General features: G+C 75.1%; 48 protein-coding genes and 2 tRNA genes (2 of these 50 running past the window's edge). 10 read left to right on the top strand and 40 right to left on the bottom strand.

Translation table 11 applies throughout. The annotated features are described in order from the left end of the window. Nucleotides 1-389 carry the 5' portion of an HAD-IC family P-type ATPase gene (locus J5O08_RS20770; RefSeq protein ID WP_255589263.1) on the bottom strand. It extends 2,365 nt beyond the left edge of the window, so the window shows 389 of its 2,754 coding nt (coding positions 1-389); it begins with the start codon at nt 387-389; its stop codon lies off the left edge, out of view. A 205-nt stretch (nt 390-594) separates the two neighbouring features. Here J5O08_RS20770 and J5O08_RS04170 point away from each other — a divergent pair, with 205 nt between their 5' ends. Further along, complete coding sequence (locus tag J5O08_RS04170) at nt 595-975, top strand: SHOCT domain-containing protein (RefSeq protein ID WP_308281333.1); 381 nt, start codon at nt 595-597, stop codon at nt 973-975. A 22-nt stretch (nt 976-997) separates the two neighbouring features. On the opposite strand, the gene J5O08_RS04165 is transcribed toward J5O08_RS04170, so the two are convergent. Beyond that, on the bottom strand, nt 998-1,126 hold the full coding sequence (locus tag J5O08_RS04165; protein WP_218705582.1) for a chromosome partitioning protein: 129 nt from the start codon (nt 1,124-1,126) through the stop codon (nt 998-1,000). A gap of 39 nt (nt 1,127-1,165) precedes the next feature. After that, complete coding sequence (locus tag J5O08_RS04160) at nt 1,166-2,173, bottom strand: hypothetical protein (protein ID WP_218705580.1); 1,008 nt, start codon at nt 2,171-2,173, stop codon at nt 1,166-1,168. Between the two features lie 287 nt (nt 2,174-2,460). Between J5O08_RS04160 and J5O08_RS04155 the strand changes: the two genes are divergently transcribed. Continuing rightward, nucleotides 2,461-3,300, top strand: a complete 840-nt coding sequence (locus tag J5O08_RS04155) for an alpha/beta hydrolase (protein ID WP_218705578.1) — start codon at nt 2,461-2,463, stop codon at nt 3,298-3,300. Between the two features lie 43 nt (nt 3,301-3,343). Here J5O08_RS04155 and J5O08_RS04150 read toward each other — a convergent pair whose 3' ends face one another. The 22 genes from J5O08_RS04150 to J5O08_RS04045 all read right to left on the bottom strand — a co-directional run bounded on the left by J5O08_RS04150 (nt 3,344) and on the right by J5O08_RS04045 (nt 31,202). Next, nucleotides 3,344-3,997 carry a uridine kinase gene (locus J5O08_RS04150; protein WP_218705576.1) on the bottom strand — a complete coding sequence of 218 codons (654 nt, stop codon included), beginning with the start codon at nt 3,995-3,997 and terminating at the stop codon, nt 3,344-3,346. 37 nt (nt 3,998-4,034) lie between these two features. Further along, nucleotides 4,035-4,544, bottom strand: coding sequence for a DUF664 domain-containing protein (locus tag J5O08_RS04145; protein ID WP_210417337.1), 510 nt, complete (start codon nt 4,542-4,544; stop codon nt 4,035-4,037). Nucleotides 4,545-4,656: 112 nt separating this feature from the next. Beyond that, nucleotides 4,657-5,298, bottom strand: a complete 642-nt coding sequence (locus J5O08_RS04140; RefSeq protein WP_218705574.1) for an SRPBCC family protein — start codon at nt 5,296-5,298, stop codon at nt 4,657-4,659. Nucleotides 5,299-5,525: 227 nt separating this feature from the next. After that, nucleotides 5,526-6,956, bottom strand: coding sequence for a pyruvate kinase (gene pyk / locus J5O08_RS04135; RefSeq protein WP_147793674.1), 1,431 nt, complete (start codon nt 6,954-6,956; stop codon nt 5,526-5,528). 86 nt (nt 6,957-7,042) lie between these two features. Next, entirely contained in the window at nt 7,043-8,521 is a 1,479-nt protein-coding gene (locus J5O08_RS04130; RefSeq protein WP_218705572.1) for a glutamate synthase subunit beta, read from the bottom strand. Nucleotides 8,522-8,642: 121 nt separating this feature from the next. Next, nucleotides 8,643-10,124 (bottom strand): glutamate synthase subunit beta, encoded by a 1,482-nt coding sequence (locus tag J5O08_RS04125; protein ID WP_218705570.1) that lies wholly within the window; start codon nt 10,122-10,124, stop codon nt 8,643-8,645. Next, a complete protein-coding gene (gene gltB / locus J5O08_RS04120) occupies nt 10,117-14,685 on the bottom strand; it encodes a glutamate synthase large subunit (RefSeq protein WP_218705568.1) in 4,569 nt (1,522 codons plus the stop codon). Before gltB ends, J5O08_RS04125 begins: the two co-directional genes overlap by 8 nt. 162 nt (nt 14,686-14,847) lie before the next feature. Continuing rightward, nucleotides 14,848-15,720, bottom strand: coding sequence for a prolipoprotein diacylglyceryl transferase (gene lgt, locus J5O08_RS04115; RefSeq protein ID WP_218705595.1), 873 nt, complete (start codon nt 15,718-15,720; stop codon nt 14,848-14,850). A gap of 64 nt (nt 15,721-15,784) precedes the next feature. Next, nucleotides 15,785-16,606 carry a tryptophan synthase subunit alpha gene (gene trpA / locus J5O08_RS04110; RefSeq protein WP_218705566.1) on the bottom strand — a complete coding sequence of 274 codons (822 nt, stop codon included), beginning with the start codon at nt 16,604-16,606 and terminating at the stop codon, nt 15,785-15,787. After that, the gene (gene trpB / locus J5O08_RS04105; RefSeq protein ID WP_218705594.1) at nt 16,603-17,877 is read right to left on the bottom strand and encodes a tryptophan synthase subunit beta; all 1,275 of its coding nucleotides are present in this window, start codon (nt 17,875-17,877) and stop codon (nt 16,603-16,605) included. Before trpB ends, trpA begins: the two co-directional genes overlap by 4 nt. A 116-nt stretch (nt 17,878-17,993) precedes the next feature. Next, the gene (gene trpC, locus J5O08_RS04100; protein ID WP_218705564.1) at nt 17,994-18,809 is read right to left on the bottom strand and encodes an indole-3-glycerol phosphate synthase TrpC; all 816 of its coding nucleotides are present in this window, start codon (nt 18,807-18,809) and stop codon (nt 17,994-17,996) included. 282 nt (nt 18,810-19,091) lie between these two features. Beyond that, nucleotides 19,092-19,976 (bottom strand): DUF4190 domain-containing protein, encoded by an 885-nt coding sequence (locus J5O08_RS21325; RefSeq protein ID WP_218705563.1) that lies wholly within the window; start codon nt 19,974-19,976, stop codon nt 19,092-19,094. A 118-nt stretch (nt 19,977-20,094) separates the two neighbouring features. Further along, entirely contained in the window at nt 20,095-20,532 is a 438-nt protein-coding gene (locus tag J5O08_RS04090; RefSeq protein ID WP_308281332.1) for a DUF2752 domain-containing protein, read from the bottom strand. An 8-nt stretch (nt 20,533-20,540) separates the two neighbouring features. After that, the gene (locus J5O08_RS04085) at nt 20,541-21,110 is read right to left on the bottom strand and encodes a DUF4190 domain-containing protein (RefSeq protein WP_218705562.1); all 570 of its coding nucleotides are present in this window, start codon (nt 21,108-21,110) and stop codon (nt 20,541-20,543) included. A gap of 130 nt (nt 21,111-21,240) precedes the next feature. Then, nucleotides 21,241-21,564, bottom strand: a complete 324-nt coding sequence (locus J5O08_RS04080; RefSeq protein ID WP_255589262.1) for an HGxxPAAW family protein — start codon at nt 21,562-21,564, stop codon at nt 21,241-21,243. A 97-nt stretch (nt 21,565-21,661) separates the two neighbouring features. Beyond that, on the bottom strand, nt 21,662-22,279 hold the full coding sequence (locus J5O08_RS04075) for a Trp biosynthesis-associated membrane protein (RefSeq protein WP_308281331.1): 618 nt from the start codon (nt 22,277-22,279) through the stop codon (nt 21,662-21,664). A 143-nt stretch (nt 22,280-22,422) separates the two neighbouring features. Then, complete coding sequence (locus tag J5O08_RS04070; protein ID WP_218705561.1) at nt 22,423-24,006, bottom strand: anthranilate synthase component I; 1,584 nt, start codon at nt 24,004-24,006, stop codon at nt 22,423-22,425. Then, on the bottom strand, nt 24,003-24,422 hold the full coding sequence (hisI, locus tag J5O08_RS04065) for a phosphoribosyl-AMP cyclohydrolase (RefSeq protein ID WP_158373571.1): 420 nt from the start codon (nt 24,420-24,422) through the stop codon (nt 24,003-24,005). Before hisI ends, J5O08_RS04070 begins: the two co-directional genes overlap by 4 nt. Nucleotides 24,423-24,540: 118 nt before the next feature. Further along, nucleotides 24,541-26,370, bottom strand: a complete 1,830-nt coding sequence (locus J5O08_RS04060; protein ID WP_218705560.1) for an ABC transporter ATP-binding protein — start codon at nt 26,368-26,370, stop codon at nt 24,541-24,543. Then, complete coding sequence (locus J5O08_RS04055) at nt 26,367-28,277, bottom strand: ABC transporter ATP-binding protein (RefSeq protein WP_218705590.1); 1,911 nt, start codon at nt 28,275-28,277, stop codon at nt 26,367-26,369. The genes J5O08_RS04060 and J5O08_RS04055 overlap by 4 nt, the downstream gene beginning before the upstream one ends. 229 nt (nt 28,278-28,506) lie before the next feature. Beyond that, on the bottom strand, nt 28,507-30,003 hold the full coding sequence (gene rpsA, locus J5O08_RS04050; RefSeq protein ID WP_217615764.1) for a 30S ribosomal protein S1: 1,497 nt from the start codon (nt 30,001-30,003) through the stop codon (nt 28,507-28,509). 173 nt (nt 30,004-30,176) lie between these two features. Then, nucleotides 30,177-31,202 (bottom strand): 6-phosphofructokinase, encoded by a 1,026-nt coding sequence (locus J5O08_RS04045; RefSeq protein ID WP_217615763.1) that lies wholly within the window; start codon nt 31,200-31,202, stop codon nt 30,177-30,179. Between the two features lie 129 nt (nt 31,203-31,331). Here J5O08_RS04045 and J5O08_RS04040 point away from each other — a divergent pair, with 129 nt between their 5' ends. Then, nucleotides 31,332-32,201 (top strand): class I SAM-dependent methyltransferase, encoded by an 870-nt coding sequence (locus J5O08_RS04040; protein ID WP_218705559.1) that lies wholly within the window; start codon nt 31,332-31,334, stop codon nt 32,199-32,201. A gap of 90 nt (nt 32,202-32,291) precedes the next feature. On the opposite strand, the gene polA is transcribed toward J5O08_RS04040, so the two are convergent. Then, entirely contained in the window at nt 32,292-34,994 is a 2,703-nt protein-coding gene (gene polA / locus J5O08_RS04035) for a DNA polymerase I (protein WP_218705558.1), read from the bottom strand. Here polA and J5O08_RS04030 point away from each other — a divergent pair. After that, nucleotides 34,993-35,433, top strand: a complete 441-nt coding sequence (locus J5O08_RS04030) for a PaaI family thioesterase (protein ID WP_147793688.1) — start codon at nt 34,993-34,995, stop codon at nt 35,431-35,433. The genes polA and J5O08_RS04030 overlap by 2 nt on opposite strands. On the opposite strand, the gene J5O08_RS04025 is transcribed toward J5O08_RS04030, so the two are convergent. Next, entirely contained in the window at nt 35,346-36,029 is a 684-nt protein-coding gene (locus J5O08_RS04025; RefSeq protein ID WP_308281329.1) for a GNAT family N-acetyltransferase, read from the bottom strand. The two genes, J5O08_RS04030 and J5O08_RS04025, sit on opposite strands and share 88 nt — an antisense overlap. Nucleotides 36,030-36,459: 430 nt before the next feature. Here J5O08_RS04025 and J5O08_RS04020 point away from each other — a divergent pair, with 430 nt between their 5' ends. The 4 genes from J5O08_RS04020 to J5O08_RS04005 are packed head-to-tail and all read left to right on the top strand — an operon-like array spanning nt 36,460 to nt 40,722. Continuing rightward, a complete protein-coding gene (locus J5O08_RS04020) occupies nt 36,460-37,878 on the top strand; it encodes a branched-chain amino acid ABC transporter permease (protein ID WP_308281328.1) in 1,419 nt (472 codons plus the stop codon). Nucleotides 37,879-37,887: 9 nt separating this feature from the next. After that, the gene (locus J5O08_RS04015; RefSeq protein WP_147793690.1) at nt 37,888-38,874 is read left to right on the top strand and encodes a branched-chain amino acid ABC transporter permease; all 987 of its coding nucleotides are present in this window, start codon (nt 37,888-37,890) and stop codon (nt 38,872-38,874) included. Further along, nucleotides 38,864-39,868: an ABC transporter ATP-binding protein gene (locus tag J5O08_RS04010; protein WP_217615758.1), complete on the top strand. Its 1,005-nt coding sequence runs from the start codon at nt 38,864-38,866 to the stop codon at nt 39,866-39,868. The genes J5O08_RS04015 and J5O08_RS04010 overlap by 11 nt, the downstream gene beginning before the upstream one ends. Beyond that, nucleotides 39,865-40,722 carry an ABC transporter ATP-binding protein gene (locus tag J5O08_RS04005; RefSeq protein WP_218705555.1) on the top strand — a complete coding sequence of 286 codons (858 nt, stop codon included), beginning with the start codon at nt 39,865-39,867 and terminating at the stop codon, nt 40,720-40,722. The genes J5O08_RS04010 and J5O08_RS04005 overlap by 4 nt, the downstream gene beginning before the upstream one ends. Nucleotides 40,723-40,867: 145 nt before the next feature. On the opposite strand, the gene J5O08_RS04000 is transcribed toward J5O08_RS04005, so the two are convergent. The 13 genes from J5O08_RS04000 to J5O08_RS03940 form a co-directional block, all read right to left on the bottom strand. Then, complete coding sequence (locus tag J5O08_RS04000) at nt 40,868-41,215, bottom strand: DUF2277 domain-containing protein (RefSeq protein WP_218705554.1); 348 nt, start codon at nt 41,213-41,215, stop codon at nt 40,868-40,870. Nucleotides 41,216-41,277: 62 nt separating this feature from the next. After that, nucleotides 41,278-41,655, bottom strand: a complete 378-nt coding sequence (locus J5O08_RS03995; protein ID WP_218705553.1) for a VOC family protein — start codon at nt 41,653-41,655, stop codon at nt 41,278-41,280. Between the two features lie 139 nt (nt 41,656-41,794). Beyond that, nucleotides 41,795-43,060, bottom strand: coding sequence for an ABC transporter substrate-binding protein (locus tag J5O08_RS03990; RefSeq protein WP_217615754.1), 1,266 nt, complete (start codon nt 43,058-43,060; stop codon nt 41,795-41,797). 302 nt (nt 43,061-43,362) lie between these two features. After that, nucleotides 43,363-43,989, bottom strand: coding sequence for an ANTAR domain-containing response regulator (locus tag J5O08_RS03985; protein WP_246855308.1), 627 nt, complete (start codon nt 43,987-43,989; stop codon nt 43,363-43,365). Nucleotides 43,990-44,170: 181 nt separating this feature from the next. Further along, nucleotides 44,171-46,444, bottom strand: a complete 2,274-nt coding sequence (locus J5O08_RS03980; protein WP_218705551.1) for a bifunctional diguanylate cyclase/phosphodiesterase — start codon at nt 46,442-46,444, stop codon at nt 44,171-44,173. 222 nt (nt 46,445-46,666) lie between these two features. Continuing rightward, nucleotides 46,667-47,455: an alpha/beta fold hydrolase gene (locus tag J5O08_RS03975; RefSeq protein ID WP_218705550.1), complete on the bottom strand. Its 789-nt coding sequence runs from the start codon at nt 47,453-47,455 to the stop codon at nt 46,667-46,669. A 16-nt stretch (nt 47,456-47,471) separates the two neighbouring features. Next, on the bottom strand, nt 47,472-48,893 hold the full coding sequence (locus J5O08_RS03970) for a PQQ-binding-like beta-propeller repeat protein (RefSeq protein ID WP_218705549.1): 1,422 nt from the start codon (nt 48,891-48,893) through the stop codon (nt 47,472-47,474). 138 nt (nt 48,894-49,031) lie between these two features. Next, nucleotides 49,032-49,103 (bottom strand) — tRNA-Gly (locus J5O08_RS03965). 100 nt (nt 49,104-49,203) lie between these two features. After that, nucleotides 49,204-49,755 (bottom strand): hypothetical protein, encoded by a 552-nt coding sequence (locus J5O08_RS03960; protein ID WP_218705548.1) that lies wholly within the window; start codon nt 49,753-49,755, stop codon nt 49,204-49,206. Between the two features lie 75 nt (nt 49,756-49,830). Next, a tRNA-Leu gene (locus J5O08_RS03955) sits at nt 49,831-49,903 on the bottom strand. 11 nt (nt 49,904-49,914) lie between these two features. Further along, nucleotides 49,915-51,168 (bottom strand): glycoside hydrolase family 1 protein, encoded by a 1,254-nt coding sequence (locus J5O08_RS03950; protein ID WP_218705547.1) that lies wholly within the window; start codon nt 51,166-51,168, stop codon nt 49,915-49,917. Between the two features lie 89 nt (nt 51,169-51,257). Further along, nucleotides 51,258-52,853: an alpha-amylase family glycosyl hydrolase gene (locus tag J5O08_RS03945; RefSeq protein ID WP_218705546.1), complete on the bottom strand. Its 1,596-nt coding sequence runs from the start codon at nt 52,851-52,853 to the stop codon at nt 51,258-51,260. Further along, nucleotides 52,844-55,129, bottom strand: coding sequence for a beta-galactosidase (locus J5O08_RS03940; RefSeq protein WP_218705545.1), 2,286 nt, complete (start codon nt 55,127-55,129; stop codon nt 52,844-52,846). Before J5O08_RS03940 ends, J5O08_RS03945 begins: the two co-directional genes overlap by 10 nt. Nucleotides 55,130-55,252: 123 nt before the next feature. Between J5O08_RS03940 and J5O08_RS03935 the strand changes: the two genes are divergently transcribed. Further along, nucleotides 55,253-56,269 (top strand): LacI family DNA-binding transcriptional regulator, encoded by a 1,017-nt coding sequence (locus J5O08_RS03935; RefSeq protein ID WP_218705544.1) that lies wholly within the window; start codon nt 55,253-55,255, stop codon nt 56,267-56,269. Between the two features lie 43 nt (nt 56,270-56,312). Beyond that, on the top strand, nt 56,313-57,671 hold the 5' portion of the coding sequence (locus J5O08_RS03930) for an ABC transporter substrate-binding protein (RefSeq protein WP_255589261.1). It continues 342 nt past the right edge of the window; 1,359 of the gene's 1,701 nt are visible here — the first part of the coding sequence; the start codon lies at nt 56,313-56,315; its stop codon lies beyond the right edge, outside the window.

Below are 57,671 nucleotides of genomic sequence, written 5' to 3'. Positions count from 1 at the left end.
TCCCGCAGCACCCGGGCCGTCATCACCAGCATGGTGCGCAGCGCCGCCACGCTCTCGGCCGCCTTCCCCTCCTGGTGCAGGCCCATGAGCGCGTTGACCACCGTGAGGGCCAGGATCACCAGCCCGGTGCCGAGGTCGCGCAGGGCGACCATGCTCACCACCGCGGCGCCGACCAGGACCAGCTGCATGAGGTCGGCGTACTGCCGGGCGAAGGCGCGCCACGTCGGCTCGGGCTTCTCCTCCGCCAGCGCGTTCGGCCCGTGCTCCCGCAGCCGGTCGGCCGCCTGGGCCGTCGTCAGCCCGCGCGCCGGGTCGACCCCGAACGCCGCGCACGTCTCCGCCACGGTCGCGGCGTGCCACTCCCGCGCCGGCACCTGGGTCGTCGTCATGTCCCCGCCCGTCGCCGCGTGGGCGCCCGGCGGCGCCCCCTCGACCACGGTCGTCGGGGCGTCGGCGGACCGGCGTCACCCGGGGCGGGTGATCGGGGCCTCGCTCACCCTCGGCGGGTGTGACGCCGCAGGTCGCGGCCCGGCACCGTGGTCACCGGGCCGGTCACGGACGCGGTCGGCCGCGGCTCGAGCGAGAGGTGGGACCGTGAACGACTTCTGGGACTGGTTCTGGCTGATGATCTGGTGGTTCCTGTTCGTCGCCTACCTCGTGCTGCTGTGGCAGATCTGCGGCGACCTGTTCCGCGACCGCGACCTGAGCGGCTGGTGGAAGGCGCTCTGGATCGTCGCGCTGGTCGTGGTGCCGTGGCTGTCCATGCTCGTCTACGTCATCGCACGCGGTCGGGGCATGGCGGAGCGGCACGCGGCGGCGATCGCGAGCGCGCGCCGAGAGACGGACGCGTACATCCGTCAGACGGCCGGCAGGTCGCCGGCCGACGAGATCGCGGACGCCAAGGCCCTGCTGGACCAGGGCGTCATCGACACCGAGGAGTTCGGCCGCCTGAAGGCGCGGGCCCTCGCGGCGTGACCGGCCGACCCGCGGCGTGCCCTCAGTGCTCGGGCTCGTCGCGGGTCGGTGCCTCGCCGTCGTGGTCGTCGGGCAGCGGGTCCGGGTCGACGTCGAGCGTCGGCACGTCGGGCTGCTGCGGGTCGAAGCTGTCGGGGACGTCCTCGCTCATGCGACCACGCTGCCACCGCACCGTACGGAGCGCACGGCGTCAGCGCAGCAGGCCCGCCAGGACGCGCTCGGCGTCCGAGCCCGCCGGGACCGGCAGGTCCAGGGCCGCGTCGCCGGACCGCAGGGTCACGACCACGACGCCCGCGTAGACCGGGTGGGGTACGGCGCGCACGTCGGTGAGCCGCTCGAGCGGCAGCACCACCCGGGACTCGGAGTGCACCGGCGTGCGGCCGCGCGCGAGCCACGTGCGCCGGCCGAACACCTGCAGCTCGCGCCCGTCCGACGCGACGACGGCCGCCTGCACCGTCATCGGGTGCAGCAGGTGCACGGCCCGGGACACCCCGCCGCGCAGCGGCACCACGGTCCGCCGGGGGTGCGCCGCGAGCGCCCGCAGCCCCGGCTCCCGGTCCGCGACCTCGCGGTACGCCGACACCAGGCCGATCTCCTTCTCCCCCAGCGCCCGCCGGTCGAGCCGCCCGAGCCCGGGCGCGCCCGCCGTGGGATCCCGCGGGGCCGGGTCGCCGGACGTCGGCACGGGCCAGGCGAGCGCGCGCAGCGTGTCGACGAACCCCTCGACCACGTCGGCCGACGAGCCGCTGAACCGCACCGCGACCGACGGGCCGGCGAGCGCGTGCACCGTCAGCCGCCCGTCCAGCAGGTCGACGCTCGTCCCGACGGCGGCGACCTGGTCGTACGGCACCTCGACCACGTCGTACCCGCGGCCGGCCGCGGTCCGGGATGCGCCGCGGCCGCGCGACGCGGGGTCGCCGCCGGTCCGCCGGCTCAGCGCGGTGAACCGGTCCGGGCCGAGCACCAGCAGGTGGTCGTAGAGGTCCATGTCGGGGGTGGCGTCCCGGCGGGCGATGTCGCGGGGCACCTTGAGCACCAGCCGGCTCCCCGCCAGGTCCACCGGGTGGTCCCGGTAGAGCGGCGGGACCTCCTCCGCCGTGCGCACCGGGTCCACCCAGGGCCCGAACGCGTCGTACTCCGGGGTGCTCGGTGCGTCGTCCCCGCCCCGCCCCTGCCGCTGCGCCGTCGCCGCGTTCATCGTCCGCCTCCTCGCGATCCCGAGCTGCTCGCCCTGCCACCAGCATCCTCCTCCGCGGCCCCGGCTGCCGCCGAGACGGCACCTCTCGGCTGTGCGCGGCGCCCTTCTCGCAGCCGAGAGGTGCCGTCTCGGCACACGCGGGGCTTCCGCGCCGCACCCGAGCCGCGCCATGATGCGGCCGGGGAGCCGCGATCCCCGGGTGCCACCGTGCGAGACCCCCGCGTCGGGCACGCCCAGCCGGGCTGCTCACCGTCCGTCCCACCATCCCACCACCCTGGGAGCACCTCATGACCGCACCGCTGCCCGCCGGCGCCCCGGACACGATCGTCCTGGTGCACGGCCTCTGGATGACCCCGCGCTCGTGGGAGCACTGGGTCCCGTACTACGAGGCGAAGGGCTACCGGGTGCTCGCGCCCGCGTACCCGGGCTTCGAGGTCGAGGTCGAGGCCCTGCGCGCGGACCCGTCCGTGATCGCGGCGCTCACCGTGCCCGACACCGTCGACCACCTCGCCGGGATCATCGAGGGCCTCGACGCGCCGCCGATCATCATCGGGCACTCGTTCGGCGGGACCCTGACCCAGCTGCTGCTCGCCCGCGGGCTCGGCGCCGCCGGGGTCGTCATCGACTCGGCGCCCACCGAGAACGTGTACGTGACGCCGCCGTCCCAGCTGCGGGCGCTGCTGCCGACGTTCACGCACCCGTCGACCCGGCACGAGGCCGTGTCGTTCACGCCCGAGCAGTTCCACTACGCGTTCGCCAACACGCTGAGCCGCGAGGACTCCGACGCCGCCTGGGAGCGGTACGCCATCGGGGCGCCGGGCTCCTGGCTGTGGGCGTACGGGCTGATCGCCAACTTCAAGCCGGGCCACCAGGAGACCTGGGTCGACTACGACGCGGACCGCGCGCCGCTGCTGTTCCTCGCCGGCGGGGAGGACCACATCATGCCGCCGTCGGTGAACCGCGGGAACGCGAAGAAGTACGGCAGGTCCCCCGCGATCACCGAGTACGTCGAGATCCCGGGCCGGTCGCACTGGACCTGCGCCGAGCCGGGCTGGGAGTCCGTCGCGGACCGGGCGCTGGAGTGGGCCGTCGCGCACGCGGTCCGGCCGGCGGTCGAGGCGGGCTGACGACGCCGACCCGCGGCGCGCCCGGCGCCCGTGCCCGACCGCCTCAGCGCTCGAGCACCCAGCCGGGTCGCCGCGGGTCGTCCACCCGGACCACCACGTCCGCGGTGCGCTCCGGCTCGGCCTCCGCGCGGTACCGCTCCTCGGCGAGCAGCCGCCACGCGTCGGCCGGCGCCGTGCGCCGCGCGAGGGTGTCGGGCCGCACCGCGAGGTGCACGGTCAGGTCCGCGGGCAGCCACCGCCCGAGCAGCAGGCCCCCGTCCAGCAGCAGCACCGTGCCAGGGGCGGTCGGCACGCGCGTCGCGCGGGCCGAGCGTTCGCGCGCCGCGTCCCACAGCGCGGGCAGGTAGGTGCCGTTCCCGCCTGGCCCGAGCGGGTCCAGCACCTCGCGGATCAACGCGCCGGAGTCCAGGGCGTCGTCGAGCAGGGCGTCCGGGTCCTGTCGCCCGTGCTCGAACCGCACGCCCGCCGGGCGCAGGAAGTCCCCCGCGCTCACCCGGACCGCGGCGTGCCCACGGGCGCGCAGCGGCTCGACGAGCGCGTCCGCCAGCGCGCCCGGGGCCGTCGGCGGCGCCCCGTCGAGCAGCACCCGCCAGCGCCGGTCCGGGCCGTCCGCCGCGCGCGCCGCGGCCAGCCCGTCGACCACCCGCTCCACAAGCCGCTCGACCAGGACCTCGGGGCTGACGGGCTCGACGCGCACCGGGACAGTCTGCCGCGCGCGCCGAGCCGGGGCCCGGTCAGCTGCCGGAGCGCACCACGCCCTTGATGAACGCCGCCTGCCCCGCGTGCTCCAGCACGTCGCCGAGGACGCTCACCAGCCGCACGCCGACCGTGACCGGCGGGTCCCAGCGCTCGTCGACCACGCGGCCCAGGTCCTCCTCGGACAGCCGGCCGAGGTAGGCGTCGGTCGCGGCCCGGGTCGCGTCCGCGTAGGCGCGCAGCAGGCCGCCCTCGACGCGCACCTGCGCCACCTCGTCCGGGCCCTGGCCGTAGCCGGTCGCGTCCGTGTCGAACGGCAGGCCGAACTGCTCGGCGAACCCGTCGGCCGTCCACACCTGCTCCGTGCCGGCGACGTCGGCCACCTGCGCGTCCTCGACCCGCGCCAGGTGCCACACCAGCCAGGCGATCGTGTTCGCCTCCGGCCCGAGCCGGGCCGTGAGCTCGTCCTCCCCCAGCCCGTCGAGCACCCCGTGCACCAGGTCGCCGATCCGGCCGAACCCGTCCTGCAGCACCGCCACGCCGTCCACACGCACTCCCCTCGCCGGCCGCCGCGCGGGCGGCCCCTCGTCGCCGGTCCTCACGACCGTATGCCGAGGTGGTGACACGTGCGCGCGGGGCGGCGCTCGGCCCGCGCCGGGCTCAGTCCCCGGCGGCCTCCGCGCGGTCCCGCACGCCGCGGAGCATCCGCTCGGTCATGAGCAGGCTGACCCAGGACACGCCCTCGACCATCCAGCGCGCCCACGGCTCCCGGTACCCGTACCGCTCGCGCACGACCAGGCGGCAGCTGCCCGGCATCGGCCCCGGCCGCAGCACGAACGCCCACGCGAAGTCGAACGGCGGCACGTCCTCGTCCGGGAGCGACGGGCCCGCCCCGTGCAGCACGAGCGCGTGCGGCGCGTCGAGCACCGCGACCGCCAGGCCGACCTGGGGGGCGAGCCGCACCTCGTCGCCGACCGCGAGCTCCTGCCAGCGCGGCTCGATCCGGTCGGCACTGGTGATGCCGAGGCCGACCAGGCCCTCCAGGGCGTCGTAGCTGTAGAACCCGCCGCGCCCCTGACCCAGCTGCACCAGCCAGGGCCACACCCGCTCGGCCGGGGCGCGCACGATGATCGCCCGGGTCGCGACCAGGTCCGCGTCCGGGACCAGGTCGTCCCCAGGCAGCCCGACCGAGCGCTCCACCTGGGACGCGCCCCAGTGCAGCGCCCGCCCGCGGGCGAGGGAGTAGCCGACGGCCGCCGTGGCCGCGATCGCGAGCGCGCGCACCGCGCGGTGGGAGGTCATGCGCTCCACGCAACACCGTCTCGCACCCGGGCACCAGGGCCCCTGGTCCCACGCCACCCGCCCGCCGCAGCGCCGAGTCTCCACATCACGCCTGCGGTTGCGCCCCCGCGCAGAGGCCCGGAACGGAGACTCGGCGGCACCGCGCGGCGCGGCCCGGCGCGGCACGCGCGAGGGGCCCCGCAGCGCGCGTGCGCTGCGGGGCCCCTCGACGTGCGGGACGCGGTACGTCAGGCCACGCGGCCCGAGGCGTCGTCGCCGATCTTGTGCACGATGATCGAGTTGGTCGACCCGACGACGCCGACCGGCGTGCCGGCCACGACGACGACGTAGTCGCCCACCTCGGCGAGGCCCTGCGCGCGCAGGGTGGACTCGACCTGCTGGACCATCGCGTCGGTGTGCTCGACCTGCGGCACCTCGTACGTCTGCGTGCCCCAGCTGAGCGACAGGGTGTTGCGGACCGAGGTCTGCGGGGTGAACGCCAGCAGCGGGATGGACGAGCGCAGGCGGGACATGCGGCGCGCGGAGTCGCCGGACTGCGTGAAGGTCACGAGGTACTTCACGCCGAGCGTCTCGCCGATCTCGGCCGCCGCGCGGGTGATCGCGCCACCGCGGGTGTGCGGGGTCGAGCCGAGCGGGGCGATGCGTTCCCGGCCGAGCTCCTCGGTCGCCTCGATGATCCGCGCCATGGTGCGCACGGTCTCGATCGGGTACTCGCCCACGGAGGTCTCGCCGGACAGCATGACCGCGTCGGCGCCGTCGAGCACCGCGTTGGCGCAGTCGGAGGTCTCGGCGCGGGTCGGGCGCGGGTTGTTGGTCATCGACTCGAGCACCTGGGTGGCGACGATGACCGGCTTGGCGTTGCGGCGGGCCAGCTCGACCGCGCGCTTCTGCACCAGCGGCACCTGCTCCAGCGGGAGCTCGACGCCGAGGTCGCCGCGGGCGACCATGATGCCGTCGAACGCGTCGACGATCTCGGCCAGGGCCTCGACGGCCTGCGGCTTCTCGACCTTGGCGATGACCGGGACGACCCGGCCCTCCTCCTCCATGATCCGGCGGACGTCGTCGTAGTCGGCGGCGTTGCGGACGAAGGACAGGGCGATGATGTCGGCGCCGACGCGGAGGGCCCAGCGCAGGTCCTCCTCGTCCTTCTCGCTCATCGCGGGCACGGAGACGGCCACGCCGGGCAGGTTGATGCCCTTGTTGTTGGAGACCGGGCCGGCCACCTCGACGCGGGTGACGACGCGCGGGCCCTCGACGGCGGTGACGCGCACGAGGACGCGGCCGTCGTCGATCAGCAGCGGGTCGCCCACGCGGGCGTCGCCGGCCAGGCCCTTGTGGGTGGTGGAGACGAGCTCCTTGGTGCCCGGCACGTCCTCGGTGGTGATGGTGAAGGTGTCACCCTCGTTGAGGTAGTGCTTGCCCTCGACGAACCGGCCGAGGCGGATCTTCGGGCCCTGGAGGTCGACCAGGACGGCCACGGAGCGGCCGGAGGCCTTCGCGGCGGCGCGCACGTTGTTGTACACGCGCTCGTGCACCTCGGTGTCGCCGTGGCTGCGGTTCAGCCGCGCCACGTCCATCCCGGCGTCGACAAGGGCCTGGATCTGCTCGGCGGACTCCGTGGCGGGGCCGATGGTGCAGACGATCTTCGCTCTACGCATGGGGGAAAGCCTAGGCCTTTCGTGACAGACGGTTCGGACCGAACGTCCTGGTGGGCCGGGCCCGCCGGACGTGCGCGGTTGATGGTCTACGGACGCATCGCCACGGTGCTCGCGGTGACCGGAGCAGGCAGGGCGGTGCTGCCAGACAGGTCAGAGTCTACGGCCGCCGCGGCGGCCCGACCCTCCGCCACGGCCCAGACCACGAGCGACTGCCCCCGGCCGGCGTCCCCCGCCACGTAGACACCCGGGACCTCGGTCCCGAAGTTCGCGTGACGTTCGACCGTTCGTCGCCCGCCGATCACCAGCCCGAGCTGCGTCAGGAGGGGCGAGGGCTCCGGTCCCGTGAACCCCAGGGCCAGCAGCACGAGCTGCGCGGGCAGCTCGCGGTCGGTGCCCGGCACCGGCTCGGGCCGGCCGTCCACCACGCGGACGTCGCGCACCCGCAGCGCCCGGACCCGGCCGTCGGCGTCGCCCAGCACCTCCTCGGTGGTGACCGCGTAGGCGCGCTCGCCGCCCTCCTCGTGGGCCGAGGAGACGCGCAGCAGCAGCGGCCACACCGGCCACGGGTCCGCGTCCCGGCGGGCGGACGGTGGCTCGGGCATGATCTCCAGCTGCGTGACCGACCGCGCGCCCTGCCGCAGGGCGGTCCCGAGGCAGTCGGCCCCGGTGTCCCCGCCGCCGATCACGACGACGTCCAGCCCGGTCGCGAGCGGCTGGCCGGGCACCGGCTCCCCGCCCGCCACGGCGGCGCGGTTGGCCGGGACCAGGTAGTCCATCGCCGGCAGCACGCCCGCGAGGTCCCGGCCCGGGACGGGCAGGTCGCGGGGCACGGTCGAGCCGACGCACACCAGCACGGCGTCGAACCGCGCGCGCAGCTCCTCCCCCGTGACGTCCACCCCGACGTCGACCCCGCACCGGAACCGGGTGCCCTCGGCGCGCATCTGGTCCAGCCGGCGGTCCAGGACGCGCTTCTCCAGCTTGTACTCAGGGATGCCGTACCGCAGCAGCCCGCCCGGCGCGTCGGCGCGCTCGTGGACGACGACGGTGTGCCCGGCCCGGGTCAGCTGCTGCGCGGCCGCGAGCCCCGCCGGGCCGGACCCGATCACGGCCACGGTCTGCCCGGTGAGCCGCTGCGGCACCTGCGGCGCGACGAGCCCGCGGTCGAACGCCTCCTCCGCCACCGCGAGCTCCACCTCGCGGATCGTCACCGCCTCGTCGTGCAGGCCGAGGACGCACGACGCCTCGCACAGCGCCGGGCAGACCCGGCCGGTGATCTCCGGGAACGAGTGCGTCGCGTGCAGCCGCTCGGCGGCGTCGGCCCACTGCCCGCGCCAGGCGAGGTCGTTCCACTCGGGCGCGAGCGCCCCGAGCGGGCAGGCGTGGTGGCAGAACGGCACCCCGCAGTCCATGCACCGGGACGCCTGCCGCTGGACGCGCGCCACGTCCTCGGGGTGCCCGGCGCGGTGGCCGTGCACCTCCCGCCAGTCCAGGAGCCGCACCGGCACGGGGCGGTTGGGCGGGGTCTCGCGCGCGCGGTGGGTGAGGAAGCCCTTGGGGTCGGCCATGCCCGGTGACGCTAGGCGCCGCGCCCGGCGACCGGGTGGGCCGGACGTCCCGCACGCACGACGCCCGCCGGCCCCAGGTGCGGGGCGGGCGGGCGTCGTGGCGGACCGGCGTGGCGCGGGCTCAGGCCCGGAGCGCCACCGTCCCCGCCGTGACCGGCGCGGGCAGCTCGGTGCTGCCGCCCAGGTAGGTGTCCACCGCGGCGGCCGCGGCACGACCCTCGGCGATGGCCCAGACGATGAGCGACTGGCCGCGGCCCGCGTCGCCGGCGACGAACACGCCGGGGACGTTGGTGGCGAAGTCGTCCGACCGCGCCACGGTGCCGCGGGCCGTCAGGTCCACGCCGGCCTGACCGACGAGCTCCTCGGTCTCCGGGCCGGTGAAGCCCATCGCGATGAGGATCAGGTCCGCCGGGATGTCCCGCTCGGTGCCGGCCGTCGGGACGCGGCGGCCGTCGGGCAGGTACTCGGTGGTCGCCAGCCGCAGGTGCGTGACCCGGCCGGACTCGTCGCCCAGGAACGCGACGGTCGACGCGAGGTAGTCGCGCCGGCCGCCCTCCTCGTGCGAGGACGACACCTCGAACAGGACCGGGTCGGTCGGCCACGGCGCGTTCGCCGGCCGCTCGGTCGGCGGCTGCTTGCCGATGGCGAGCGTCGTGACGGACGCGGCGCCCTGGCGCAGCGCGGTGCCGACGCAGTCCGAGCCGGTGTCGCCGCCGCCGATGACCACGACGTGCTTGCCCGCCGCGTCGATGGCGTCCGGGACGTCCTGGCCGGCGACGAGCTTGTTCGACCGGGACAGGTACTCCATCGCGGGGTGGATGCCGGCCAGGTCGCGGCCGGGCAGCGGCAGCTCGCGCGGCACGGTCGAGCCGGTGGCGACCACGACGGCGTCGTACCGGGACCGGAGCTGCGCCCAGGTGATGTCCCGGCCGATCGCGACGTTCGGGCGGAACCGGGTGCCCTCGGCGGCCATCTGCTCGAGCCGGCGGTCGATGTGCCGCTTCTCGAGCTTGAAGTCCGGCACGCCGTACCGGAGCAGGCCGCCGATCGCGTCGTCCCGCTCGTACACCGCGACGGTGTGCCCGGCGCGGGTCAGCTGCTGGGCGGCCGCGAGCCCGGCGGGCCCCGAGCCGACCACGGCGACGGTGTGCCCGGAGAGGCGCTGCGGCACCTGCGGGTGCACGAGGCCCCGGTCGAAGGCCTCGTCGATGATCGAGACCTCGATGTTCTTGATCGTCACCGCGGGCTGGTTGATCCCCAGCACGCAGGCCGACTCGCACGGGGCCGGGCAGATCCGGCCCGTGAACTCCGGGAAGTTGTTCGTGGCGTGCAGGCGCTCGATCGCGTCGGCCCACTGGCCGCGCCACACCAGGTCGTTCCACTCGGGGATGAGGTTCCCCAGCGGGCAGCCGTTGTGGCAGAACGGGACGCCGCAGTCCATGCAGCGGCCCGACTGCTGGTGCAGCAGGGTCGCCGACTGCGGGTCGTCCTGGGCGCTGCGGTGCTCGTGCACCTCGCGCCAGTCCATGAGCCGCAGCGGCACCGGACGGTTGGCGGGCAGCTCGCGCTCCCGCACCTTCATGAAGCCGCGGGGGTCAGCCACGAGCCACCTCCAGGATGCCCTCCCACACGCCGGGCGCGCTCGGGTCGAGGCCGTCGGCCTCCGCCTTCGCCAGCGCCGCGCGGACGCGGGAGTACTCGGTCGGCCGCACCCGGGTGAACCGGGCGCGGGTCGCCGCGGGGTCGGCGAGGAGCTCGGCCGCGACGCGCGACCCGGTCTCCTCCGCCTGCCGCCGCAGCAGGTCGGTCACCAGCGCCGCGTCCTCGTCGTCGAGCGGGTCGAGACCCAGCTCGCCCGCCGCGACGGCCTGGACGTTGACGCGCTCGGGCTTGAGGTCGAGCACGTAGGCCGTGCCGCCCGACATGCCCGCCGCGAAGTTGCGGCCGGTCCGGCCGAGCACCAGGACGGTGCCGCCGGTCATGTACTCGCAGCCGTGGTCGCCCACGCCCTCGACGACCAGCGTCGCGCCGGAGTTCCGGACGCCGAACCGCTCGCCGACGACGCCGCGCAGGAACATCTCCCCCGACGTGGCGCCGTAGCCGATGACGTTGCCGGCGATGACGTTGTGCTCGCCGCTCAGCACCGCGTTGCGGTCGGGTCGCACGACGATCCGGCCGCCGGACAGGCCCTTGCCGACGTAGTCGTTGGCGTCGCCCTCGAGGCGCAGCGTGATGCCGCGCGGGACGAACGCGCCGAACGACTGCCCGGCCGACCCGGTGAGCGCGACCTCGATCGTGCCGTCCGGCAGGCCCGCGCCGCCGTACCGGCGGGTGACCTCGTGGCCGAGCATCGTGCCGACGGTGCGGTTGACGTTGCGGACCGGCAGCTCGATGCGCACCGGCCGCGCGTCCTCCAGGGCGTCCGCCGCCATCGCGATGAACTGGTTGTCCAGCGCGCGGTCGAGGCCGTGGTCCTGGTCCTGCACGTGGTGCAGGGCCGAGCCGGGGAGCGGCTCGGGGACGGCGAGCACCGGCGTCAGGTCGAGGCCCTGCGCCTTCCAGTGCTCGACGGCCTTGCGCGAGTCCAGCAGCTCGACGTGGCCGACGGCCTCCTCGATGCTCCGGAAGCCGAGCTCCGCGAGCAGCTCGCGGACCTCCTGCGCGATGAACTCGAAGAACGTCACCACGAACTCCGGCTTCCCGGTGAACCGGGACCGCAGCTCGGGGTTCTGCGTGGCGACGCCCACGGGGCAGGTGTCGAGGTGGCAGACGCGCATCATGATGCAGCCCGACACGACCAGCGGCGCCGTCGCGAAGCCGAACTCCTCGGCGCCGAGCAGCGCGCCGATGATGACGTCGCGGCCGGTCTTGAGCTGGCCGTCGACCTGGACCACGACGCGGTCGCGCAGGTCGTTGAGCACGAGGGTCTGCTGGGTCTCGGCCAGGCCGATCTCCCAGGGCGTGCCGGCGTGCTTCAGCGACGTCAGCGGCGAGGCGCCCGTGCCGCCGTCGTGGCCCGAGATGAGCACGACGTCGGAGTGCGCCTTGGCCACGCCCGCCGCCACGGTGCCCACGCCGAACTCGCTGACGAGCTTGGTGTGGATCCGCGCCCGCGGGTTCGCGTTCTTGGCGTCGTGGATCAGCTGCGCCAGGTCCTCGATCGAGTAGATGTCGTGGTGCGGCGGCGGCGAGATCAGGCCGACGCCCGGCGTCGAGTGCCGGGTCTTCGCGACCCACGGGTACACCTTGGGACCGGGCAGCTGGCCGCCCTCGCCCGGCTTGGCGCCCTGGGCCAGCTTGATCTGGATGTCGTCCGCGAACGTCAGGTACTCCGACGTCACGCCGAACCGGCCGGACGCGATCTGCTTGATCGCCGAGCGCCGCTCCGGGTCGTGCAGCCGGTCCGGGTCCTCGCCGCCCTCGCCGGTGTTCGACTTGGCGCCGAGCCGGTTCATGGCGATCGCGAGGGTCTCGTGCGCCTCGGCCGAGATGGACCCGTAGGACATCGCGCCGGTGCTGAACCGCTTGACGATCTCGCTGACCGGCTCGACCTCGTCGACCGGCACGGGGGTCCGCTCGCCGGTCCTGAGCTCCAGCAGCCCGCGCAGCGTCATCAGGCGGGACGACTGCTCGTTCACCCGGTGCGTGTAGTCGCGGAACACGTCCATCTGCCGCGTGCGGGTGGAGTGCTGCAGCCGGAACACGGTCTCCGGGTCGAACAGGTGCTCCTCGCCGTCCCGGCGCCACTGGTACTCGCCGCCGGTCGCGAGGCGGCGGTGCGCCAGGCGGTTGCCGTTGGCCGGGTACGCGTCGTTGTGCCGCGCCGCGACCTCCGCCGCGATGACGTCCAGGCCGATGCCGCCGAGCCGGCTGGTGGTGCCGGTGAAGTACCGGTCCACGAGCGGCTGGGACAGGCCGATGGCCTCGAACACCTGGGCGCCGCGGTACGACGCGATGGTCGAGATGCCCATCTTGGACATGACCTTCAGGACGCCCTTGCCGAGCGCCTTGATGAGGTTCTTGACGGCCTGCTCCGGCGCGACGCCCGCGAGGTAGCCGTTGGCGGCCAGGTCCTCGACGGTCTCCATCGCCAGGTACGGGTTGACGGCTGCTGCGCCGTAGCCGATGAGCAGCGCGACGTGGTGCACCTCGCGCACGTCGCCCGCCTCGACGACGAGCGACACCTGGGTGCGGGTGTGCCGGCGCAGCAGGTGGTGGTGCACGGCCGACAGCAGCAGCAGCGACGGGATCGGCGCGCGGTCGGCGTCGGAGTCGCGGTCGGACAGCACGAGGAAGCTCACACCGTCGGCGATCGCCTGGTCGCACTCGGCGAAGATCTCCTCGAGCCGCTGCTCCAGGGCCTCGCCGCCGCCCGCCGCCCGGTACAGGCCGCGGACGATCGTCGACCGGAACACGCCCGCCATCGCGGGGTCCTTGTCGATCTTGACGATCTTGGCCAGGCCGTCGTTGTCGAGCACCGGGAACGGCAGCACGAGCTTGCGCGCGTGCAGCGGGGTGTCGTCCAGCAGGTTCGGCTCGGGGCCGATCGCGCCGCCGATGGACGTGACCAGCTCCTCGCGGATGGCGTCCAGCGGCGGGTTGGTCACCTGCGCGAACATCTGCGTGAAGTAGTCGAACAGCAGCCGCGGGCGCTGGGACAGCACGGCGACCGGGGTGTCCGAGCCCATCGCGCCCAGCGGCTCCGCGCCGGAGGCGCCCATGGGCGTGAGGAGGATCTTCAGCTCCTCCTCGGTGTACCCGAAGGTCCGCTGGCGGCGGCGCACCGAGGCCGAGGAGTGCGCGATGTGCTCGCGCTCGGGCAGCTGCTCCAGGTAGACCGAGTTCTCCCGGACCCACTCGGCGTACGGCCGCTGCGCGGCGAGCTGCGCCTTGATCTCGTCGTCCTCGACGATCCGGCCCTGGTTCGTGTCGACCAGGAACATCTTGCCGGGCTCGAGGCGGCCCTTGCGGACGATCGTCGCCGGGTCGAGGTCGAGCACGCCCGCCTCGGAGCCCATGACGACGAGGCCGTCCTCCGTGACCCAGAACCGGCCGGGGCGCAGGCCGTTGCGGTCCTGCACCGAGCCGATGAGCGTGCCGTCGGTGAACGTCATCGCCGCCGGGCCGTCCCACGGCTCCATCAGCGACGCGTGGTACTCGTAGAACGCCCGCCGCGCGGGGTCCATCTGCGCGTGGTTCTCCCAGGCCTCCGGGATCATCATCATGATCGCGTGCGGCAGGGTGCGACCGCCGAGGTGCAGCAGCTCGAGGACCTCGTCGAACGAGCCCGAGTCCGAGCCGCCCGGCGTGCACACCGGCAGCAGCGGGGCCAGGTCGCCCAGCAGGTCCGACTGCAGCGTGCCCTCGCGCGCCGCGACCCAGTTGCGGTTGCCGCGCACCGTGTTGATCTCGCCGTTGTGGGCGATCATCCGGAACGGCTGCGCGAGCGGCCAGGACGGGAACGTGTTGGTGGAGAACCGCGAGTGCACCAGCGCGATCTCGGAGGCGTACCGCGGGTCGGACAGGTCCGCGAAGAACGGCTCCAGCTGACCCGTGGTGAGCATGCCCTTGTAGGACAGCGTGCGGGCCGACAGCGAGGCGAAGTAGACGCCCAGCTCGCGCTCGGCGCGCTTGCGCAGCCGGAAGGCCAGGCGGTCCAGCTCGATGCCGGCGAGCTCGCGCGACGGGTCCGCCACGACGAGCTGGCGGAACACCGGCATGGACGAGCGCGCGGTCGGGCCGACCAGGTCGGCCGTCACCTGCACGTCGCGCCACGCCAGCACGTCGAGCTTCTCCTCGGCCGCGATCGCCTCGACGGCGCGCACCGCGACGGCGCGCTCCTCGTCGTCCTGCGGCAGGAACGCCATGCCGATCGCGTACCGGCCGGCCGGGGGCAGCTCGGCGTCGACGACGTCCCGCAGGAACGCGTCCGGGATCTGCGTCAGGATGCCGGCCCCGTCGCCGCTGTTCTCCTCCGCACCGACCGCGCCGCGGTGGTCGAGGTTGAGCAGGGCGGTCAGACCGGCGTCGACGATGTCGCGGCCGGGGGTACCCCGCAGCGTCGCGACGAACGCGAAACCGCAGGCGTCGTGCTCGGCAGCCGGGTCGTACAGACCCTGCTGCTGCACGGGAGAAGCACCGGGACGCACAGGCGACGCGGGCATCAGCACCGTCCTCACGGACCCGGGGAGCGGGCCCAGGTAGAGCAATGGGGGGAGGCTGGGACGTCATCGGCCCGGGCTACAAGTGTGGCGACGATACCTGCCGGAAACACAGGCGCTCACATCGCGAGAAAGTGAGGTGGGTCACACGGGCGTTCGCCGCGGTCAGCGGGCCGTGCCGTGCTCCGCCACCTCGTCGTCCTGCGCCTCGGTCTCGCGCAGGAGGGGTGTGGTCTCGCGTCCAGGATGACGACGTCCGACGACCACGAACGCTACCAGCGCCCCGAGGAGCACGATGATCGACGTCCAGACGTTGAGCCGGAACGGGCCGATCATCTGCGCGGGGTCGATCCGGACCAGCTCGATCCACAGCCGGCCGGTCGTGTAGACGATCACGTACAGCCAGAACGCCCGGCCGTGGCCGAGCCGCAGCCGGCGGTCGAGGTAGACGATCAGCGCGGCGCCGGCGAGGTTCCACACCAGCTCGTACAGGAACGTCGGGTGGAACAGCGTGCCCGACTCGTAGCCGGCGGGCAGGTGCGCGTCGTCGATCCGCAGGCCCCAGGGCAGGGTCGTCGGGCCGCCGAACAGCTCCTGGTTGAACCAGTTGCCGAGCCGGCCGATCGCCTGGGCCACGAGCAGCCCGGGCGCCAGGGCGTCCGCGAACACCGGGAACGACACCCCGGCCCGGCGGCAGCCGATGTACGCGCCCACCGCGCCGAGCGCCACGGCGCCCCAGATCCCCAGGCCGCCCTCCCAGATGTACAGCGCGCGCACGGGGTCGCCGCCCGCGCCGAAGTACGCGTCCGGGCTGGTGATCACGTGGTAGAGCCGGCCGCCGACGATGCCGAACGGCACGGCCCAGAACACGATGTCCAGGACCTGCTCGGGGTCGCCCCCGCGCTCCTTCCAGCGGCGCTGGGTCATGATCACCGCGACCACGATCCCCGCGAGGATCGCGAGGGCGTAGGCGCGCAGCGGCACGGGGCCGAGGTACCAGACGGCCTGCGGCGGGCTCGGGATCGCGGCGGGGATCATCACACCGGCACTGTATGCGACCAGGGCGCGCGCCCGGGACGAGGGTCCCGGGCGCGGACGGGGCTCAGCGGGCGGTGCGGACGCCCTCGGCCAGCCCGGCGGCGACGGCCGCGACCGCCTCGAGGCCCGCCTCGCGCGTCTCCGCGCCGGCGAGCGCGCGCACGAACGCCGAACCCACGATGACGCCGTCCGCGTACCGGCCGATGTCGCGCGCCTGCTCCGGCTTCGACACGCCCAGCCCGACGCACACGTGCTCGGCGCCGGCCGCGCGGGTGTCGGCGACCAGCTGCTCGGCGCGCGCGCCGACCGTGGTCCGCTCCCCCGTCACGCCCATCGTCGAGGCGGCGTACACGAACCCGCGGGACGCCGCGGCGGTCATCGCCAGGCGCTCCGGGGTGGACGACGGCGCGACCAGGAACACCCGGTCCAGGTCGTGCGCCTCGGACGCGGCGAGCCAGTCCTGCCCCTCGTCGGGGATGAGGTCCGGCGTGATGAGGCCCGCGCCGCCCGCGGCGGCGAGGTCCCGCGCGAACGCGTCGACGCCGTACCGCAGCACCGGGTTCCAGTACGTCATGACCAGCACCGGGGCGCCGGTGGCGGCGATCCGCTCGACCGCGCCGAAGGCGTCGCGCACCCGGGTGCCGCCGGACAGCGCGACGTCGACCGCGTGCTGGATGACCGGGCCGTCCATGACCGGGTCGGAGTACGGCAGGCCGAGCTCGATCACGTCGACGCCGGCCTCGACCATCGCGACGGCCGCGCGGACGGAGCCCTCGACGTCGGGGAAGCCGAGCGGCAGGTAGCCCACCAGGGCGCCGCGGCCCTCCGCCTTGAGGCGGTCGAGGGTGGCGCCGGTGCGGGACGTGGTCGCCTGGACGTCGCTCACAGCTGCTCCCCCTCGTCGGCCTGGACGACCGGCTTGTCCTCGATCAGGTCGAACCACGCCGCGGCGGTCGCCACGTCCTTGTCCCCGCGCCCGGAGAGGTTCACCAGGATCACCGGCTCGCGGCCGTCCGGCGTCTCCCAGGTCGCGACCTCGCGGCCGAGCTGGATCGCGCCGGCCAGGGCGTGCGCCGACTCGATGGCCGGGATGATGCCCTCGGTCTGGCACAGGACGCGGAACGCCTCCATGGCCTCGGCGTCCGTGACCGGGCGGTACTCGGCGCGGCCGATGTCGTGCAGCCAGGCGTGCTCGGGGCCGACGCTCGGGTAGTCGAGGCCCGCGGAGACCGAGTGGCTGGGCAGCGTCTGGCCGTCGTCGTCCTGCAGCAGGTACGACCTGGTGCCCTGCAGCACGCCCGGCGAGCCGCCGCTGAACCGCGACGCGTGCCGGCCGGACGCGATGCCCTCGCCGCCGGCCTCGAAGCCGAACAGCCGCACCGACGGGTCGTCGAGGAACGCGTTGAAGATGCCCATGGCGTTCGAGCCGCCGCCGACGCACGCCGCGACGGCGTCGGGCAGCCGGCCGATCTCCTCCGCGAGCTGGGCCTTCGCCTCCTCGCCGATGATCTTGTGGAAGTCGCGAACCATCTCGGGGAACGGGTGCGGGCCCGTCACGGTGCCGAGCAGGTAGTGCGTGGTGTCGACGTTCGCGACCCAGTCGCGCAGCGCCTCGTTGATCGCGTCCTTGAGCGTGCGGGAGCCGATCGTCACCGGGACGACCGTCGCGCCGAGCAGCCGCATCCGGGCGACGTTGAGCGCCTGGCGCTGCGTGTCCTCCTCGCCCATGTAGACGACGCACTCGAGGTCGAGCAGCGCCGCCGCGGTCGCGGTGGCCACGCCGTGCTGGCCGGCGCCGGTCTCGGCGATGACGCGGGTCTTGCCCATCCGCTTCACCAGCAGGGCCTGCCCCAGCACGTTGTTGATCTTGTGCGAGCCCGTGTGGTTGAGGTCCTCGCGCTTGAGGAACACCCGGACGCCGGGCGCGACGTGCTCCGCGAACCGCTCGACCTCGGTGAGCGGGCTCGGCCGGCCGGTGTAGGTGCGGTGCAGCCGCGCCAGCTCCGCCGCGAACGCGGGGTCGGCCGAGGCCTTGTGGAACTCGGTGTCGAGCTCGTCGAGGGCGGCGATCAGCGCCTCCGGGACGAACCGGCCGCCGAAGTCGCCGAAGTACGGCCCGGCGTGCGTGGCCAGCGGCCCGCCGGGGCTGCTCGTCACCTGCGGACCCGTGCGTCCCGTCGTCACCGTGGTGCTCCTCGTGGTTGCTGCTGCGGCGCCGCGCTGCTGAGCGGCCGCCCTCTCGGGTCGGTCCGGCCGCGGGGCCGGGCCGGTGGCTACTGCCGGACCGCGCGCAGCGACGGGTGCGCGCCCGCCGCCACCAGGTCCGCGACCGACTGGCGCGGCGCGTCGTCCGTCACCAGCGCCTCGCCGACGAGCACGGCGTCCGCGCCGGCCCGGGCGTAGTCCATGACGTCGTGCGGCCCGCGCACGCCCGACTCCGCGATCTTCACGACGTCGGCCGGGATCGCCGGGGCCACCCGCGCGAACGTGCCGCGGTCGACCTCGAGCGTCTTGAGGTTCCGGGCGTTCACGCCGATCACCCGCGCGCCGGCGTCGACCGCCCGCACGACCTCCTCGGCGTCGTGCACCTCGACCAGGGCGGTCATGCCCAGGGAGTGCACCCGCTCGACGAGCGACGTCAGCACCGTCTGCTCCAGCGCCGCGACGATGAGCAGCACCAGGTCGGCCCCGTGCGCCCGGGCCTCCCACACCTGGTACGGCGTGACGACGAAGTCCTTGCGCAGCACCGGGATGTCCACGGCGGCGCGGACGCTGTCGAGGTCCGCCAGGCTGCCGTTGAACTTCCGCTGCTCGGTGAGCACCGAGATGACGGTCGCGCCGCCCTTCTCGTACTCCGCGGCGAGCGCGGCCGGGTCGGTGATGGTCGCGAGCGCGCCCTTGGAGGGGCTCGACCGCTTGACCTCGGCGATCACGGTCACCGCGTCCTCGACGCGCAGCCGCGACACGCAGTCGATGGCACCGGGGACGCGCGCCGCGCGCTCCTTGAGCTCGGCCAGGGGCGTGGCCGCCTCGCGCACCGCGAGGTCCTCGCGCACGCCAGCCACGATGTCGTCCAGCACGGTGCCCATCGGCGTCTCTTCTCCCCCGAGATCGGCGGCGGCACGCCTCAGGGCGCGGGAGCCGGCGGGGCTCCTCGGCGGGACCGGTCGCGGCTGACCACCGTGACGCGGGTCTCGTCCGACCACCTCGGCCATCGTACGGGCGCGGCGCACCACTCCCGACCACGCGCCAGCGGGTGGGACAGGGCGCGACCCGCGCGCGGCGAGATCGGTCGTCCCGCGCGAGATCGGTGCGTGCAGCCACCGATCTCGGCGCGGAGCACCGATCTCGGCGGTCGGGCGACGGGAGGGTCAGTAGCCGTAGTACGTGGTGGACGGGCTGCTGAACGAGCCGGCCACGCCGATCAGGAAGAAGACGATCCAGCCCGCGGAGATGATCGAGCCCAGGATGATGCCCGCGAGCGACAGGCCGGCGTTGTTCGCCTCGCCGCGCTGCGCCGCCCTGCGGCCGAGCACACCGGTGATGATCGCCGGGATGCCCGCGAGCGGCCCGAAGCAGACGAAGCTCGCGATGCCGAGCGCGAGCGACCAGACGCCGAGGCTGTTCTTGGGGTAGCCGTACACCGGCACGTACGAGCCGCCCGGGTAGCCGCCGTACGGCGCCGCGGGGTACCCGCCGGGGTAGCCCGGGCCAGCCGGGGGCTGGGCGGCGTAGGGGTCCTGGCCGTAGGGCTGGCCGTAGCCGGGCTGCTCGCCGTAGCCGGGCACCTGGCCGTAGGGCTGCTGGGCGGCGTACGGGTCGGGTGCGCCGTAGGGCTGCTGCTGGCCGTACGGCTGCTGCGCCGCGTACGGGTCCGGCGCACCGTACGGCTGCTGCTGGCCGTACGGCTGCTGCTGGCCGTAGGGCTGCTGCTGCCCGTACGGGTCCTGCGCCGCGTACGGGTCGGGAGCGCCGTAGGGCTGCTGCTGGCCGTACGGCTGCTGCTGGCCGTACGGCTGCCGCCCCGCGTACGGGTCGGCCGCACCGTACGGCTGCTGCTGGCCGTACGGCTGCTGCCCCGCGTACGGGTCGGCCGCACCGTACGGCTGCTGCGCGGGGTACGGGTCGACCCCGCGGTGCCCGGCCGAGTCCGAGCCACCGCCCGGCTGGTCCCAGGCGGGCCGGTCGCCGTCGCCCGAGCCGCCGACGCCCGGCTGCTCGCGGGACGGGTCCGTGGGCTGGTCGGGCGTGGTCACGGGCGGCCTCCTGGTTCGCGGGTCGGCGCACGGCGCGCCGGTCGGCATCCTAGGGACGACCCGGGACCGCGCGGGCCGCCGACCCGCCGGTTCACCCGCCCGCCGGGCGCCCGGCGCGTCAGGGGGCGAGGACGCCCGCCCAGGCCGGGACGTTGCGGGCGAGGCTGTAGAGCACGACGACCGCCGCGGCTCCGAGGGCCACCCAGGCCCGGGGAGCCGCTGCGCGGCGTCCGGTCCGCAGCGCCCGCACGGTCCAGCGCGCCCACAGCGCGACGAGCACCGGCACGAGCAGCACCCACAGCGGGTTCATCGCCCACGCCCCGGCGAGGTCGCCGACGAGCAGGTCGTGCGTCGCCCGCAGGCCGCCGCAGCCGGCGCAGTACAGGCCGGTGAGGGCGTAGAGCGGGCACGCGCCCCACGAGCCGGGCTCGTGGGGGTCGACCAGCACGAGCCCGAACGCGGCGACGGCCACCCCGCCCGCGACCAGCAGCGGCGACCGGGCGGCGCGCAGCCGCGCGCGGGGCGCGAGGGTCTCGGGAGGAGCGGCCGTGGCCACGGGGAGCGTCAGTACGTCGAGTTGTTGTTGATGGTGTCGAGGTAGGCCGCGAACCCACCCGTCGCGACCGCGATGATCAGGAAGATGATCGCGATCACCTGCAGGCCCGTCACGACCCAGGACACGATGTAGCCGGCGTTCGCGAGCGAGCCGTTGTTGGCCTCGCCACGGGCCACGGCCTGCTTCGCCTTCGAGCCGACGATGATGCCGGGGATGCTGGTGAGGATCGAGCAGACGAAGAACCCGACGAGGCCGAGCACCAGCGACCACACGGCGAGGTTGTTCTTCGGGTAGAAGCCCGCGCCGTAGCCCTGGGCGCCGCCCGGGTAGGCGGGCTGGCCGTAGCCGCCCTGGCCGTAGCCGCCGGACTGCGGGTAGCCGCCCTGGCCGTGGTCGCCGCCCGCGTACGAGCCGTACTGCGGCACGCCGCCGGCCTGACCGCCCTGGCCGGACTGCCCGTAGGGGTCGCCCGCACCCGGGGTGCTGCCCGGGTACTGCGGCGTGGCGCCCGACTGGTCGCCGGAGCCCTGCCCGTCGGGGGCGGAGTACGGGTCCTGGGGCTGGTTCGGGGTCGACATGATCGGCTCCTCCATCGGGGGTTCTGGCGCGGCGTCCGCCCTGGTGGGCGGCCGTCCGACATGCCCACAGGTGTACCGGAGCGGACGCGCGGCGTCCACCGCGTCCCGGCCCGCGGCCGGGACCCGGACGTCAGTGACCGCCGGTGCGGCGCGCCTTCTCGATGGTGTGCTTGCCGCCCTGGCCGTAGCCGAGCACCTGCATGACCTTGCCGACGACGACGCCGAGCAGGGCGACGGCCAGGCCGGCCCAGAACAGCCACATGACCGCGAAGATCAGGCCGAGCGCGCCGGCCGTCGAGCCGACGAGGACGACGACCGTGGTCGTCCAGGCGGCGCTGGTGTGCCCGTGGTTGGTCGGCGGCGCCTTCGGCGGCAGCCGCAGCGTCTCCGTCCCCGGGACCTGCTGGGCACGCCCGGTCACGACGCCGGAAGAACTGAGCGACTGCTCGACCATCGTGGAACACCTTTCATGACTGTGTGTCGCAAACCCTAGCGGACCGCGGCGGCCTGCTCAGGTCGGGCGCGCGTCCGCCGGGGCGGGCGCGCGGGGTTCAGGTCGGGTCGTCCCCGCGGGTCAGGGCGTCCCAGGTGCTGCGCTCGTCGGGCTCGGGACCGTCGTCCGCCGGGGCCGCTCCGGTGCTGGCTGCCGAGCTCGCCGCCGCACCGCCGGCGACGCCCGCGGGCCCTGCCGCGCCACCCGTCCCGGTGCCGGCACGCTCGTAGCGGTCGGTCGGCGCGACCCAGCGCGCGGACGCCCGGGCGAGCCCGACGGCCGCGGCCACGACGATCACGCCCAGCGCGGCGGCGACCCACGGCCAGACGGCCACCTCGACCGCTCCGGTGAGGTTCGACACGCCCGTGGCGTCCGCCGCGGCGCGCTCGGCCGTGGCCGTCGCCCCCGGGCGGGCACCGAGCGCCGACGCCACCACCAGCGCGCCGGCGGCGGCCACCACGACCACCACGACCCAGCGCCCGGCCCGGCCGACGAGCCCGAGCGCGCCCGCAGCGGCGAGCAGCACCAGCGCGGCGGCGACCAGGCCCGGCGCGGCGACCGTGCCGCGGACGGTGATCGCCACCGCGTCGCCGAGCGCGTTGGCGCCGGTCGCGGTGATCCACACCGGCAGCGCGGTCAGCGCCACCAGCCCGGAGAGCAGGAGCAGGACGAGCACCCAGCGACCCCGTCGGCCGCGCGCCCGGGGCTCCGCAGGTCCCCCGCCTGCCGGCACCGCAGCACCCGGCACCGCAGCACCCGGCGCCGCGCCGCCCGCGCCCCGCGCGCCGCCCATGTCGCCGGTGGGCCCCGATCCCCCGGTCACGGCGCCCCGACCGCCCGGAGCCGGGACGCGACCTGCACCGCGCGCACGGCGGCCGCGGCCTTGTCCCGGGACTCCTGGTACTCGGCGGCGGGCACGGAGTCGGCGACGATCCCGGCACCCGCCTGCACGCTCGCCCGGCCGTCCCGGATCAGCGCGGTGCGGATGGCGATGGCCATGTCCATGTCCCCCGCGAGGTCGAAGTAGCCGACGGTGCCGCCGTAGATGCCGCGGCGCGCGGGCTCGATCTCGTCGATCAGGGCGATGGCGCGCGGCTTCGGGGCGCCGGAGAGCGTGCCGGCCGGGAACGTCGCGGTGAACGCCCCGAGCGCGGTGGCCCCGGCACGCAGCCGGCCGACGACGGTCGAGCAGATGTGCATGATGTGGCTGAACCGCCGCACCGCCATGAACTCGACGACCTCGACGGTCGCGGGCTCGCAGACCTTGACCAGGTCGTTGCGGCTCAGGTCGACCAGCATGAGGTGCTCGGCGCGCTCCTTGGGGTCCGCCAGCAGCTCGTCGTGCAGCGCGCGGTCCTCCTCCGGGGTCGCGCCGCGCGGCCGGGAGCCCGCGATCGGGAACGTCGTGACGTGCCCCTCGGTGACCTTGACCAGCGTCTCCGGGCTCGACCCGACCACGGCGAAGTCCCGCCCGTCGGCGTCCTGCAGCTGCAGGTAGTACATGTACGGGCTCGGGTTGATCGTGCGGAGCACGCGGTAGACGTCGAGCGGCGCGGCCGGGCAGTCCAGGTCGAGGCGCTGCGACAGCACCACCTGGAACACCTCGCCGTCGACGATGGCCTCCTGGCCGCGCGCGACCGCGGCCTCGTACTCCGCCGCGGTCGACCGGAACTCCAGCTCCGGCGCGGGCGCGTCCACCAGGTGCGCGGCGGCGGGCGCGGCCGGGCGGAGCAGCGCCTCCTGCATCGCGTCGAGCCGCGCGACGGCGTCGGCGTGCGCCTCGTCCACCCGCGCGTCGGTCCCGTCGAAGTTGATCGCGTTCGCCACCAGCCACACGGAGCCGTCCCGGTGGTCGGTGACCGCGAGGTCGCTCGCCAGCAGCAGCGTCATCTCGGGGACGCCGAGCTCGTCGGGCGCCGCGGCGGGCAGGGTCGGCTCCCAGTGCCGCACGACGTCCCAGCCGAGCGCGCCGACCAGGCCGCCGGTCAGCGGGGGCAGGCCGGGCACGGCGGGCGTGCGGAGCACCTCGAGCGTCTCGCCGAGCACCGCGAGCGGGTCGCCCTCGGTCGGCACGCCCGCGGGCACGTCGCCGGTCCACACCGCGCGGCCGTCGCGGACGGTCAGCGTCGCCCGGGACCGCACGCCGACGAACGACCACCGGGACCACGACCCGTCCTGCTCGGCCGACTCGAGGACGAACGTGCCCGGCCGGCCGGCCGCGAGCGTGCGGTACAGGCCGACGGGCGTGGTGTCGTCGGCCAGCAGCCGGCGCACGACCGGGATCACCCGGCGCGTGGTCGCGAGCTCGCGGAACTCGCCGAGCGCGGGCCAGGTGGCGCCCCAGGGCACGTCGACCGGGGTGGTCGCGGGGGCGGCGGGCGCGCCCGGCGTCGCGGCGGTCATCCGTGCTGCTCCGTCGCAGCCGGCCGCTCGCCGACGACGGCGCCCAGCGAGCCGCCCGCCTCGAAGCAGGTGCGCGTCCCGGTGTGGCAGGCCGCGCCCACCTGGTCGACCCGGACGAGCAGCGCGTCGCCGTCGCAGTCGAGCGCGACGGACTTCACGTACTGGGCGTGCCCGGAGGTGTCGCCCTTGCGCCAGTACTCCTGCCGCGACCGGCTCCAGAACACGACGCGACCGCCGGTGAGCGTGCGGTGCAGCGCCTCGTCGTCCATCCAGCCGAGCATGAGCACCTCGCCGGTGTCGTGCTGCTGCACGACCGCCGCGACCAGGCCGGACGGGTCGCGGCGCAGGCGCGCGGCGAGCTCCGGGTCGAGCGGGCTGGGGGTGCCCGCGGGGGCGGGGGTCTGCGTCTCGCTCACGCCCCCGATCCTCCCACGGCGCGCGTCCCGACCCGCGATCCCGCACGACCCGCGCGACCCGCGCGAGCCCGCCGGCCGTCACGTGCGGGCCCGCGCCCGGAGCCCGCACGATCCGCGGTCAGCGGGTCTGGGCCACCCACGCGCGGTGCATCGCCGCGTACACGCCGTCGCGCGCGACCAGGTCCTCGTGCGGCCCGTACTCGACCACGTGCCCGGCGTCGACCACCACGACCAGGTCCGCCGCCTCGGCCGTCGACAGCCGGTGCGCGATCGTCACGGTGCTGCGGCCGGTGGTCAGCGAGTCGAGCGCCCGCGCGATCCGCACCTCGGTGGCCGGGTCGACCGCGGAGGTCGCCTCGTCCAGCACGAGCAGGTCGGCGTCGGCGAGGTACGCGCGGGTCAGCGCCACGAGCTGCCGCTCCCCCGCCGACAGCGCCTCGCCGCGCTGGCCGACCGGCGTGCGCAGGCCGGACGGCAGCTCGGCGACCCAGTCGGTGAGCCCGAGCTCGGCGAGCGCGGCGCGCAGCCGGGGCTCGGCCTCCGCGGGCGTCGGCGCGGCGTGGTCGTCGCCGTCGCGGAGCCCGTAGACCAGGTTCTCCGCGAGCGTGGCGTCGAACAGGAAGCCCTCCTGCGGCACCATGACCACCCGGCGGCGCAGGTCCTCGGTGCGGACGGTGCGCAGGTCGGTGCCGTCGAGCAGCACGGCGCCGCGCGTCGGGTCCATCAGGCGCGTGACGAGCTTGGCGATCGTCGTCTTGCCCGAGCCGGTGGCGCCGACGACGGCGACGGAGCGGCCCGCGGGCAGGTGCAGGTCGACCTCGTGCAGCACCGGCGGGCCGTCCGGGTACGCGAAGCCGACGCCCTGCAGCTCGACCGCGGCCGGGCCGCGCGGCGACGGCACGCCGCGGGCGCCCGGGTCGGCGACCTGCACGGGCGTGTCGATGATGCCGAGCACCCGCCGCCAGCCGGCGACCGCGTTCTGCAGCTCGTTGAGCACCTCGGTGGCCTGCTGCACCGGTCCGGTGAACAGCTGCACGAGGAACAGGAACGCCAGCAGCTTGCCCACGCTGAGGTCGCCGGCGACGCCGAGCGCGGTGCCCGCGACGACCACGACCGCCAGCACGAGGTTCGCGACCAGCACGCCGGAGGAGAACACCAGCGACACCGTGTTCTGCGCGCGGACCATCGCGTTCCGCGTCGCGCCGATCCGCTCGTCCACGTTCTTCTGCACGCGGCGCTGCACGCCGTAGGCGCGGATGGTCTCGGCGCCGACGACGGCCTCGGACACCGCGCCCAGCATCGCGCCGACCCGCTCGCGGACGGTCGTGTAGGCGACGTTGACGCGGCGCTGGAGCGGGCGCAGCGCCAGCACCAGCGGCCCGAAGCACAGCCAGACCAGGATCGTCAGCTGCCAGGAGTAGACGGCCATGAGCACGGTCGCGACGAGCACCTGGAGCGTGGAGACGAGCAGCATGATGCCGCCCCACTGCACGAACATGGAGATGGTGTCGACGTCGGAGGTCACCCGGGACACCAGCGACCCGCGCCGCTCCGTGTTCTGGGTCAGCACCGACAGGTCGTGCACGTGCCGGAACGCGCGGACGCGCAGCTGGGCCAGGCCCGCCTCGCTGGCGCGGAACAGCCGGACGTTGACCAGCGCGGAGCACAGGCCGCCCGCGACCAGCGCGAGGGTCGCGGCCAGCACCAGGGTCACGACCCGGCGCACGTCCGGCCCGCCGTCGGCGAGGATGCCGGTGTCCATCACCTGCTGCACCGCGATCGGCACGACGACCTTGCCCGCGGCGGCGAGCGTCGCGAGCAGGAACGTCACCCCGATGCCCTGCACCAGCTGCGGGGACACCTCGATGCCCCGGCGCAGGGTGCCCATGACCCCGCGGTGCGTGCCGCCCAGGCCGGCCTGCGCCTCGGCCTGCTGCTCGGCGCTCATCGGGCCCCCTCCGCGTCCAGCTCGTCCTCGTCCTCGTGCTCGAGGTCGGCGCGCTCGTCGGCGGCGGCCGCCTCGGCGTCCAGCGCCTCGGCCCGGCGCGCCGCGCGGCGCTCGGACTCCTGCTCGTAGGCCGTCGCCAGCTCGGCGTACCCGGGGTCCCGGGCGAGCAGCTCGGCGTGCGTGCCGTGGTCGACGACGCGACCGCCGGCCAGGTGCACCACCTCGTCCGCGAGCAGCACCGACGACATCCGGTACGCGACCAGCAGCACGGTGGGCCCGCTCGCGTCGCCGCCGGAGTGCGCCCGCAGGCCGGTCAGGATGTCCTGCTCCACCCGCGGGTCGACCGCGGACGTCGCGTCGTCCAGCACGAGCAGCCGGGGCCGGCGCACCAGGGCGCGCGCGATCGCGAGCCGCTGACGCTGGCCGCCGGACAGGTTGGAGCCGCGCTCGCCCAGCCGGGCGTCGAGGCCGCCGGGCAGGTCGCGCACCACGCCGTCGACCCGGGCGAGCCGCAGCGCGGCCCACACCTCGTCGTCCGAGGGCGCGCCCGGGTCGTCCGCGTCGCGCAGCGTGACGTTGCCGCGCACGGTGTCCTCGAACACGAACGTCTGCTGGCCGACCAGCACGACCTGGTCGGTGAGGTCGCCGGGCACGAGGTCCCGCACGTCGGTGCCGTCGACCTCGACGGTCCCGGTGCTGGGGTCGGTGAGCCGGGGCACGAGCGAGACGAGCGTCGTCTTGCCGGCGCCGGTCGGGCCGACGACGGCGACGACGCGGCCGGGCGCGACGTCCAGGTCGACCCCGCCGAGCAGCTCGATCGGACCCGCGGGCCCGGGGACCTGCACGCCGACGCCGGACAGCCGCAGCGCGGCGCCCCCGCCCCCGCCGCGGGCCAGCGGCCGCGCGCCGGCGACGAGCTCGCCCTCCGCGTCGACCACCCGGGCGACGCGCTCGTGCCCGACCAGGCCGCGCGGCAGCTCGCCGAGCACCCAGCCGAACGCACGCACCGGCACGGCCATCAGCGTGAGCAGGTAGGCGGCCGAGACGATGTCGCCCGTGCCGACCGCGCCGGCCTGCACCCGCCAGACGCCGACCAGCAGGACGAGCAACGTGCCGAGGTTGGGCAGCATGTCGATGACCGGGTCGAAGTAGGCGCGCACGACGCCCACCCGCACGTTCGCGTCCCGGAGCTGCCCGGCGCGCTCGGCGAACCGGCGCTCCTCGCGCTCCTCGGTGCCGAGCGACTTGACCAGCAGCGCGGCCTCGAAGCTCTCGTGGGCGATGTCGGCGACCTCGGCGCGCAGCTGCTGCGCGCGGGTCGCGGCCGGGGACATCCGGCGCTGGAAGACCAGGTTGGCGACCACCGCGGCGGGCAGCACGGCCATCGCGGCCACGGCCAGCCACACGTCGGTGCTGAACAGCGCAACGGCGGCGACGCCGATCATCACGACGACGCCCAGCGCGAACGGCAGCGGGTTGAACACGCCGGTGGCGGCCTCGACGTCGGCGGAGGCGTTGGACAGCAGCTGGCCGGTGGGGTGCGCGCGGTGCCACGTCATCGGGAGCCGCAGGTACTGCCGGGTGACCGCGCGGCGGTGCATCGCCTGCTGGTCGGCCACGCCCATGCCGGCGAAGATGCGGCGGCCGGCGACGGCCGCGGCGAGCGAGACCGCGACCAGGGCGAGCACGCCACCGGCGACCCAGATCCGGCCCCGCGCCTCGGGGTCTCCGCCGAGCGCCGGGACGACGACGCTGTCGGTCGCCCACCCGAGCACCCGGCTGATCGCCACGGTCAGCGCGCCGTACGCGGCCGAGGTGCCGATGGCCAGCACGTACGTCCGCGGCTGGGAGGCGATGCCGCGGCCGAGCAGCAGCAGGGAGCGCCGCAGCACCGACCCGGTGAGCATCGCCGGACGGGGCGTGGTGGAGCGCGCGGGCACAGCACGGCCTTTCGCGAGAGGAGGTGGCGGCGCCGTCGATCCTCTCACGGGGCACCCACAGGTGAGACGGCGGGGCGGCACCAGGTGAGACGACGGCCCGGCCTGGAGACCGGGCCCTCCGAACGCCGACGGGCCGGCCACCCGGAGGTGGCCGGCCCGTCGGACCGGTGGCCGGGCACGAGGCCCGGCGGTCGGCTCAGTTGCCGGTGAGCTTCTCGCGCAGCGCGGCCAGGGCCTCGTCCGACGCGAGCGTGCCGGTCGCCTCCTGGGCCGGGGCCGAGGAGTACGAGGAGGACGAGCTCGAGGAGGAGGACGACGACGAGGAGCCGGCGTCGCCGCCACCCGCCGCGGCCTCCGCGTCGGCCTGGACGGCGTCCAGGACCTGCTTGCGGTGCGCCTCCCAGCGCTCGTGGGCCTGGGCGTACTGCGCCTCCCAGGTCTCGCGCTGGGACTCGTAGCCCTCGAGCCACTCGTTGGTGGTCGGGTCGAAGCCCTCGGGGTACTTGTAGTTCCCCTCCTCGTCGTACTCGGCCGCCATGCCGTACAGCGCGGGGTCGAAGTCCTCGGAGGTCGGGTCGAAGCCCTCGTTCGCCTGCTTGAGCGACAGCGAGATGCGGCGGCGCTCCAGGTCGATGTCGATGACCTTGACGAACACGTCGTCGCCGACCTGGACGACCTGCTCCGGGATCTCGACGTGGCGCACGGCCAGCTCCGAGATGTGCACGAGGCCCTCGATGCCGTCCTCGACGCGCACGAACGCACCGAACGGGACGAGCTTGGTGACCTTGCCGGGGACGACCTGGCCGATGGCGTGCGTCCGGGCGAAGGCCTGCCACGGGTCCTCCTGCGTCGCCTTCAGCGACAGGGAGACACGCTCGCGGTCGAAGTCGACGTCGAGGACCTCGACGGTGACCTCCTGGCCGACCTCGACGACCTCGGACGGGTGGTCGATGTGCTTCCAGGACAGCTCGGAGACGTGCACGAGCCCGTCCACGCCGCCCAGGTCGACGAACGCACCGAAGTTGACGATCGAGGACACGACACCGGGGCGCACCTGGCCCTTCTGCAGGGTCTGCAGGAAGGTGGAGCGGACCTCGGACTGCGTCTGCTCGAGCCACGCGCGGCGCGACAGGACCACGTTGTTGCGGTTCTTGTCGAGCTCGATGATCTTCGCCTCGATCTCCTTGCCGACGTACGGCTGGAGGTCGCGGACACGACGCATCTCCACGAGGGAGGCCGGGAGGAAGCCACGGAGGCCGATGTCGAGGATGAGGCCACCCTTGACCACCTCGATGACGGTGCCGGTGACGACGCCGTCCTCCTCCTTGATCTTCTCGATCGTGCCCCAGGCGCGCTCGTACTGGGCGCGCTTCTTGGACAGGATCAGACGACCCTCCTTGTCCTCCTTCTGGAGGACGAGGGCCTCGACCTCGTCACCGACCTTGACGACCTCGCCCGGGTCCACGTCGTGCTTGATGGAGAGCTCGCGGGACGGGATGACGCCCTCGGTCTTGTAACCGATGTCGAGCAGGACCTCGTCGCGGTCGACCTTGACGATGGTGCCCTCGACGATGTCGCCGTCGTTGAAGTACTTGATCGTGGCGTCGACGGCGGCGAGGAAGTCCTCGGCCGAGCCGATGTCGTTGACCGCGACCTGCGGGGTGCCGGGCTTGGCGGGGGTGGAGATGCTCATGTAGGGATGGGCTCCGATGCGGACATGAAGTAGTGGGAACGGGTTCGGCGGGGCGTCAGACGGCACGCCACACCGGCGAACACCTTACCGGTCCCGACGACAGCGGGTCAAAGCCGCCCGGGAGCCGCGGTGACGGCTCCCGGGCGGCTCGGCCGCGGCCGGTCGGCGGCGGCTCAGGCCAGGGCCCGGACCACCTGGAGAAGCTCGCTCGGGACCCGCTTGACCTTGCCGGCGATCTCCTGCAGCGGCACCAGCACGACCTCGTCGCCGCGCAGCGCCGTCATCACGTCCGTCTCGCCGCGGCTGATCGCGTCGATCGCCGCCACGCCGAACCGGCTGCCCAGGATCCGGTCCGCCGGGACCGGGCTGCCGCCGCGCTGGACGTGGCCGAGCACGGTGACGCGGGTGTCGAACCCGGTGCGCTGCTCGATCTCCGCCTTGACCCGCGCGGTGATCGCGCCGGCGACGATCTCGCCGAACTGGCCGACCGGCGCCTCGTAGGACATCGAGGTGCCCTCGGCGGGCACGGCGCCCTCGGCGACGACCACGATCGAGAAGTTCGCGTGCGCGCGGTGCCGGTGCTTGAGGAACTTGATGACCTTGTCGATGTCGAACGGCTCCTCGGGGGCCAGCACGACCTCGGCGCCGCCCGCGATGCCCGCGGTCACCGCGATCCAGCCGGCGCTGCGGCCCATGACCTCGACGATCATCACGCGGTTGTGGGACTCCGCCGTGGTGTGCACCCGGTCGATCGCCTCGGTCGCGATCTCCACCGCGGTGTCGAAGCCGATGGACCGGTCGGTGCCCCACACGTCGTTGTCGATCGTCTTGGGGATCGCGACGATCTTCACGCCCGCCTCGGCGACCTTCGACGCCGCGTGCAGCGTGCCGTCGCCGCCGATGCAGATGAGCGCCTCGATCCGCTCGGCCTCGAGGGTGGCGAGCACCGCGTCCAGGCCGCCGTCGGCCGCGTGCGGGTGGAACCGCGCGGTACCGAGCAGGGTGCCGCCGACGGGCAGCACGTTGCGGATGTGGTTGCGGCTGAGCGGCACGATGTCGCCGTCGACGACGCCGCGCCACCCGTTGCGGAAGCCGATGATCGAGTGCCCGTACTCCCCCTCCCCGCGCTTGACGACGGCGCGGATGGCCGCGTTCAGACCGGGGACGTCGCCCCCGCCGGTGAGCAGTCCGACACGCACGCTGGAGTCTCCTTCGGAAGGTGGGGTGGGCCGCGGCGCCCTCGCGCGGCGTGACCAGGCTATCCGGGCCCGACGTGGGCACCCGTGAGCCGGAGGTCCCGGGCGATTCGCCGGGCTACCGTCGTGCGGGTGACCGACAGCACCGACGACAGCACCGACCGGCTCGCCGCGGCCGGCTACCTCGACGTCCCCGCCGCCGCGACCGAGGGCGCCGGGCGGCGCTGGTGGGACGCCAACGCGGGCGACTACCTCGACGAGCACGGCGCGTTCCTCGGCGACGACGACTTCCTCTGGTGCCCGGAGGGCCTCCGCGAGTCCGAGGCGGGGCTGCTGGGCGACGTCGCGGGACGGCGGGTGCTGGAGGTCGGGGCGGGCGCGGCGCAGTGCTCCCGGTGGCTGGCAGCGCGCGGCGCGCAGGCGGTCGCGACCGACGTGTCGGGCGGCATGCTCGCCGCGGCACGGGAGCTCGACCGCCGGCTGGCCCGGGACCCGGCGCGCGAGGCGGGCCCGGTGGCCGGGCGCGCGGCGACGGTGCCGCTCGTGCAGGCCGACGCCCGGGCGCTCCCGTTCCCGGACGCGTCGTTCGACGTGGTGTTCACCGCGTACGGCGCGATCCCGTTCGTGCCGGACGCCGGGCGGGTGCACGCCGAGGCGGCGCGGGTGCTGCGGCCGGGCGGGCGCTGGGTGTGCTCGGTGACGCACCCGGTGCGCTGGGCGTTCCCCGACGACCCAGGCGAGCGCGGGCTCACCGCCGACCGGTCCTACTTCGACCGGCGGCCGTACGTGGAGCGGGACGAGCGCGGGCGGGTGCTCTACGCGGAGTACCACCGGACGATCGGCGACCACGTGGCGGACCTGGTCGGCGCCGGCCTGGTGCTGGACCGGGTCGTCGAGCCGTCCTGGCCGGAGGACAACGACCGGACCTGGGGCGGCTGGAGCCCCCTGCGCGGGCGGCACCTGCCGGGGACGGCGATCTTCGTGGCGCACCGCCCGGCGTAGCGGCTCCGCGTCCGCCGAGGTCGGCGGTTCCGTCCACCGGCCGGGGTGCGGAACCGACGACCTCGGGCGGAACCGACGACCTCCCGGACCTCAGTGCCCCGCGGCGTGCCAGCTCTCGCCGACGCCCACCGAGACGTCCAGCGGCACCGACAGGTCGTACGCCGCGCCCATCTGCGCGCGCACCAGGGTCTCCACCGCCTGGCGCTCCCCCGGGGCGACCTCGAGCACGAGCTCGTCGTGCACCTGGAGCAGCAGCCGGCTGCCGAGCCCCTGGGCGTCGAGCTCGCGCTGCACGCCGAGCATCGCCAGCTTGATGATGTCGGCGGCCGAACCCTGGATCGGGGCGTTGAGCGCCATCCGCTCCGCGGCCTCGCGGCGGACCCGGTTGTCGCTCGTGAGGTCGGGCAGGTACCGCCGCCGGCCGAGGATGGTCGCGGTGTACCCGGTCGCGCGGGCCTCGTCCGCCACGCCGGTCAGGTAGTCGCGCACCCCGCCGAACCGGTGGAAGTAGTCCTGCATGAGCGCCGCGGCCTCGGAGACCTCGATCTTCAGCTGCTGCGACAGGCCGTACGAGGACAGCCCGTACGCGAGGCCGTAGGACATCGCCTTGATCTTGGACCGCTGCGCGCTGGTGACCTCGTCCGTCGGCACGCCGAACACGCGCGAGCCGACGTAGGAGTGCAGGTCCTCCCCCGCGGTGAACGCCTCGATGAGGCCCTCGTCGCCGGACAGGTGCGCCATGATCCGCATCTCGATCTGCGAGTAGTCCGCGGTCAGCAGCGTCTCGTAGCCCTGGCCGACGACGAACGCCCGGCGGATCTGCCGGCCGGCCTCGGTGCGGATCGGGATGTTCTGCAGGTTCGGGTCGGTGGACGACAGCCGCCCGGTCGCCGCGATCGTCTGCTGGAACGTCGTGTGGATCCGGCCGTCGGGCGCCACCGAGCGGAGCAGGCCCTCGACCGTCTGGCGCAGCCGGATGGCGTCGCGGTGCGCGAGCAGGTGCTCGAGGAACGGGTGGCCGGTGCGGGCGAACAGGTCGGCCAGCGCGTTCGCGTCGGTGGTGTAGCCGGTCTTGGTGCGCTTGGTCTTCGGCATGTCCAGCTGGTCGAACAGCACCTCCTGGAGCTGCTTCGGCGAGCCGAGGTTCACCTCCCGCCCGATCGCGTCGTACGCCTCGCCCGCCGCGCGCTGCACCGCGGTGTCGTACTCCTTCTCCAGGGCCGACAGGTAGCCGGCGTCGGCCGCGATGCCGACGTGCTCCATGCGCTCGAGCACGCCCTCCAGCGGCAGCTCGACGTCGCGCAGCAGGTGGTCCGCGCCGCGGTCCACGAGCTGGCCGCCGAGCACGTCGACCAGGTCGAGCACCGCGGCCGCCCGGACGGCGCCGCGGGTGCCCTCCGAGGAGCCCTCCAGGTCGAGGTCGAGCGCACCCTGGCCGGCCTCGTCCGCCACCGCGCCGAGCTCGCGGCGCAGGTAGCCGATCGCGAGGTCGGACAGGTCGTAGCCGCGGCGGTCGGGCTGGAGCAGGTACGCGCCGAGCTCGGTGTCGAACTCCACGCCCGCGAGGGTCAGACCGCGGCCGGCGAGCGCGTGCCACGCCTCCTTGGCGGCGTGCAGCGCCTTGGGCTGGGCGGGGTCGGCGAGCCAGGCGGCCAGCGCGGCCTCATCGGCGGGGGCGATCTGCGCGAGGTCGTAGGCCACGGCCTCGCCGTCGACGACGAGCGCGACCCCCCAGGCGTCGCCGCCTGCCGGGGACGCCGAGCCCTGCACGTCCACCGCGGTGCGCGCGCCGGCGTGCCGCTCGAGCCAGGCGGCCAGGCCGCCGTCGACCGGCGTCACGACGACCGGGCCCTCCGCCGGGCCGGCCACGTCGCCCGCGCCGTCGTCCTCGCCCGGGAGCATGGCGAACAGCCGGTCGCGCAGGGTGCGGAACTCGAGCTCGTCGAGGATGGTGTGCAGCGCCTCGCGGTCCCACGGGCGCGCGACCAGGTCCTCCGGGCCGAGGGGCAGCTCCAGGTCGTCGAGCAGCCGGTTGAGCTGGCGGTTGAGCAGCACCTGGTCGAGGTTCGCGCGCAGCGACTCCCCCGCCTTGCCGGTGATCCTGTCGACGTTCGCGACGATGCCCTGCAGGCCGTCGTAGGTGGCGATCCACTTGGCGGCCGTCTTGGGGCCGACGCCGGGGACGCCCGGGAGGTTGTCGGACGACTCGCCGACCAGCGCGGCGATGTCGGGGTACCGGGCGGGCGGGACGGCGTACTTGGCCTCGACCGCCTCCGGGGTCATGCGCGCGAGCTCGGAGACGCCCTTGACCGGGTACAGCACCGTGACGCGCTCGTTCACGAGCTGGAGGGAGTCGCGGTCGCCGGAGCAGATGAGCACGTCCATCCCCTCGGCGGCGCCCTGGCGGGCGAGGGTCGCGAGGATGTCGTCGGCCTCGAAGCCCGGCTTGTCGAGCGTCGGGATGTGCATGGTCGCGAGGACCTGCTTGATGACGTCGACCTGGCCGCGGAACGGCTCGGGCGACGCGGAGCGGTTGGCCTTGTACTCCTCGTACTGCTCGGTGCGGAACGTGGTCCGCCCGGCGTCGAACGCGACCGCCACGTGGGTCGGCGCCTCGTCCCGCAGCAGGTTCGCGAGCATCGACAGGAACCCGAACACCGCGTTGGTGGGCTGGCCGGTCGAGGTGGCGAACTTGTCGACCGGGAGGGCGAAGAACGCCCGGTAGGCCATCGAGTGGCCGTCGACAAGGAGGAGTCGCGTCGCGTCAGTCACGGGTGCCAACCTATCGGGCATGGCTGACACCGACCTGCCGCCCGCCGCCGCCCCCGCCGACGCGCCCCTGGGCTCCCACGTCCCGCCCGGCACGCTCATGGAGCGCATGGGCATCGAGATCCAGGAGGTGTCGGCCGAGCGCGCGGTCGGCACCATGCCGGTCGCCGGGAACGTGCAGCCGTACGGCCTGCTGCACGGCGGCGCCTCCGCGGTGCTCGCGGAGACGCTCGGCTCCTACGCCGCGAACGCGCACGCGGGCCCGGACCGGCGCGCGGTCGGGATCGAGCTGAGCTGCACGCACCACCGGTCCGCGACCGAGGGCGTGGTGACGGGGACCGCGACCGCGGTCCACCTGGGCGGCCGGGTCGCGACCTACGACGTGGTGGTCTCGGACCCGCGCGGCCGGCGCGTCTGCTCGGCGCGGCTGACCTGCATGCTGATCGACGCCCGGCCCGCCTGAGCGGCCTCGGTCGCCGTCGCGGCGCGTCCGGCGCGGGCGCGCCGCCGGCGGGCGATGAGGTCGTCCAGGCCCGCGCGGGCGGGCCGGCGGCCGGGTTGCGGGGCGTCCGCGGAGAGCTTGCGCTGCAGCACCTCGGTGCTGACCACGCGGTGCGCCGCCGCCGGGGCGAACCCGAGCCGCGCGAGGAACCGGTGCATGCCGCGGGCGCCGGGCAGCGGCACCGCGAGGACGTCGGTCGCGCCGACGCGGCGCGCCTCCTCCACCACGCCGCCGAGCAGCGCGTGCCCCACGCCGCGGCGCCGGGCGCCCTCGGCCACGTAGACCGCCTCGATCGACACCGTCACCTCGTCGGTGAACAGGCTCGGCCCGACGATCCGGGCGAGCACCAGGCCGCACAGCTCGTCGTCGAGCGTCCCGACCAGGCCGACGGCGCCGGGCTCGGCCACGAGCGCCCCGATCTGGTGCCGCAGGCGGTCGGCGTCGTCGGTGCACAGCTGCGCGCCGACGAGCGACTCGGAGCGGGCCGCGAGGCTGAGGGAGACGAGGACGTCCAGGTCCTCGGGGCGAGCGGGTCGGACGGCGACGGGCGAGCGCACGGTACGACGACCTCCTGGACTACTCGGACGGCGCAGCGACTTCGGCGTCACCACGATCCTGCTGCGCCCCCCGCGGCATCGCCCGATCATGGCGCACGACCGGGGCCCCTGCCTAGTCGCGGGAGCGCTCCCGTCCGAGCGACGCGCGCGGAGACGCAGGTCACCGCACGGCACCGTGGCGCGTCTCACTCCACCGGGTGAACGCTGCTCCGTCCGGGCGGCGCCCTCGGCCGCACCGCCGCGCACCCCTCCCGGACGAATCGGACACACCGCACGGCGCGCCGACGTGACCTACGTCTCAAACGTGCCTGTAATCGCCCCGAAACGCAGCATCCCTACTGTCACGCCAACCCACTCGCGGCCTCCTGACCCTCCGCGAGCCCGCTGCCGACAGGTCGACGCCGTCGACCACGACCGGACGGAGGACCAGGTGCGCCGAGTCGCGACCAGGGACCGTTCCACCGCCGGGGCGCCCGCCGCCCTCGGCGTGCTCCTCCTCGCAGTTCTCTTCCTCCTCGCCGTGCCGGGCACCGCCCGCGCGGCCGTGGCCGGGTGCGTCGCCGACGCCGCGACCGGCTGCATCAACGGCACCATCCGCACGGCGGACCAGCAACCCGCGGTCGGCGTCGTCCTCGACGTCGAGGGTCCGGGCGGGACCACGCAGGCCACCACGGACGCCGAGGGCCGCTGGACCGCCGCCGTCACCGAGGCCGGCGCCTACACCGTCACCCTCGACGAGGCCACGCTGCCCGCCGGCGAGACCCTGCGGGACCCCGCGCAGAACCCGCGCACCGTCACCGTCGCGCTCGGGTCGTCCGCCGGGGCGCTGTTCCCGCTGGGCGCGCCCGCCGAGGCCGGCGGCTCCGACGAGGACCCCGACGCCGCGCCCGACCCCGAGAGCACCGCGCCCGCGGACGACGCCGGCGAGGTCGGCGCCCCGGTGGGCAGCTCGGAGACCGGGTCGTTCTCCTGGGGCCGGCTCGCGCAGCAGGCCAGCAGCGGCCTCGTGTTCGGCGTGCTGCTCGCCCTCGCCTCGGTCGGCCTGTCGCTGATCTACGGCACCACGGGGCTGTCGAACTTCGCGCACGGCGAGCAGGTCACGCTCGGCGCGATCGTCGCCTACCTCGCGGTGCAGTCGTTCGGGCTGCCGCTGCTCGTCGCGGGCGTGGTCGCCGTGCTGGTCGGCGCCGCGTCCGGCTGGCTGCAGGACGCCGGGATCTGGCACCCGCTGCGCAAGCGCCGGGTGGGCACGACCCAGCAGATGATCGTCACGATCGGCCTGTCGATGGCGCTGCAGTACACGTACCAGTTCTTCTTCGGCGGCGGCGCGCTGCGCATCGTCACCACCACGCCGACGATGGTCACCCTCGGCCCGGTGCGGATCAGCGCCACCTCGCTGTGGTCGCTGCTCATCGCCGCCGTCGTGCTGGCGGGCGTCGCGTACTTCCTGCTCGGCACCCGCGTCGGCCGCGCCACCCGCGCGGTCTCGGACAACCCGGCCCTGGCCGCGGCCTCCGGCATCACGGTCGACCGGATCGTCCGGCTGGTCTGGGTGCTCGGCGCGGCGCTGGCGGCGCTCGGCGGCGTGCTCATGGGCCTCTACCTGAACGCGACCTCCTGGAACATGGGAGGCGCCCTGCTGCTCCTGATGTTCGCGGCGGTCACGCTCGGCGGCCTCGGGCAGGCGTTCGGCGCGCTGGCCGGGTCGATCGTCATCGGCCTGGTCGTCGAGATGTCGAACCTCGTCATCCCGAGCGACATGCGCTACGCCGGCGCCCTGCTCATCCTCATCCTCGTCCTGCTGCTGCGGCCCCAGGGCATCCTCGGCCGCGCCGAGCGGATCGGTTAAGGAGCCGACATGGACTGGTCCCGCATCCTCGTCAACGTCGCCGGCGAGATCTTCGCCCCGACGACCGCCGCCTACGCGCTCGCCGCCATCGGCCTCAACGTGCACTTCGGCCTCACGGGCCTGCTGAACTTCGGCCAGGCCGGGTTCATGCTGCTCGGCGCGTACGGCTTCGCGATCTCCACCATCGCCGGCTGGCCCCTGTGGGCCGCCGTGCTCGTCGCGATCGCCTGCGCCGCCGTGTTCGGCCTGCTGCTCGGCATCCCGACCCTCAAGCTCCGCGGCGACTACCTGGCGATCGTGACGATCGCCGCCGCGGAGATCGTCCGGCTCGTCGGCCGGTCGACCGCCCTCACCGAGCTGACCGGCGCCTCGTCGGGACTGCGCGGCAACTCCTACAAGGACTCGTTCCAGGACGCCTCGCCGTTCCCCGACGGGACGTTCGCCCTCGGGCCGTTCGAGTACGCGATGAACGCCTCGAACTCCTGGTGGGTGCGCATCGTCGGCTGGGCCGTCGTCGCCCTCGCCTGCCTGCTCGTCTGGCTGCTGATCCGGAGCCCGTGGGGCCGGGTGCTCAAGGGCATCCGGGAGGACGAGGACGCCGTGCGCTCGCTCGGCAAGAACGTCTACTCCTACAAGATGCAGGCCCTGGTGCTCGGCGGCGTGATCGGCGCCGTCGCGGGCATCATCTACGTCCTGCCACGCGCCGTGCAGCCCGACTCGATGGGACGCCCGATGACGTTCTTCATCTGGACGATCCTGCTGCTCGGCGGGGCCGCGACGGTGTTCGGGCCCGTCCTCGGGTCGATCATCTTCTGGGTGTCGCTCATGCTCATCAAGTCGGTCATGCGCGCCGGGGTGCCGGAGTCGATCATGCGCACCGAGCAGATCGAGCAGTTCGGCTGGATCATCGTCGGCGTCACGCTGATGCTCCTGGTGATCTTCCGGCCACAAGGCATCCTCGGCGACAAGAAGGAGCTGGCGATCGATGTCCGCTGACCTCCCCCGGGGCCACGTCCCCGCCGCCACGCCGCACGCCACCACCGCGTCCGGCCGGGACCGCGTCACCGCCGACCTGGCGCACGTCGCGCACACCCCCGGCGTGCCCAAGCCCGACGCGATCGTCGTCGCCGACCAGGTCACCCGGCACTTCGGCGGCATGACCGCCGTCGACGTCGGGCACCTCGAGGTGCAGCGCGGCGCGATCACCGCCCTCATCGGGCCGAACGGCGCCGGCAAGACGACGCTGTTCAACCTGCTCACCGGGTTCGACAAGCCGTCCACCGGCACCTGGTCGTTCGAGGGCCGGTCCCTGTCCGGGGTCTCGGCGGCGCGCGTCGCCCGGTCCGGCATGGTGCGCACGTTCCAGCTCACCAAGGCGCTGTCGCGCATGACGGTGATCGAGAACATGAAGCTCGGGGCGACCAAGCAGTCCGGCGAGAACCTGTTCACCGCCCTGGTCCCGCCGCTGTGGAAGGCGCGGGAGAAGGAGATCACCGAGCAGGCCGAGGAGCTGCTGGTCCGGTTCAAGCTCGACGCCAAGCGCGACGACTACGCCGGCTCGCTGTCCGGCGGCCAGCGCAAGCTGCTGGAGATGGCCCGGGCGCTGATGTCGAAGCCCACGATGGTCATGCTCGACGAGCCGATGGCCGGCGTGAACCCCGCGCTCACCCAGTCGCTCCTCGGGCACATCCAGGCCCTGCGCGAGGAGGGCACCACGGTGCTGTTCGTCGAGCACGACATGCACATGGTCCGGCACATCTCGGACTGGGTGGTCGTGATGGCGGAGGGCAGGATCGTCGCCGAGGGCCCGCCCGAGGACGTCATGGCCGACCAGGCCGTCATCGACGCCTACCTCGGCGCGCACCACGACACCGACCTGGGCGACGACGCGCTGCTGGACGACGGCAGCATCGAGCAGCTCGAGGCCGAGGAGCAGGCGAACCAGGCGGCGGCCGCGGCCGCCCCGACGACCGAGGAGGGCTCGCGATGAGCACCGCCGTGCAGGGGTCCGACCCCTCGACCGTCCACCGCGGCGCCCCCGCCGGGGAGCCGCTGCTCGCGGCGACCGACCTCGTCGCCGGGTACGTGCCGGGCGTCAACATCCTCAACGACTGCAACCTGGTCGTGCACCCCGGCGAGCTCGTCGGCATCATCGGCCCGAACGGCGCCGGGAAGTCGACGCTGCTCAAGGCGCTGTTCGGGCTCGTGACCATCCGGTCCGGCTCGGTCGTGCTCAAGGGCGAGGAGATCACCAACCATCGGGCCGACTCGCTGGTCCGGCGCGGAGTCGGGTTCGTGCCGCAGACGAACAACGTGTTCCCGTCGCTGTCCATCCGGGAGAACCTGGAGATGGGGCTGTTCCAGGCGCCGAAGCGGTTCGCCGAGCGGTTCGACTTCATCGTCGACCTGTTCCCGGTGCTGGGCGAGCGGCGCAAGCAGCGCGCCGGGTCGCTGTCCGGCGGCGAGCGGCAGATGGTCGCCATGGCCCGCGCGCTGATGATGGACCCGTCGGTGCTGCTGCTCGACGAGCCGTCCGCCGGCCTGTCGCCGGTGCGCCAGGACGAGACGTTCCTGCGCACCCGGAAGATCAACAAGGCCGGGGTCTCGGTGGTCATCGTCGAGCAGAACGCCCGGCGCTGCCTGCAGATCTGCGACCGGGCGTACGTGCTGGACCAGGGGTCGAACGCGTACTCCGGGCCGGGGCGCGAGCTGATGCACGACCCGAAGGTGATCGAGCTGTACCTCGGCACGCTGGCGACGGACGTCGAGGCGGCAGCGGCGGACCGCCCGCCGACCGCACCCCCGGCGCCCCCGGCCACGCCTCCGGCGCCGTCGGCCGGCTGAAGGCCGCCGCCCGGGCGGCCCCGGGACCGCGAGGGGGTAGTCGACGCGTCGATCGAGCAGTCGCCGACTACCCCCTCGACGTGTCGACTACTCGCTGGGCGCAGCGCTTGCCCGGCGGCGGGCACGGCGAGCTCGCCGGCTCGGGTCAGGCGTGCACGTGGTCGTGCGGGTGCACGTGACCTTCGTGGTCGTGCGGGTGGTCGTGGTCCGCCTCGTCCTCGTCGAACGGCGGCATGCCCAGGCGCGCGCGGACCTCCGGACGGCGCAGCGGCGGGACCGTCGCCGGCGGCCGCCGCCGCTCGGGCAGCTCGTCGAGCAGCCGCGTCACGATGGCGGCGATCTCGTCGACCGCGCGGTCGAGCGGCTCGGCCGTCGCGGCGCTCACCGACTGCACGCCGGTGACCTTGCGGACGAACTGACGGGCCGCGGCCACGATCTCCTCGTCGGTCGCGGCGGGCTCGAGGCCCCGCAGCGTGGTGATGTTCCGGCACATGCCGCCCACGGTAGGTCGGCCCCGGCCGCGCGGGAAGACCCCCCGGGCGACCGAGGCGCGCCTCAGCCGGCGGACGGGTAGACGATCTGCTGCACGGCCCACCGGTTGCCGTCGGGGTCGGCGAAGAACAGGAACCGCCCCCAGGGGAAGTCCTGCACCTCCCCCACCTCGAGCCCGCGGCCGGTGAGCTCCTCGCGCGCGGCGTCGATGTCCGCGACGACGAGCTGCAGCCCCTCGACGGAGCCGGGCGGCATCGTCGTCAGCCCGGTCCCGATCGCGATGGACGCCCCCGAGCCGGGTGGCGTCAGCTGCACGAACCGGATGCCGCCCCCGACCTCGTGGTCGTGGTCGAGCACGAACCCGGCGCGCTGCGTATAGAAGTCCTTGGCCCGGTCCACGTCGGAGACGGGCACCTGCACGAGCTCCAGTCGGTAGTCCATGCCCGGACGCTACGCCCGGCCACCGACACCGCCCTCGCCCGCCGGGGACGACCGAGGGCCCGGGACGCCGCACGCGTCCCGGGCCCTCGTCGCCCGGAGGCCGGTCCCCTGCTCCGGCCGGAGGCTCAGGCGTCCGTCGTCACTCGCCGACGGAGCCCTCGACCGCCTTCACCCAGACGTTCTTGTTGTCGGCGCCGTACTTGTACACGCCGATGAACGCGGACGACGGGTCGTTGTCCTCGTTGAACGGTCCGACGCCGGCCTGGCCGACGTACTGGATGTCCTCGCCCGAGTCGAGCAGCTCGACGCAGTCCGCGTAGGAGGTGCACTCCTCGCCGCCGTCGGCGCCCGACACCGCGGCCATGTTGGCCTGGATGGTGGGGCCGTCGGTGCCGCCGCCCTTGACCGCCGCGAGGGCCGCCAGGATGGTCGCGTCGTACGACTCGGGGCCGTAGGCGTAGTCCGTCAGCGCCGGGTCGACCTCCTTGAGGCGCGCCTGGAAGTCGTCGCTCGGGAACGCGCCGGGGATCGTGCCCTGCGCGCCCTCGAGGGTGCCCGGGTCGAAGTCCGCGGAGTAGTCGGCCGTGTTGCCGTCGACCATGTAGATCGTGGCCGGGTCGACGCCCGCGGCGACGAGCTCCGGGATGATCTGCTTGGTCTGCTCGAACGCCAGGACCACGACGGCGTCGGGGCTGGTCGCCATGAGCGCGGTGACGTCGGTCGCGAAGCTGCTCGCGGCCGGGTCGAACTCCTCGCCCTCGTTGCCGTAGACGACGGTGGCACCCGCGTCCTCCACGGTGGTCTTGACGACGTTGCGCAGCGAGGTGCCGTAGTCGTCGTTGAACACCAGGATGCCGATGTTCGCGTGGCCGTCGCCGGTGATGAGGTTGCCGAGCGCGGCGCCCTGGACGGTGTCCGGCGGCGCGGTGCGGAAGTAGAAGTCGGAGTAGCCCGACAGCGACGTGGCCGTGTTCGCCGGGGAGATCTGCACGATCTCGGCGCCCGTGATGTCGTCGACGACGTTGAGCGTGACCGACGAGGACGCCGCACCGACGATGACCTGGACGTCCTGCGAGATGAGGTCGGTGACCGACTGGGTCGCGACCTCGGCGTGGTCCGCGTCGGACGAGTCGGCGTGGATCACCTCGACGTCCGAGCCGAGGACGCCGCCCGCCTCGTTGATCTCCTGGACGGCCAGGTCGACGCCCGCGATCTCCGGCGGGCCGAGGTACGCCAGCGTGCCGGTCTGGGGCAGCAGGGTGCCGATGATCAGCGGGCCGGCGTCGCCGTCCGCCGTCTCGTCGCCGCCCGACCCGCCGTCGTCGCCGCCGGCGCACGCGGTCAGCACGAGCGCGACGGCGCCGGCGAGAGCCGCCGCCTGGACGGCATGTGTCGTACGAATCATGCGTGGTACTCCTGTCGGTGAGTACTGCCTGCCGGGAGCCCCGGCCGGATGCCGGGGTGGTGCCACCGGCGGTGTGTGGCCGTGAAGGTATGCGCCCCATGTGTCCGCCGCGTGTCGTGCATGTCACACCGGATGACCGGTGCCGATTCGTGACCTTCCCGCGGGAAGACGCGGATCGTGGCACGACACGCCGCCCGGCTGTGGCGTGGATCACATCGTGGACACGACAGGGTGCTCCGACAGCACGAGGCCCGGCCCACCGTGCGGTGGACCGGGCCTCGGGGAGACTCAGGACGCGGGGATCAGGAGCCGCCGCCGACCTGGTCGATGACCGCGTCCGCGACCTCGCGCATCGTGAGGCGGCGGTCCATGGAGGTCTTCTGGATCCAGCGGAACGACTCCGGCTCCGTGAGGCCCATCTTGGTCATGAGCAGGCCCTTGGCGCGGTCGACGCGCTTGCGGGTCTCGAACCGCTCGGCGAGGTCGGCGACCTCGGACTCGAGCGCGGTGATCTGCGCGTAGCGGGAGATCGCGATCTCGACCGCCGGCAGCAGGTCGGCCGGGCTGAACGGCTTGACGACGTAGGCCATCGCGCCGGCGTCGCGGGCGCGCTCGACCAGCTCGGTCTGCGAGAACGCGGTGAGCAGCACGACCGGCGCGAGGTGCGCCTTGGCGATGCGCTCGGCCGCGGAGATGCCGTCGAGCACCGGCATCTTGACGTCCATGACGACGACGTCGGGCTTGAGCTCGGTCGCGAGGGCCACGGCCTGCTCGCCGTCACCCGCCTCGCCCACGACGTCGAAGCCCGCCTCGCGGAGCGTCTCGACGACGTCCATCCGGATCAGGGCCTCGTCCTCCGCGACGACCGCGCGGCGGGCCGGCTTGGCGGCCGCCTCGGGCGCCTGCTCGGCCGCGCGGGCCTGCGGGATGTCGAGGTCGAGGGTGGGGTCGGCGGCCTTCTCGTCGCCGCTCGGCGTCGCGTCCTGGGTGCTCACGAGGAGAGATTCTAGGACCTCGGGCGGTTCCGGCGCGTCCCCGGGCCTGTGAACCTGCGCACGCCGACCGGTCGGTAGCGAATGCGGCGGCGCGACCGGCCCGGCCCTGCGGGGGTCACGCGGCGCCGTCGACCACCGACCGCGCGCCCACGACCGGGCGCGTCCGCAGCCACCGCGCGAACGCGGCTGCGGGCATCGGCCGCCCGTGGAGGTAGCCCTGGACGCGGTCGCAGCCGAGCGCGCGCAGCAGCTCCTCCGTCTCCCGGTCCTCGACGCCCTCCGCGACGAGCCGCAGGCCCAGGTGGTGCGCGAGCTCCACCGTGCCCGAGACGATCGCCCGCGTGCGCGGGTCCGCGAGCGCCCGGGCGGTGAACGAGCGGTCCAGCTTCAGCTCCTCCGCCGGGAGGTCGTTCAGGTAGGCCAGCGAGGAGTAGCCGGTGCCGTAGTCGTCGATGCTCAGGCCGATGCCGCGGTTCGCCAACCGGTGGGTCACCTCGACGGCCCGGTCCGGGTCGTCCATCAGCGTGGTCTCGGTGATCTCGAGCACCAGCGCACCCGGCGCGAGCCCCGACCGCGCGAGCGCGTCGTCGACGACCTCGAGCAGACCCGGCTCGCCCAGGCTCGAGGTGGAGAGGTTGACCGCGACGCGCACGGCGCACCCCTGGTCGGCCCAGTCCGCCGCCGCGTGGGTGGCCTGGTCGAGCACCCGCCGGGTGAGCCGGCCCATGAGTCCGTGCTCCTCGGCGAGCGCCAGGAACGCGGACGGCGGCAGGACCCCGTGCTCGGGGTGCTCCCAGCGCACCAGCGCCTCGGCGCCGACGACCCGGCCGTCCGCGGCGTCGACCTGCGGCTGGAAGTGCGTGGTGATGCGCCCGTCCCGCGGGTGGCCGTCGACGTCGAGCGCTCGGCGCAGCGCGTCCACCCGATCGCGCTCGTCCCGCGCCCGCGCGTCCGACTCGCGGTCGTACAGCCGCACCCCGCCCCCGGCCGCCTTGGCGTCGTACATCGCGGCGTCCGCGCACCGCAGCAGACCGGACGCCGCGCGAGCACCCACGGCCGTCGTCGCGACGCCGACGCTCGCCTCGAGCCGGACGACGCGCCCCTCGACCCCGATCGGCCGGGTCAGCTCGCGCCGCAGGTCGCGTCCGAGCGCCACCGCGGCGTCCGCGTCGGCGTCCACGAGGGCGACGGCGAACTCGTCGCCTCCGAGCCGCGCCACGAGGCCCCGGCTGCCGACGGTCCCCGCCAGCCGGGCGGCGGCAGCCCGGATGACGCCGTCGCCGACGGCGTGCCCGAACCGGTCGTTGACCTCCTTGAACCGGTCGAGGTCGATCACCAGGAGGGCGCCGCGCGGATCGGCCGCGACGGCGCGGACGTGCTCCACGAGGGCGCGGCGGTTGGCGACCCCCGTCAGCGGGTCGGTGCGGGCCTCCTGCCGCACGGTGGCCAGCTGCGCGAGGTCGCGCACGAGCCGCAGCACCCGGGCGCCGCCGCCCACCACCGCGACCGCGGCGAGCGCGGACGACACCGGGTTCTCCCCCGGTACCAGCGCGTCCACCACCAGGATCACCACGCCCGCGGCCATCACGACGAGGGCGCCCAGCGTCGTGTCCTGGGACGCCGCCTCCTGCGGCGGGAGGGCGCGCGCCCGCCCGACGCGCAGCACCGCCGTGACCAGCACCAGACCTGCCCACGCGACGACGACGACCGCGCCGGGCGTCGCGCCGGGCCCGCGGAGCAGCGCCGTCAACTCGATGGCCGCGACCAGCGCCAGGGCGAGGGCGAGGGCCCACGCCCGCAGGTCGCGGCGCAGGCCGGCGATCGCGAGCACGGTGCCCGCGGTGCCCAGGGCCACCAGCAGCGCCGCGAGCCGGACCAGGACGAGCTGGGTCGCCCACCACGGCGCGCTGCCCGGCGCATCCCCGACGAGGAGGTTCCCGATGGCCAGGACGGCGGCCCCGGCGCTGACGCCGTTGAGCCAGTCCCCCGGGTCGGAGAGCGCCGAGCGGATGCGGTTCCAGTGCACGAGCCCGTGGTACAGCGCGGCGGCGGTGAGCACGGCGCCGGCGGTGAAGGCCGCGCCGTGCGGCCCGCCCACGGACGCCAGGACGGCCTCGGTCGCGAGGCCGGCGGCGAGCGACCAGGCGGCCACGGCTGCCCACCGCCACGTGACGTGGTCACCGTCCCGGTGCCGGTCGGACCCCCGGAGCAACCCGCCCGCGAGCGCAGCGGTGGCCGACGCGGCGACGACGAGCGCGACGGGCGCGGGTCCCCGCAGAGCCAGCGCGACGGCGGCCAGCGCGGCGGCAGCCAGGGCGGCGGCGGTCGCGAGCAGGACGGCGGAGCGGGTCCGGGGGCGCGGGGCGCGGCCGGGAGGGGTGGTGGTCATCGGGGCTTTCCTGGTGTCGGGCGGGCGCGAGGAGCGCGCCTCCGGCGGCGTCGCCGCCGCCCGGGCCGTCGTCGACCGTCCCGGGGACGCACCGTCCGCTCGGTGCACGACGAGGATGCGCCCCGCCGTGCGGCACCGGCGACCGGGGAGCGGGTGAATCGCCTGGTGGTGCGGGTGACCGGTCCGCGAGCGGCGGGCTCCGGGCACGGGCGGACGCTCCGATCAGGCGTCGGCGCGGACCCGCTCGACCCAGTCGGCCAGCAGCCCGGCGAGCACCGCCGGGCGCTCGTGCGGCAGCGCGTGGCCCGCCGCCTCGACGACCGCGACCGTCGCGCGCGGGTAGCGCTCGAGCAGCCCGAGCGCCCCCGCGTACCCCACGAACGAGTCCCGGCGGCCGGCGACGACGAGCACGGGCCCCGCGTAGGGTGCCGCGGCGGGCCCGTCCAGCCCCGTGATCTCCCAGCGCTCCCCGATCCGCGCGTTCGCCGGGCCGTCCGCGAGCGCCGCGCCCGGCTCGACGAACCGCCGGTACCGGTCGAGCATCGCCAGGGTCTGGACGACGAAGTACCCGCGGAACTCCGCGTCGCCCAGGTCGTCGTCCCGGACGACGGGCTCGTGCGCCGGGACGCCGTGCCCGCCGGCGACCAGCGGGCAGATCAGCGCCAGCCCGGCGACGAGGTCGGGGCGCCGTGCCGCGATCCCCCGGGCGTCGTGGGCACCAGCCGAGTGCCCGGCCAGCAGCACCGGCTCGCCGCCGGCGACCCCCGCGACGAACCCGACCAGCACGTCCACGACGTCGTCCTCGGAGCGCAGGGTGGGTGGGGCGGGGGTCCGGCCGTGCCCGGGGACGTCCGGGTACACCCGGCGCAGCCCGCCGACGGCCGCGAGCGCCGGGTCGAGGCAGGCTTCGGGCTCCCGGTGGTCCACCCCGGCCCCGTGCAGCACGACGACCGTGCGGCCGGCGCCGTGCGCGACGTGGTGCACGGGGACGCCGTGCGTCGTGAGCTCCATGCGCGCCACCCCCGCCTCAGCGGAGGACGACGGCGCCGTCCTCCCCGTGCCCGTACAGGATGCCGCCCTGGGTCCACACGCTGTCGACTCCCGGCGGCAGCGGCGTGCTCCACGCCGGCCTGCCGGAGCCGAGGGCGTAGGCGGCGAGCACCGGGTCGCCGGACCGGGCGTCCCGCTCGACGCGGAGCAGGTGGACGCCGTCCGTCATCAGGCGGTGGTCGTCGAGGACGCCGCCCTCGGTGCTCCACCGCTCCTCGCCGGACAGGGCGTCGACGGCCCACAGCCGGCCGCGGTCGCCGCTGCCGTACAGGACGCCGTCGAGGAGCAGGCGGTTGGTGGACGCCATGCCGTCCGACCGCCGCTCCCAGAGCACCTCGCCGGAGGCCGCGTCGACGCCCCGGAGCCGCCGCTCCAGCGAGCCGTCGGAGACCTCGACCACGAGCACGTCCGGCGCGGAGCCGTCGTCCGGTGCCAGCAGCTGCACCTGCCCGTCGGCGACCGCGGTCCCGGAGCCGTCGGCGCCCAGCAGCAGCGTGCGGCTCGACCCCTGGAGGTCGACCAGCCGGTCGCCCCGGACGACGGCGACCCCGGCACCGCCGGCCTGCACGCTGCCGCTCCCGGCGTCGACCGCCCAGGTCGCGCTCGCCGCGACGACCAGGACGTGGCCGCCCGCGCGGGACAGCCAGCCGCTGCCGCCACCCGGGGCGAGCGGCTCCGGCACGTCGGCGGCCCAGAGCTGCTCACCGGTGCGGACGTCGGTCGCGACCAGGTGGACGGACTCAGGGCCGGGGGTCCCCACGACGAGGGCGTGCCCGACGGCGACGGCCGACGCACCGGGGTCCAGCTCGCGCTCGCTGCGGACGGCGTGGTCACCGAGGTGGACCTCGACCAGCCGGGTGGCCTCCGGCGCGCCGGAGGCGTCCCCGTAGTCGGTGAGCACGCACCACAGCACCCGCGCCCGGTCGTCGATGCCGCTGTCGCACGCGACGCCGCGGCTCGACAGCCCGGGGTCCGCCGGGCCGGCCACGTCGACGCTCCAGACCTGCTCGCCGTCGGCGGGGTCGATCCCGACGACGCGGACCGGGTCGGACGCGTCGCCGACCACCGTCCCGGCGACGAACCCGTCCTGCGTGTGCACCCCGCCGTACAGCGCCGTCGCCAGCCCCGGCGACGCCATCGGCGTCGGGTCGAGCGGCGGGGTCACCGTCGTCGTGATCACGCCGGGCGTCTCGCGCAGCCGCTCGGCCGTCGACTCGGTCCGGGCGTCCGCGACGGCCTGCCACGCCACGACCGCGAGCACCCCGGCGACGGGCAGCGGCCACCAGCGGCGCAGGACGGCGCGGGCGCGACGGGCGCGACCGGGGGCCGCCGGGGCGTCGGGCGGTGCCGGCTCGCCGGTGTCGTCCAGCTGCACGTCGGCCATGCGCCCCGCCCCCATGCGCCCACCGTAGGCGGACGGAAGGGCGCCGCGGGCGAGTTCGGCGGTCGACGTCGGCCCTGATCAGCATGCCCGCGGACCCGTCCCCGGGAACGACGCAGCGCCCGGGCACGAGGTGCCCGGGCGCTGCGGCTGCGGAGCGGACGACGGGATTCGAACCCGCGACCCTCACCTTGGCAAGGTGATGCTCTACCACTGAGCCACGTCCGCACGGCCTCGTCCTCGGCCCGTTCCCGGGCCGCGAGGCGAGATAGGACAGTACAGGGCGCGCGGGGCTTTCGCGAAACCGCGACGCGCCGCCGTCCGCGCTTCAGGGGGTGGTGCGAGGGCCGCCGATGGCCGTCAGACGGTCGACGAGGTGGTCCGCCGACGGCGCCTCGACGGCCACCTCGACGGTGCCACCCGGCACGTCGAGCACCAGGACCGCCAGCCCCGGCGCGACCCGCAGCGCGTCCCCCCGCCCGGTGCGCCGACCGGTCCGGCGCACGCCGTCGACCGCGAGCCGGACGGGCGCGCGGCGCAGGGGCCGCATGCCGAGCGCGAGCCGCACGACGGTCACCCCCGTCCGGTCGACGTCGAGCACCGCGGCGACCCAGCGCGAGCCGAGGCCGGTGTCGCCGTCGGCCGCGCGCACCGACCCCTCGAAGCGCCCGGTGAGCGCGCCGGTGGCCGCCCGGCGGCGCTGCAGCCGCCCCGACAGAACGTCCCCGAGGCCCACCCCGACGGCCGCGGCGCCGCCGATCACCCACCCCGTGCTGAGGTCCTCCTGGTGGAACACCCAGCGGGCGAGCGCGGCGCCCGCGGCGGCGCCGAGCACGCCGCCGACGAGGACGACGAGGACGGTCGAGCGGCGGGACGTCATGGGGCCAGCATGGCGGTACCGAGCCGTCGGTGTCCCTCGCGCACGAGGCGGGTCTCGCGCAGGGCGCGTGAGCGGTGCCCCGAGTGGGATTCGAACCCACACTGGATCGGGTTTGAGCCGATTGCCTCTGCCGTTGGGCTATCGGGGCGCCGCACCAGGCTACCGGCGCGCGGGCGGCCCCCCGACCGCCGCGCCCGCGTCCGCGGGCACTCGCTCCGGCTCCGGCAGCACGCCCGCCCGCGCCAGGGACCCCAGCCACGCCAGGCTCGGCTTCGGCGTCCGGGCGAACGTCGACCGGTCGACCGCGACCAGCCCGAACGTCGGGCGGTAGGACCCCCACTCGTAGTTGTCGAGCAGCGACCAGTGCAGGTACCCCCGCACGTCGCAGCCGTCCTCGACGGCCGCCGCCAGGCCCGCGAGCGCCCCGGTGGTGTAGGCGATCCGCCGCGCGTCGTCGGCGGTCGCGATGCCGTTCTCCGTGACCAGCATCGGCACGCCACCCGTCACCTCGCGGGTGTGCCGGAGCGCGTGCCCGAGCGCCGCCGGGTAGTACTCCCACCCGATGAGCGTCCGCTCCGCGTCCGCGGGGTGCTCGACCGGGCCGTCCGGGCCGATGACGGTGCGCAGGTAGGCCTGCACCCCCACGAAGTCGTCGCCGCGGGACTGCTCGAGGAAGAAGTCCTCCCGCCAGTACGCCCAGGCGTCCCGGGCCTCCTCCGCCCCCGGGAGCGCCTGGTAGTCCTGGTTCGCCACCGACCAGCCCGAGCGCACGTGCCCCAGCCCGCGCAGCACCTCGACCGCGGCGTGGTGCGCGGCGGCGATCACCCGGGAGGCGTGCGGCGACGGCCCCGGCCAGCTGACGCCGACCTCCGTGTCGATCCGCGCGTCGGCCTGGTTGACCATCATGTTCGGCTCGTTGATGGTCACGACCCAGCGCACGTCGTCGAGGATGGTCGCGGCGGCTTCGACGTACCGACGGAACCGGTCGACGACGTCGGGGGCGTACCAGCCGCCCTCGTGGTGCTGCCAGGCCGGCACGGTGAAGTGGTGCAGCGTGACGACCGGTTCGACGCCGCGGTCCCGGCAGGTGTCGATCATCCGCCGGTAGTGGTCGAGCTGGGCGCGGGACACCTCGTCGCGGGCCGGCTCGATCCGGGCCCACTCCAGGGAGAACCGGTAGGCGGTCAGGCCGGCGTCGGCGAGCAGCCGGATGTCCTCGGGGTACCGGTGGTACGAGTCGCAGGCGTCGCCGGACACCTCCTCGACGTGCGTGCCGGGCTGGTGCTCCAGCAGCCAGTTGCTCGCGTTTGTGTTGCCGCCCTCGACCTGGTGGCCCGCGGTGGCGGCGCCCCACAGGAAGCCGTCGGGCGCGGGGACGGCGGCGGGCAGGGGCGGGGTGGTGCGCAGGGTCATGCGGTGGGTCCTTCCGGGTCGGGCGGTCGCGGGGTCGGTCGGGCGGTCGCGGCGTCGCGACCTCACGGGGCGGGCGCGAGGGCCCGGGGTCAGCGCGCCAGGTCCAGCACGGCGTACCCGTGCCCGTCGAGGCGCACGGCGTCTCCCTCGGCCCGGCACCCGCGGGCCAGCACGACCCCCGCGTCCCCGGCCCCGGGGAGCTCGGCCGACACCGGAACGCGCCCCGGGTTCAGCAGCACCGCGAGCGTCCCGCCGCGCAGGTACGCGAAGGGGTACCCAGTCGAGAGCACGCGGACGGGCGACCCGACGTCGAGCCGCCGGTCGGCGTGCCGCCGCGCGACCAGGGCACGCACGTGGTGCAGCAGCGACCCGGGGTCGGTGACGGCCCCCGCGACCGTGGGCGCGCCGGGCGCCGGGTCCTGCGGCAGGTAGCGGGAGTCGTGGGGTGCACCGGGGCCGAAGCCGTCGGCGGTCAGCCCGCCCCACGGCATCGGCGTCCGGGACCCGGCGCGGTCGTACCGCGGGCCGAGGCGGGAGCCCTCGGTCGTCGGCGCGTCCGGCAGGTAGCGCATCCCGATCTCGTCGCCGTAGTAGATCGACGGCATCGACGGCCAGGTCAGGGCGAGCACCAGCGCGGCGCGCGCCTGCTCGGGGTCCCGGTCGCCCGCGACCAGCCGGGTGAAGTCGTGGTTCGACGTCGGCAGGCCGGTGACGCCGCCACGGCCCGACGCGGTGATGGCGGCGTCCGCCTCCCGCCACGCCGCGACGAACGGCGCGGCGTCGCCGAGCCCGGCGGCGTCGGCCCAGGCGTGCCGCTCCTCCCAGACCTCGTCCACCGTCCCGGCGCCGTTGTTCCAGAGGGATCGCAGCGCCAGCCCCTCGTTCCCGCCGCCGAACTGCAGGAAGAAGTCGGCGTGGAACCCGGCGGGCACGGACACGCGGGGGTCGCCCCACTCGGCCACGAGCACCCGCCCGGGGTAGGCGGCGTCCACCCAGTCGCGCATGCCGCGCCACAGCCGGCCGGTCTCGACGAGGCCGGGGTCGTCCTTGACGAGCGAGCCGGCCATGTCGACCCGGAACCCGGCGACGCCGCGGTCGAACCAGAACGCCATGATCTCCCGCAGCGCCGCGCGGTTGGCCCGCGGGCCCGGGGCGTCGACCGGCTGCCGCCAGGGTTGCGCGGGGTCGGGCCGGGCGTAGCCGAAGTTGAGCGCGGGCTGCACGGGGAAGAAGTTCGGCAGGTAGTAGCCGCCGCGCCGGCCCGGGCCCGGCCGGAAGCCGTCGACGGGCGTCGCCGACCACACGTACCGGTCGTCCGCGGGGTCGTCGGCCGCGGCCCGGAACCACGGGTGCTGGTCGGAGGTGTGCCCGGCGACGAGGTCGAGCAGCACCGCGATCCCCCGGCGCGCCGCCTCGTCCGCGAGCGCCGCGAGGTCGTCGTTCGTGCCGTACCGCGGCGCCACCCGGAGGAAGTCGGCGACGTCGTACCCGGCGTCGGCGAACGGGGACGCGAAGCACGGGCTCAGCCACAGCGCGTCCACGCCGAGCCAGGCCAGGTAGTCGAGCCGGTCTGCGATGCCGCGCAGGTCGCCGATCCCGTCGCCGTCGGCGTCCGCGAACGACTGCGGGTAGATCTGGTAGAGCACCGCGCGGTCCAGCCGCCCGGCCAGGTCCGTCACGCCCATCGGGCCGCCCCCTCCGCGCCGGCGTAGCCGAGCGTCGCCGCACCCGACCCGGGTGGCTGCACCAGCCACGCCCCGGACCGCGCGGGCAGCGCGAGCACGCCGGGCCCGCGCGCGGTCCCGGATCCCGGCCCCGCCAGCGGCACCCCGCCCCGCGCCAGCGACACCTCCGCCGGCCACGGCGACACGTTCAGCACGTGCACCACCCGCGTCCCGTCCGGCGCCGCCGTCGGCACCACGACGACGGGCGCGGTCGACGTGGCGGCCACCACCGGCTCCGCCCCCAGCGCCCCGAGCAGCGCCGCCCACGCCGGCAGCGCGCACGGCAGGTCCGCCGCCACGAGCAGCGCCTCCCCGGCCCCGCACGGCACCCGGACCACGCACGGCTCGCCGGACCCCGTGACCCGGGCCAGCACGTCCGCGCCGGCCGGCAGCCCCGTCAGCGGCTGCACGAACCCCGCCCGCACCTCGGCGAGCGGCAGCCGGTCGTCCGCGGGCGTGACCGACGGGAACCGCGTCGCCGACGACTCCGCCCGCGCGCCGGCCGTCACGCCCAGCGCGTCGAGCAGCACCGTGCACGGCTCGCCGAGCGGGTCGAGCGTCGGCACCGGCCCGTGCAGCAGCAGCCGCCCGCCCGCCCGCACCCAGTCCGCGAGCCGCACCTGGACCGACGCGTCGAGCACGGGGGTCGACCCCAGTGCCAGCACATGCCCTGCGGGCAGCCCGGCGAGCGTCCGCGCCCCGGAGGACCCGTCCGCCTGCAGGTCGACGGCGTCCGGCGCGAACCCGCCCAGCACCAGCGCCCGGGTCAGCACCTCCCGGGGCCCCGAGCCGCGCGACCGCTCGAGGTCCGCGACGTGCGCGGCCTCCCGCGCGGACCCGGGGTACCGGTACTCGGTCATGTAGTGGTCGGGGACGAACCCGAGCGTCACCGGCGCCGGCTCCGGCCGGGCGGCCCGGAGCAGCGCCGCCGCGTCCGCCACGGCCCGGGTGGCGCCGCGCAGCGCGCCCCACCCCGGCGCGCGCCTGCCCTCGGGGTCCACCGGCGCGGCGAACCCGTGCCGCTCGCCCGTGCTCGCAACCCGGTCGTTGCCGTCGCCCACCCTCGCGGGCAGCAGCGGGTTCCGCCCGCCGGTCAGCAGGTAGTAGTTCACGAACGTCTGCCCCTGCGCCACGCACAGCTGGAGCTTGAGCGGCGCCGCCTCCGGCCCGCACGCGACGTCGAGCGCCTCCCCGTAGTCGCCCGTGCCGACCTCGAACTCCAGGGTCCCGGTCGGCTGGCCGGGCGCGACGGTCGCGGCGAGGAACGCGTTCGACGCCCACAGGCCCGGCAGCTTCGCGAGCGTGAGGTCGCCCAGGTAGTAGTCCGCGCCGGGCAGCACGTCCGGCCGGCCGGCCCAGGTCCGGTGCAGCTGGGCGACACCGAGCGGGAAGTGCCGCGCCTCGCCGCCCCAGCAGCCGTGCACGTTGACGAGCAGCGGCACGTCGATCCCCGCGGCGCGGACCCGGTCCCGCAGCAGGCCGACGTACTCCGCGTACCGGTCGCGGGCCTGCCGGCCGAGGTCGCCCCGCAGCGCCAGCACCGCGTCCTCGGCAGGCGACCGCACCGCGGCGACCCACGCCGCGGGGTCGTGCGGGTCGGCCCCGTACCGGGCGCGCACCGCCTCCCGACCCCCCGGGCCGGCGTCCGCCAGGACCCGGCGGGCCAGGTCCGCCACGGTCGCGTCCGACAGGTCCGGGCTGTTCGTCACCCACGGCAGCATCCCGACCTCGTTGTCGAGCTGCACCGCCACGACGGGCCCGCCGCGGTCGACGGTGCGGGCCGCGAGGACCGGCAGCACCGCGTCGAGCCACGTCCCGCACGCGGCGAGGTACGCCGGGTGCAGGTAGTCGACGACGGTCGCCTCGGGCTCGGAGCCGTCCCAGCCTGGCGGCACCACCTCCGGGTGCTCGCGCAGCAGCCGCTGCCCGAGGCCCTCGTGCTTGAGCTCGGCCATGACGAACGGCCCGGGCCGCGCGATCACCGCCAGCCCGCGCTCCGCGCACAGGTCGAGGAACGCGCCGACGTCGAGCTCGGGCCGGGTGCGGCCGGTGACGTCGACACCGCCGTCCGCGGTCTCGTGCACCAGCCACGGGACGTAGGTCGCCACGGCGGTCAGGCCCAGGTCGAGGGCGTCGTCCAGCCGGTCGGCCCAGTCGGCGCGGTCGAGCCGGAAGTAGTGCACCTCCCCCGCGAGGACGAAATCGTCGGTCAGGGACGGGAACCGTACGGGTGCCACGCGCTACCCCTTCGTAGCTGTCGGGACCGGCTGAGATCGGGTCTTGCTTGTAACCGGTTACGTCTGCACAGTACGAGCCGTAACCGGTTACATCCAGGGCCGGTTCGGACGAGGGAGACCGAGATGGCCGGCACCGGGCGACCCACCGTGCGCGACGTGGCGCGGCACGCCGGGGTGTCCGTCGCGACCGTCTCCCGGGTCACGCACGACGACCCGGTGGTGACCGGCAGCACCCGGGACCGGGTCCTCGCCTCGATGCAGGCGCTCGGCTACACGCCGTCGGTGCTCGGCAGCGGGCTCGCCTACCAGCGGCACCACACCCTCGGCGTCGTCCTGCCGGGCCTGGGCGGGCCGTACTTCGCCGCGCTCATCCAGGGCGCCGAGTCGGTCGCCGCCGAGGCCGGCCTCGCGGTCAACGTGCTCGGCACCCACCTCCGGCACGACGCGGTCCAGGCGGTGCACCAGCTCGCGCTGCGCACCGACGGGCTGATCGTGCAGGGCGGCACGGTGCCGGACGACCTGCTCGCCTCGATCGCCGAGAAGCTGCCGGTGGTGCTGGTCGCGGGCGAGCACCCCGACCTGCTCACCGTGCGCACCGACGGCCGGGCGGCGGCGCGCGAGCTCACCGCCCACCTGGTCGAGGCGCACGGCCACCGCCGGCTGCGGTTCGTCGGCACCACCGACGGCTCGCCCGACACCACCGCGCGGTACGCCGGGTTCCGGGACGCGCTCGCCGCCGCCGGCCTGGCCGAGCACGGCGCGCCGGTGCACCACGGGCTCGAGGCCCGGTACGGCGCGATGGCCGCGCGCCAGCTGCACGCCGAGGGCGACCTGCCCGACGCGCTGGTGTGCGCCAACGACGAGCTCGCGTTCGGGGTCCTGGCGACGCTGCCGGGCCTCGGGGTCGCGATCCCCCGGGACGTGGCGATCGTCGGGTTCGACGACCTGGACCTGGCGGCCCTCGCCTCCCCCACGCTCACGACCGTGCACCAGCCGGTGCACGACCTCGGCTCGACCGCCGCGGAGCTCGTGCTCGCGGCGACGCGCCGCACCCGGGAGCCGTTCGCTCCCCTGCCCCCCGACGACCGGGTCCTGCCGACCCGGCCGGTGCTCCGCGAGTCGTGCGGCTGCTCGACCTAGCCCACGGCACCGCGTCACCACCCTTCAACGAGGAAGGATGCTCATGCACGCACGATCACGACGGAGGTCCCGGGCGCGGCTGGCCGCCTGCGCCGCCGCCGCCGCGCTCGCCCTCACCGCCTGCACCGGCGGCGGCAGCGGGGGCGGCCAGGGCAGCGGCGCCCCCGGCGACCGGCTCACGGACGAGGGCCGGGTGTCGCACCTGGTGCTCGGCGACTTCTCCGGCCAGACCAACCCGAAGGCCAACTACAACCCGTTCTCGGCGACGGCGCTCGGGCCGCTGTGGACGATCTACGACCAGCTCTACGTGATCAACACCTACGACTGCACCGAGGAGCCGCAGCTCGCGACGGGCTACGAGTGGACCAGCCCGACCGAGCTGCGGATCACCACCCGCGACGGCGTGACCTGGAACGACGGCGAGCCGTTCAGCGCCCGGGACGTGGCGTTCACCTTCAACCTGCTCCGGGACAACCCCGCCCTCGACACCCGCGGCGTCGCGCCCGGGCTGGTCGGCGCCGAGGCGACGTCGGACACCGAGGTCGTGCTGACGTTCGAGCAGCCGTCGTTCTCGCGGTCCGGGATGTACCTGCAGACCCTGGTCGTCGCGGAGCACGTGTGGGCGGACGTCGACGACCCGGTCACGTTCACCGCCGAGGACGCCGCGGTCGGCACCGGCGCGTTCACCGTGAAGTCGTTCAACCCGCAGCGGTTCACCGTCGAGCGGAACCCGGACTCGTGGCGCGCGGACACGGTCGTCGTCGACGAGCTGTGGTTCGAGAAGGCGGACGCCGGCGGCCAGGTGGACCAGCTCAAGCTGGCGCGGGGCGAGTACGACAACAACTCGATGTACGTCCCCGACATCGAGGACACCTACGTCGCCAAGGACCCGGAGCACCACCGCTACTGGTTCCCGTCCGGCTCCCCGATCTCGCTGTTCATGAACCTCGAGAAGGCGCCGTTCGACGACGTGGAGTTCCGCCGGGCGATCTCTGTCGGCCTCGACCGGGTGGCGCTCACCGAGGACGCCGGGTCGGGGTACGTCGAGGTCGCGAGCCAGACGCTGCTGGTCCTGCCGGGCCAGGCCGACTGGCTGGACCCGACCATCCCCGACGAGGGCTACCTGCCGTACGACCCGGACGCGGCCGACGCGGCGCTGACCGCCGCCGGGTACGCGCTGGACGACTCCGGACGCCGGCTCGGCGCGGACGGCGAGCCGCTGCGGTTCTCGTTCATCACCCCGCAGGGCTGGAGCGACTGGACCGCGGCCGCCAACTCGCTCAAGGAGGACTTCGACGCGCTCGGCATCGCGGTCACGGTCGAGACGCCGGAGTTCCCGACGCTCGAGCAGGACCGGCTGGTCGGCAACTTCGACATGACGTTCGGCGTCCGCGCCGGGCAG

It is taken from the genome of Cellulomonas sp. PS-H5 (genome assembly GCF_019265565.1).
Lineage (GTDB): Bacteria > Actinomycetota > Actinomycetes > Actinomycetales > Cellulomonadaceae > Cellulomonas.
The sequence above is the reverse complement of the archived record's forward strand: the minus strand, read 5'-3'. Positions and strand labels throughout refer to the sequence as shown.

Coding starts and splice junctions, on each gene's coding strand:
- lgt (WP_218705595.1), bottom strand. CDS start 15,720: ATGATCCCCGCCGCGATCCCGAGCCCGCCGCAGGCCGTCTGGTACCTC.
- J5O08_RS03975 (WP_218705550.1), bottom strand. CDS start 47,455: ATGGAGCTCACGACGCACGGCGTCCCCGTGCACCACGTCGCGCACGGC.
- J5O08_RS04160 (WP_218705580.1), bottom strand. CDS start 2,173: ATGAACGCGGCGACGGCGCAGCGGCAGGGGCGGGGCGGGGACGACGCA.
- J5O08_RS04155 (WP_218705578.1), top strand. CDS start 2,461: ATGACCGCACCGCTGCCCGCCGGCGCCCCGGACACGATCGTCCTGGTG.
- J5O08_RS04015 (WP_147793690.1), top strand. CDS start 37,888: ATGGACTGGTCCCGCATCCTCGTCAACGTCGCCGGCGAGATCTTCGCC.
- J5O08_RS04005 (WP_218705555.1), top strand. CDS start 39,865: ATGAGCACCGCCGTGCAGGGGTCCGACCCCTCGACCGTCCACCGCGGC.
- J5O08_RS04060 (WP_218705560.1), bottom strand. CDS start 26,370: ATGAGCGCCGAGCAGCAGGCCGAGGCGCAGGCCGGCCTGGGCGGCACG.
- trpC (WP_218705564.1), bottom strand. CDS start 18,809: ATGGGCACCGTGCTGGACGACATCGTGGCTGGCGTGCGCGAGGACCTC.
- J5O08_RS03995 (WP_218705553.1), bottom strand. CDS start 41,655: ATGGACTACCGACTGGAGCTCGTGCAGGTGCCCGTCTCCGACGTGGAC.
- J5O08_RS04085 (WP_218705562.1), bottom strand. CDS start 21,110: ATGTCGACCCCGAACCAGCCCCAGGACCCGTACTCCGCCCCCGACGGG.
- J5O08_RS03970 (WP_218705549.1), bottom strand. CDS start 48,893: ATGGGGGCGGGGCGCATGGCCGACGTGCAGCTGGACGACACCGGCGAG.
- J5O08_RS04000 (WP_218705554.1), bottom strand. CDS start 41,215: ATGTGCCGGAACATCACCACGCTGCGGGGCCTCGAGCCCGCCGCGACC.
- J5O08_RS04130 (WP_218705572.1), bottom strand. CDS start 8,521: ATGGCCGACCCCAAGGGCTTCCTCACCCACCGCGCGCGCGAGACCCCG.
- polA (WP_218705558.1), bottom strand. CDS start 34,994: ATGCCCGATAGGTTGGCACCCGTGACTGACGCGACGCGACTCCTCCTT.
- J5O08_RS03950 (WP_218705547.1), bottom strand. CDS start 51,168: ATGACCCTGCGCACCACCCCGCCCCTGCCCGCCGCCGTCCCCGCGCCC.
- J5O08_RS04140 (WP_218705574.1), bottom strand. CDS start 5,298: ATGACCTCCCACCGCGCGGTGCGCGCGCTCGCGATCGCGGCCACGGCG.
- gltB (WP_218705568.1), bottom strand. CDS start 14,685: ATGCCCGCGTCGCCTGTGCGTCCCGGTGCTTCTCCCGTGCAGCAGCAG.
- J5O08_RS04080 (WP_255589262.1), bottom strand. CDS start 21,564: ATGGTCGAGCAGTCGCTCAGTTCTTCCGGCGTCGTGACCGGGCGTGCC.
- J5O08_RS03990 (WP_217615754.1), bottom strand. CDS start 43,060: ATGATTCGTACGACACATGCCGTCCAGGCGGCGGCTCTCGCCGGCGCC.
- J5O08_RS04030 (WP_147793688.1), top strand. CDS start 34,993: ATGGCTGACACCGACCTGCCGCCCGCCGCCGCCCCCGCCGACGCGCCC.
- J5O08_RS04010 (WP_217615758.1), top strand. CDS start 38,864: ATGTCCGCTGACCTCCCCCGGGGCCACGTCCCCGCCGCCACGCCGCAC.
- J5O08_RS04165 (WP_218705582.1), bottom strand. CDS start 1,126: ATGAGCGAGGACGTCCCCGACAGCTTCGACCCGCAGCAGCCCGACGTG.
- J5O08_RS04070 (WP_218705561.1), bottom strand. CDS start 24,006: ATGACCGCCGCGACGCCGGGCGCGCCCGCCGCCCCCGCGACCACCCCG.
- J5O08_RS04055 (WP_218705590.1), bottom strand. CDS start 28,277: ATGCTCACCGGGTCGGTGCTGCGGCGCTCCCTGCTGCTGCTCGGCCGC.
- J5O08_RS03945 (WP_218705546.1), bottom strand. CDS start 52,853: ATGGGCGTGACGGACCTGGCCGGGCGGCTGGACCGCGCGGTGCTCTAC.
- pyk (WP_147793674.1), bottom strand. CDS start 6,956: ATGCGTAGAGCGAAGATCGTCTGCACCATCGGCCCCGCCACGGAGTCC.
- J5O08_RS03935 (WP_218705544.1), top strand. CDS start 55,253: ATGGCCGGCACCGGGCGACCCACCGTGCGCGACGTGGCGCGGCACGCC.
- J5O08_RS03980 (WP_218705551.1), bottom strand. CDS start 46,444: ATGACCACCACCCCTCCCGGCCGCGCCCCGCGCCCCCGGACCCGCTCC.
- J5O08_RS03960 (WP_218705548.1), bottom strand. CDS start 49,755: ATGACGTCCCGCCGCTCGACCGTCCTCGTCGTCCTCGTCGGCGGCGTG.
- rpsA (WP_217615764.1), bottom strand. CDS start 30,003: ATGAGCATCTCCACCCCCGCCAAGCCCGGCACCCCGCAGGTCGCGGTC.